The sequence below is a fragment of the Wenzhouxiangella indolica genome (assembly GCF_042310355.1).
Lineage (GTDB): Bacteria > Pseudomonadota > Gammaproteobacteria > Xanthomonadales > Wenzhouxiangellaceae > Wenzhouxiangella.
On sequence record NZ_JBHJMR010000015.1, the window covers coordinates 1 to 55767 of the forward strand.

A 55767-nucleotide genomic window follows, 5' to 3' on the forward strand; every position below is an offset into this window, starting at 1 on the left:
CCGTAACGCATCGGCCGATGCGTTGCGCTTCGCTCCACGCATCCTACGCTTCTCCGCAACCGCGCAGATGGCGCGCGCAAAGCGCGCGGGGGTCAATCCGGAGCGCAAGCCCGGAATCCCTCCCATGGCCACTTTCGGAAACGATCCCGGGCACCACGCGACCAGCCGGGCCATCGCGAAGCCCGCTCACCGAAGGGGCCAGCCCCCACAGTGACCAAGTTCCTGAGATAACCGAGCGTTGGACTTTGACTTTGAAGCGCGTTTTTTGGCTACTTTTTTCGCGCAGGAAAAAAGTTGCTCGCCGAAAGTGCCTGCGAAGCAGGCCGGGCGAAACCGCCTTTGACGTGTCGAGCCCCGCTCACCCCCCGGTGGCAACACGACCCCGAGCTACGTCACCAGGCGGGAGAACACATCCTTCGTCCCGGCATCGAAGAGCACGAAGCGGAATCGCAGCGTCGAAGGCAAGTGGTCCCGGACCGTCTGCACGGCGATCCGCGCGGCTTCCTCGAGGGGGTAGCCGAAGGCGCCGGCGGACAGGGCCGGGCTGCCCAGGGACTGGATGCCTTTCTCTTCGGCCAGGCGAAGCACGTTGCGATAGCCGGTGGCGAGCAGTTCATCCGACGGATTGTCGATGCCGTAGCGCGGGCCCAGGACATGGATGACCCAGCGGTTGGGCAGGTCGAAGGCCTCGGTGACGACCGCCTGGCCGGGCTCGATCGGCGCCAGGGGCCGACAGGCGTCGGCCAGTTTCGGGCCGGCGGCGCGGTGCAGGGCGCCGGCCACGCCGCCGCCGGGCATCAGCTCGGCGTTGGCGGCGTTGACCACGGCATCGAGGTCGGGCTGCCGGGCGATGTCGCCCTCAACGAATTCGATCGGCATGGTATTAACCCAGTGGCGTTGATCCCGAACTCATGATGCCATGCTGCAATTTCAGTCGTTTCGCCCCGGCGCGAATTCGGGATAGGCTTCCATGCCGCAGTCGACGCGGTCGAGACCCGCCGCCTCATCGTCGGGGTGGACGCGCAGCCCCACGCTCGCGTGCAGGATGGCCCAGACGACGAGGCTGGCGGCGAACACGAAGCCGCCGATGACGACCAGGCCCGCCAGCTGCCCACCCCATGTCGCTTCCGGGTTGGTCCAGAGCACGACCAATACACCCCAGATGCCGCAGCTGCCGTGCACCGAGATGGCGCCGACGGGGTCATCGATGCGCAGCTTGTCGAACGCCACGATGGAGCCGATCACAAGGCCGCCGCCGACCAGGCCGATCAGCAGGGCCTGCACCGGCGCGGGCGAAAGCGGGTCGGCCGTGATCGAAACCAGGCCGGCGAGCGCGCCGTTGAGCGCCATGGTGAGGTCGGCCTTTCCGAAGGCCGCACGCGCGACCAGAAGAGCGGCGACGAGACCGGCGGCCGCGGCCGTGTTGGTGTTGACGAACACGCGCGCGACGTTGTTGGCCGACTCGACGCTGGAGACCGCCAGCTCCGAGCCACCGTTGAAGCCGAACCAGCCCATCCACAGGATGAAGGTGCCCAGGGTGGCCAGCGGCAGGTTGGCGCCGGGGATGGCGCGCGCCTTGCCGTCGGGTCCGAAGCGGCCCTGGCGCGGGCCCAGCAGGAGAACGCCGGCCAGCGCGGCCGCCGCACCGGCCATGTGGACGATGCCCGAACCGGCGTAGTCGCTGTAGCCGAGGCCGTCGAGGAAGCCGCCGCCCCAGCTCCAGTAGCCCTGGAGGGGATAGATCACGCCGGTCAGGACCACGGCGAAGGCGAGGAAGCTCCACAGCTTCATGCGCTCGGCCACGGCACCGGAGACGATCGACATGGCGGTGGCCACGAACACCACCTGGAACATGAAATCCGACAGGTTCGAGTAGTAGAGCTCGCCGTCGCTGGCCAGCACCGCGTCGGTGCTGTTATCGGCGGCCGACAGCAGCCAGTCGACGCCGGGCCAGATGCTGTTGATGCCCGCGGACGGATACATCAGGTTGTAGCCGATGATCAGGTACATCAGGCAGGCGATCGAATACAGGGCAACGTTCTTGGTCAGGATCTCGACCGTGTTCTTCGACCGGACCAGCCCGGCTTCGAGCATGGTGAAGCCGGCGGCCATCCACATGACCAGCGCGGCGCAGACCAGGAAGTAGAAGGTGTCGAGGGCGTAGCGTGTTTCGATGATGGCTTCCATTTGTGTCGGTCCTCCCTTAGATGGCGTCCTGGTCGCGTTCGCCGGTGCGAATGCGAATGACCTGGTCGAGTTCGGCGACGAAGATCTTGCCGTCGCCGATGCGGCCGCTGCCCGCCGAGGTCTGGATGGCCTCGACGACGTCCTCGAGCCGGTCGCTGTCGACCGCGATCTCGAGCTTGATCTTGGGCAGGAAGTCGACGTGGTACTCGGCGCCGCGATAGAGCTCGGTGTGTCCCTTCTGGCGACCGAAACCGCGAACCTCGGTCATCGTCATGCCGGTCACGCCGACCTCGGCGAGTGCCGAGCGGACCGGGTCGAGCTTGAAGGGTTTGATGATGGCCGTGACCAGTTTCATGGCGAATCTCCCGTGGGTGTCCCCGACAGACGGAGCAAGCGGCGTGCCATGCCGCCAACCCATTGATTTCTGTGACTTCCATGTCGATGGCCGCCCGCCCCTGCGCGGCTTCTGGGCAGGCGCTGCTCAGTTTCGGGGCAGGCCGGTCACCCAAGCTGCGCGATAATGCGCCGGTCGCAGAAGCGCCCGATCCGTCGAATCCGATGCCCGAGTTACCCGAAGTCGAAACCACCCGCCGCGGCCTCGCCCCCCTGGTCGAGGGACGGCGCATCGCAGCGGTCACGATCCGCCAGCGCCAGCTGCGCTGGCCGGTTCCGCGCGAAGTCGACGGCGTCGCGGGCGAGACGGTCACGGCGCTGGAGCGCCGCGCCAAGTGGCTGATCTGGCGGCTTGAGTCCGGCACGCTGCTCTGGCACCTGGGGATGTCGGGTTCGTTCCGGGGCTGGGAGAATCCGCCCGCGCCCGGTCCGCACGACCACGTCGACCTGCAGATCGAAGGCGGCTACCTGATCCGTTTCACCGACCCGCGCCGCTTCGGCGCGCTGCTATGGGGCGGGGACGAGCCCCTGGCCCATCCCCGCCTGGCGACCCTGGGCCCCGAACCGCTGGAAGAGACCTTCGACGGCGAATGGCTGTGGCGCCTCAGCCGCGGCCGGAGGGCATCGGTCAAGCTGTTCATCATGGACGCGAAGACCGTCGTCGGCGTGGGCAACATCTATGCCTCGGAAGCGCTGTTCGCCGCCGGCATCCATCCGCGCCGCCCCGCGGGGCGAATCAGCCGGGCGCGCTACGACCGGCTGGCCGCCGCCATCCGGCACACACTCGCCGATGCAATCGAACTCGGCGGCACGTCGCTCAGGGACTTCACCGTGGGCGACGGCACGCCGGGCTATTTCGGACAATCGCTCAAGGTCTATGGCCGCGACGGCCGGCCCTGCCCGGGCTGCGGCGCGCCGGTTCGGCGCGAGGTGATCGGCCAGCGCAGCACTTTTTTCTGTCCACGCTGTCAGCGTTGAAGAGCGCCCACAGAGCTACTGCGCGTGCGCCTGACGGCGTCCGGCGGTACTCGGAATCCTCATGTACCTGCATGTACACGCGCAACGGCTCCAATACGGTGCTCCTTGCGCTACGCGCAAACCGCACCGTATATTCCACCTGCGCTGCGGTTCCTGCGTTCCGGCGGCCACCGTCAGCCACCCGCTCGCTACGCTCTGTGAACGCTCTTGCCAATGTCCAAACATCGATGATCATTCGAATGAAAAGGTTCAGCTCCGCTCTCTCGGTATCGATCTTGCTGATGTTTTTGCCCATGGCAGTTGCTGCCCAACCAGGCCCGGTGCAGCGCCCGCATATCGAAGTCGAACTGGTCAGCGAGGTCGACCACGTCGAACCCGGGCAGCCCTTCCGCGTGGGCCTGCGCATGCTGCCCGACGCGCACTGGCACACCTACTGGAAGAATCCCGGCGATTCGGGCCTGACCACCGAGTTCGAGTGGACCCTGCCCGATGGCGCCAGCGCCTCGCCCATCGAGTGGCCCTGGCCCGAGCGGGTTCCCATGGGCCACCTGGTCAACTACGGCTACGGCGGGGAGCACCTGCTGCCGGTCACGATCACGCCGCCGGCGGACCTGCGGGCGGGTGGTTCCTTCCCGATCGACCTGGCGGCGGACTGGCTGGTTTGCGAGGAGATCTGCATTCCCGGCGACGCCGAGCTGTCGATGACCCTGCCGGTCCGGGCCGGACCCGCGCCGAAAAACGGGCAGGTCGCGGGCCTGTTCGACTGGGCGGACGATCGTCGGCCCCAAAAGGTCGACTGGCCGGCGCGCTTTGACACCACCGGCGGTCAGCTCGCCGTGCAGATCGAATCGGTCGACTTGCCCGCCGGCGACGACTGGACCGTCTTCGTCGGCGCCGAGAACATCGTCGACCACGCCCAGCCGGCCGAAACCGCCCGCTTCGAGGGCGTGCTGCAGGCCGGGCAGCCCTTGTCGCCCTACCTGGGTGAGCTTCCCGAATCCCTGCCGGTGGTCTTTGTCGACGAGACCAACGATCGGGCCTTCGAAGTCCTGGCCGAACCCGGATCGCTGCAAAGCACCGGCGCGGCCGCGCAGGGCGCCGGCGAGCCGCCGGTCGGCTGGGGCGCGGCCCTGCTGCTGGCCCTGGCCGGCGGCGTGCTGCTCAACCTGATGCCCTGCGTATTTCCCGTGCTGTCGATCAAGGCGATGAGTTTCGTCGCCGGCGCCGGGCACGACCAGCGCGCCCACGGCCTGGCCTACACCGCCGGCGTGGTGCTGAGCTTTGCCGCGCTCGCCGGCGTGCTGCTTGGCCTGCGCGCCACCGGCGAGGCCGTTGGCTGGGGTTTCCAGCTCCAGTCGCCGTGGGTCGTGGGCATCCTCGTTTACGTGCTGTTCGCGCTGGCGCTTTCGCTGTCGGGCCTGTTCACTTTCGGCGGTCGACTCATGGGCGCCGGGCAGCAGCTGACCGAACGCGAGGGCGTCTCCGGCTCCTTCTTCACCGGCGTCCTGGCCTGCGTCGTCGCCAGCCCCTGCACCGCGCCGTTCATGGGCGTGGCACTGGGCGCGGCCGTACTGATGCCCTGGCCGCTGGCGATGAGCATCTTCATCGCACTGGGCTTCGGACTGGCCCTGCCGATGCTGGTGCTGAGCTTTTCACCCGCGCTGGCACGCAGGCTGCCGAAACCCGGCCCCTGGATGACGCGGTTCAAGCAGTTGATGGCCTTTCCGCTCTACCTGGCCGTCGTCTGGCTGCTGTGGGTGCTCGCTCGCCAGGTCGGCGCCGACGGCCTGGCCGCCGTACTCACCGGCCTGGTCGTACTGGCCTTCGTGCTGTGGCTGGGTGGCCTGCGCGATCGCGGCAGTACCACGGCCAGCGTTCGGCACGTCGCGCTCGTACTCGGCACCGTCGCGGCGATCGCCGCCCTGGGCGCCGGGGTGCGCATGCAAGCATCCTCGGCAGGTGGCCCCGAAGACGCCTGGTGGGAAGACTATTCGGCCGAGCGCCTGTCGGCGCTGCGCGCCGACCCCGAACGCGCGGTCCTGGTCAACATGACCGCCGACTGGTGCGTGACCTGCCTGGTCAACGAGCGCGTGGCGCTGGGCACCGACCGGGTGCGCGCGGCGCTGACGGACAACGACGTCGTCTACATGAAAGGCGACTGGACCCGGCGCGACGAGGCCATCACCGAGTACCTGTCCGAGTTCGACCGCAACGGCGTGCCGCTGTACGTGCTCTACCCGCACGACGGCGGCGACCCGAAAGTGCTGCCCCAGGTGTTGAGCCCGGGCTTGCTTGTCAACGCCATCGAATCACTGTAAACCATGCATTCCATCACCGGAGGAACCCGACCATGATTCAACGAGGCATTCAGTTGTTTACCGCCGCCGCCGTGCTCGCGCTATCCGCCGCGGTTGTCGCCGCACCGCAGATCGGCGAACCCGCGCCGGACTTCAGCGTGGTCGACACCCAGGGCAAGACCCACGCCCTGTCCGACTACGCCGGGCAGAAAGTGATTCTCGAGTGGACCAACCACGACTGCCCGTTCGTGCGCAAGCATTACGGGGCCGGCAACATGCAGGAGCAGCAGCGCATCGCCCGCGACGAGCACGATGTCGTCTGGCTGACCGTGATCTCCTCGAAGCCGGGCGCACAGGGGCACGTCAGCCCGGAGCGCGCCGATGAGCTGACGCAGTCGCGAGACGCCTATCCCGACGCGGTGCTGATCGATGAATCGGGCGAGATGGGCCACGCCTACGATGCACGCGTGACCCCGCACATGTACATCATCGACGAGGAAGGAATCCTGCGCTACATGGGCGGTATCGATTCCAACCCGAGCGCCGACCCGGACGATATCCCGGAGGCCACCCAGTACGTGATGGTTGCGCTCGACGAGATGGCGGCGGGTGACGAGGTTTCGCAGGCGACGACGCGGCCTTACGGCTGCACCGTGAAGTATTGAACCACCGGGTGTGCTGTACAGCGCGACCGACTAGGTCTATGCTCGATGGCACATCAATGGCCGGAGGGCCAACCATGAGCACTAACAAGATCATCGGCATCGTACTCATCATCATCGGCGGCGGATTGCTGTTCTTCGGCCTCCAGGCCACCGGCTCGCTGACCGAGGAAGTGCACGAGACCTTCACCGGTCGCTTTACCGACGAGACCACCTGGTACCTGCTGGGCGGCGCCGCGGCCGTGGTGGTGGGCCTGATCATGGCGCTGCGCGGCCGAAAGTAGGTGGCATGACCCGAAAACCCTCGATCGAAACCGCCTGCGTCCACGCCGGCGAGCAACACGGCGACAGCGGCCTCGGTATCAACACCCCGATCGTGACCAGCACCGCCTTCGACTACCGCGAAGGCGGCGTGCGCTACCCGCGCTACGTCAACGCCCTCAACCACGCGGTCGTCGCCGACAAGCTGGCCGCGCTCGAGGGGGCCGAGGCTGCGCGCGTTACCGCCTCGGGCATGGGCGCGATCAGCGCGGTGTTGCTGAGCCTGATGAAGCCGGGCGATCACGCCGTGATCCTCGACGGCCTCTATGGCGGCACCACGGACCTGATCGAAGGCCTGCTCGAGCCGATGGGCATGCGCTTCACCACGTGGAACGGCGAGCCGGATTCGCTGCCCGCCCTGTTCGAAGACGACACCCGGCTGCTGATGGTCGAGTCCCCCACCAACCCGCTGCTGTCGATCGTCGACCTGGCCGCCACGGCGAAGATCGCGAAGGCGAACGGCGTCGTGAGCTTTATCGACAACACCTTCGCCACGCCCATCCTGCAACGGCCGATCGAGCACGGCTTCGACCTGGTCATGCACTCGGCCACCAAGTACCTCGGCGGGCACTCGGACCTGCTCTGCGGCGCGCTGGCCGGCTCGAATGAACTGATCGATCGCATCCATCCCAACATCGTCCGCCTGGGCGCGACGCTCAACGGCCAGGACCTGGCCCTGCTCGAGCGATCGATCAAGACCCTGGGCATTCGGGTCGAGCGGGCCTCGGACAATGCGGGCGAACTGGCGCGGGGGCTCCATGCTGACGACCGCATCGCCGAAGTGCGCTATCCCGGGCTCGCCGGTCACCCCGGACACTCGATCGCCGCCGCCCAGATGAGCGGCTTCGGCGCGATGCTCAGCTTCCGGCTCGACGATTCGATCGCCCCCGAAACCTTCCTCGACCGGCTCGAGCTGATCCGCCCGGCGATCAGCCTCGGCGGCGTGGAATCAACCGTCAGCCAGCCGTCGAAGACCAGCCATGCCAAGCTCACGGCCACCAAGCGCGAAACGCTCGGCATCGACGACCGCCTGATGCGACTGTCGGTGGGCATCGAGGGAGTGGATGATCTCTGGGCGGATCTGGATCAGGCGTTGAGGACGTAAAGCCGAACGGCGGTGTTGTAGCGACAATCAAAATCTTTAAAACGCAAAGACGCAAAGACGCGAAGAAAAGCATAAAACCACGAAAGGCACGGAAGAAGAAGGTTTCTGGTTCTTCCAGTTTCCGCGTATCCAGTGATTCTATTGTTTTCTCGGTTTTTCTTTTTCTTTCTTCGCGTCTTCGCGTCTTTGCGTTTCAAAGGTTTTTGCAGACGACCATTCGGCCGACTCCGGACGGGACTAACGCCCGCCCGGCTCGGCGAAGCCCGCGAACCACTCGCGCACTTCCTCGTACCAGTACAGGGAGTTGTTGGGCTTCAGGACCCAGTGGTTCTCGTCGGGGAAGTAGATCAGGCGCGATTCGATGTCCTTGCTTTGCAACGTGCGGAACAGCTCGAAGGCCTGGCCGACGGGCACGCGCAGGTCCTGCTGGCCGTGGATGATCAGCGCCGGGGTGTCGAAGTCTTCAGCGTAATAGTGCGGTGAGATCTCCTGGTAGATCTCGGGCACTTCCCAGAAGTTGCCGAAGCGGTTCGCGTGCACGGCGAAGTCCGCGGCCATCTGCGAGTACATGTTGTAGACCGGCGCGTGGATCATCAGCGCGTTGAAGGGGTGATCCTTGCCCAGCAGGATGGATGACAGGTAGCCGCCGTAGCTGCCGCCGCCGGCGACCATGCGATCGTCGTCGATCCATTCCTGGTCTTCGAACCACTCGGCCGCGGCGATGGTGTCGTTGTAGGGCGCGGTGATCCAGTCGGGGTTGATGTAGTCGACAAAATCCTGACCGAAGCCCGAAGAACCGTGGAAGTTGTGCCAGGCGGTGACGTAACCCCAGGACGCGAACGTCTGGGCATTCCAGCGGAAGTGGAAAGTGTCGTTGATCGACCCGTGCGGGCCGCCGTGAATGAGCAAGAACAGGGGGTATTCCTTGCTGTCGTCGAAACCGGGCGGATAGTTGACCCACATCTGGATGTCGGCGCCGTCGTGGCCGGTGTAGGTCACCGACTCGTAGCTGCCGGCGTCGACCGAATCGAGCAGCTCCTTGTTGATCGTGCTCAGGCGGGCAGCCTCGCCGTTGTCGGCGTCGATGCGGACCAGGCGGGGCGGATAGAGGAAGCTCTGGTTGGTGCCGACCAGGGTGCCGTCATCGGCAACGGCCAGGTCGCCGTAGCTGGTCTCGGCGGTAATGGCGCGCGGCTGGCGGCCCTGGACGTCGATGAAGAATACGCGCACCGTGCCGGCGTCGTCGATCGAGCCATAGAAGCCGCTGGCGTCGGGCGCCCAGACCAGGCCCGAAGCGGAGCGATCCCAGCTTGCGGTGATGTTGCGCTGCTCACCGGTGTCGAGGTCGACCAGGACGATGTCTTGCGTATCGCCGTAGAAGCCGACGATGTCCTGCTGCAGGTAGGCCAGGGTCTCGCCGTCGGGGCTGAACATGGGCGTGCTGTCGTTGGCTTCGCTGTCGGCGGTGATATTGTCGGCCGACTCGCCGCCGATCTCGGCCAGGAAGACGTCGTAGTCGGGGTCGACACCATCGCGCTTGCGATCGGCGACGAACGCGATATGCGTTTCTTCCGGATGAATATCGTAGCTGCCCGCGCCGGCGCCCGAGCGCGAAAGCTGGCGATCCAGCGGCTGGGTCAGCGGCTCGACGTCACCGCCGTCGGCCGGGATGCGGAAGACGTGGTTCTGGCGCTCCTCGTCGATCCAGTGATCCCAGGACGAGTAAGGCAGGGCGTTCCACTGGTGGGCGGAGACCTTCGATTCCTTTTCTTCCTCGAGTTTCTCTTCCATCTCGTCCCAGTTCATGTCCGGGTACACGCTGGAGACGAAGTAGATGTGTTCGCCGACCCACTTCAGGCCGCTCAAGCCCGTGGGTACGTCGCTGACGCGCTCGGCCTCGCCGGGGCCGTCCATGCTCAGCACGTAGATCTGTCCGGCGTCGTCGTCACCGCGCTTGGCGACGAAGGCCAGCCGGTCGCCGTCGGGCGAGAAAACCGGACTGGAAGCATCCTGGCCCTCGACGGTCAACGGCCGTTCGACCGAGCCGTCGGCGGCGAACAGCCAAAGGCGCGTCTCGCCCTTGTCCTCCTCGACGTCGTAGTCGGTCACCGGCGCGACGATCCAGTCGCCGCCGGGCGAGATCACCGGCGAGCCGATGCGATCGAGCTCCCACAGCACCTCGGCCGACAGAACCTTGCGTTCATCGTCGCCGTTGTCTTCCTGCGCGAACGCCAGGATCGGGAGGAGGAATAGCAGGCTTAGCAGCAATCTCTTCATTGTTTGCCCTCTTCAAGCGGTTGTTGAATAAGGAACCACCGAACGCACCGAAAACACCGAAACGAAATCGAGCATCATTTTTCAGTGTCTTTCGGTGTCTTCGGTGGTTTCTCCTGTTTCATTTATCCGGAATACGGTTTGAGCGAATCCACCGCCATCGTGTAGGCCGAGTCGGCGGTTTCGTTGGAGACTTCCTCGATGTTCAGGGTGCCTTCCATGTAGAAGGCGTCCCAGATGTTGACCATCTCGATCGGTTCTTCGAGACGGCCGTAGATGATCTGGTTGGCCGGCGGCGGCGGGACGTGAATGCAGGCGCCGAAATAAGGCACCAGGAAGAAGGTCCTGAGCCTGCCCTTGCCGTCGGTTTCGACCGGCACGACGAAGCCGGGCACGCGAATCTTCTCGCCGTCGAGCTCGCCCACGGTCTCCCAGGACTGGAATTCCTCGGCCGAGGCGTAGCCGGAGTGGTCGACATCTTCCGACTCACTCAGCCAGGCGTCGGCTTCTTCCTCCGGCATGAGTTCGAGCCACTCAATCTCTCGCGCTTCCCCGGCCATCGCGGACGCGGCGAAGAGAAGCAGCACCATCGAAATCAGTGATCTGGTCAGCATGTCGTTCCTTGAAGATTGGTTCGCTTGATGGCTGTAAGACCCGGTGTGGCGCGGCGCGTTCAAGTCCGGACCTGCATGCCGTCGGTCAACGTTCTCCGGTAGGCCATGGTAGCCGGAACCAGGGCCACGAGCAGTCCAGCAAGCGCAATCAGGGCCAGAACGGCCACCTGCCAGGCCTGGGGCAGACCCGGACCGACGGCCAGGCCGAAGGTGTCGAGCACCCAGGGCGCGGCCAGTGCGAGGCTCGCCATCGCGACCAGCACGCCCAGCAGGATCCCGGCCACGGTGATCAGGCCCGCCTCGAATACCAGGAGTGCGGCGACTTGCCAGGGTCGGGCGCCGTTGGCTCGCAGAATGGCCATTTCCCGCCGGCGCTCGTTGAGCGTGGTCATCAGAACCGTCAGCATCCCCAGCAGGCCGGTGATCACGACCAGGGCGGCGACAATGCGCAGCACCTGCTCGGCGACCCCGGTGATGCGCCACAGTTGCTGCAGGGTGATCCCCGGCATCGTGGCTGTCAGTGCTTCCGGTCGGTACTCGTTGAGTTCTCTTTGCAGGCCGAAGACCGCCGCACGGGTATTGAGCCCGACCAGCATGGCGGTAATCGATTCGGGCGTCAGTTGCTCGCGCTGCTGCCTGGCCTCGTCGGGGGTCAGCCCGGAACCGGGACGATGAACCCCGCCCTGCCAACCGGTGTGAATCGCCTCATAGGCGGCGAGTGAAATGTACAGCGACTGATCCACCGGGGTGCCGGTGGGTGCAAGCACGCCCGATATCTCGAACGGGTGGTCGTCGTGCTCGTGCAGGCTGACGTTGCCGCCACCGTGTGCAATGGCGATTCGATCGCCGGGGGCGTACCCGAGCTTTCTCGCGACCTGGTAGCCGACCACGACATCGTAGAGATCGTCGAAAGCCTCGCCATCGCGAAAGCCCAGGGCCTGACTGTCGCCGTAGCGGTAGTGTTCGAAAAAGGCGCCGGTCGTTCCGGTCACCCGGTAGCCCCGGTGGCTGTCTCCCAGAGAAATCGGGATGGTCCACGCCACGCTGCGGTGGTCGGCCACCATCCGGTAGGTCGACCAGGACACGTTGTTGGTGGGACTGCCGAGGCCGAACACGGAGTAGAGCAGGAGCTGCACAGGCGCCGTGCGGGCGCCAACGATCAGGTCGGTGCCGCTGACCGAGCGATAGAAACCCTCGCGAACTTCGGTCCGGAGTTGTTCGACCATGACCAGCAAGGCGATGGACAGGGCGATCGTCACCACCGTCATGACCACGCTGAAGCGTCGGTTGAGAAGCGAATGCCAGGCGAGCGAGAAGAGCTTCATGCCGGCTCCGCCGCCGCGTTGACTTCCGGAAGGCTGACCCGCCGATCGAACCGGTCGGCCAGCGCCTGATCGTGGCTGACGAAAAGCATCGTGGCGCCGGCGGAGTCGACCTGCTCGAACAACAGGTCGAGGAAGGCGTCGCGCCGATCGGCGTCGAGCGCCGAGGTCGGCTCGTCGGCCAGGACCAGTTCCGGCGCGCCGATCAGGGCCCGGGCCGCCGCGGCTCGCTGTTGCTGGCCGACGCTCAACGCACCCGCCTTGCGCGACCAGAGGCCGGGTTCAAGATCCATCGCCTCAAGCAGGCGACACGCCGCCTTGTGTACATCGCCGGCACGTTCGGCGCGGTTGCGGGAGAAGCGGCAGGGCAGGATCACATTGCCGATCACGTCGAGCCAGGGCAGGAGATTGAACTGCTGGAATATCACGCCGACATGGTCGGCCCGGAGACGATCGCGCGCCGGACCGGAGAGCGTTTCCAACCGGGAACCGGCGAGCGCGATACTGCCGCGGTCGGGCCGGGCCAGGCCCGCGATCAGTGCCAACAGCGTGGACTTGCCGGAACCACTCGGCCCGTACAGGAAAACGCGCTCTCCCTGTGCCAGGCTGAAGGCATCGAGGGCGATGACCGTGGGCTGCCCGGCTTGCCAGGCAAAGCGTACGTCACGTAGTTCGAGCAGGGATTTCGGGGTCATTCAATCGAACCGCATCCGGAAATTCTCACTGTCGAGGCGATGGCTGGCGGCGCCGGCATCGCTGAGCACGTCGATTCGGATCGAGCGATTGTCGGGAAAGCCCTCGAACAGGTCGATGTCCAGCCAGGGCAATCGCCGGGACGGTTCGCAGCTTATCACGGCACTGACATGAAAGGCCCCGTGGCCGCCGCTCGGGCTTCGAGTGTGGGCCGTCTCCCGGTGGCCGTGGTCATGATCGTGGTCGTGGTTCTGATCGTGGCCATTCTCGGGCTGCGTTTCGTGACCATCGTCGTGCGAAGCCGCGTAACCGATCGTATCGATCTCGCTCGAAACCACACGGCAATCCGACTCGGGGTCGGGCTGCAGCCATTCGCCCGCTTCGAGGCGCGCCAGAGCAGCGTCGAGGCGTCCGCGCTGCTGGTCGTTTCGAGGCGGATGTTCGAACCCCACCAGGTTGTGGCCCGGCAATTCAAGCATGAGCTGCCACTGACCCGAGTCCTGGGCCAGGGAACCGATGCCGTGACCGTGTTCGTGGGCGGCGTGTTCTCGGCGCGCTTGTTCGGCCAACGCGCAACCGGGCACGCCGATGCAGGCGGCAAGCACGCAGTAGATGATTTTCGTATTCACGAGCGAGTACCTGTTGCCAGCAAGAAAGTTGTTATAATATAACATTCACGTAATCGGAAACAAGCGAATGCGCTTTCGCCTCTCGACCGACCGCATCGGACTGTTCGTCGCAATCGGCTGCGGGCTTCACTGCGCGGCGCTAAGCGGCGCATTCTTGTTGTGGCCGGCATTATGGCTCAACCGCCGGCTCTGGGAGAGCGGCCTGTGGCACTCGCTGCGCTACCTCGAGCTGGGGCTCCTCGCGCTGGCCTGGACGCTGGTGATATTCGCGTCCTGGCTGGGATGGAGACACCATCGCTGCCTGCATCCAGCCGTCATCGGCCTCACCGGGGCCATGGTCATGACCGTGGCGATCGTCACGCCACTGCATTTTTCCGGATTCTGGGTCAGTGTGATGGCCCTGCTGGGCGGTCTGACCGTAGCCGCGGCGCACTGGCTCAACCTGCGGCTATACCGCCGTTTGCACCAAAGAGGGGCTTGACGCACAATTCCCCGATCCAAAAATTTTCGGGGACTCGAGAATAATGAAAACCACCTCCATTCACGGCATGTGGTCGTCGCGGCTGGCCTTCATCCTGGCCGCCACCGGCTCGGCCGTCGGCCTGGGCAACATCTGGCGCTTTCCCTACATCACCTCCGAGAACGGCGGCGGCGCCTTCGTGTTGATCTACCTGGCCTGCATTCTCGTTGTCGGCCTGCCGGTTATGTTCTCCGAAATCGTCATCGGCCGGCGCGGACGCATGAGCCCGATCAATTCGCTCAAGGAGCTGTCCGACGACGCCGGCGCCACTCGCGCCTGGACCGGGATCGGCTGGATGGGCATCATCGCCGGCTTCCTGGTGCTGTCGTTCTACTCGGTGGTCGCCGGCTGGACGCTGCACTACGCTTTCACCTATTTCAAGCAGTTGCTGGGCGGGGCAGCAATCACCGACCCGGACGCGACCTTCGGCGCCCTGCTCGCCAACCCCGGTGAGCTGACTTTCTGGCACGCCATCTTCATGGTCATGACCCTGGGCGTGGTCGCCTTCGGCGTCGAGCGGGGTCTCGAGCGCGCGGTCAGCATCCTGATGCCGGTCCTGCTGGGGCTGCTGCTGATCCTGCTGGGCTATGGCATGAGTACCGGCCACTTCGTCGAAGCGGTCGGTTTCCTGTTCAAACCCGACTGGTCGCAGGTCTCCGGCGACATGGTCGTGACGGCCATGGGCCAGGCTTTCTTCACCCTGAGCCTGGGCATGTGCGCCATCATGACCTACGGGGCCTACCTGCCGGCCGGGGTAAGCATCCCGCGCGTGGGCGTCACGGTGGCGGCGGCCGACACCGCGGTGGCGCTGATCGCGGGCCTGGCCATCTTCCCGATCGTGCTTTCCTTCGGCATCGACCCGGGCACCGGTGGTGCGGGCCTGATCTTCACCTCGCTGCCGTTGGCCTTCAACGAAATGCCCTTCGGCATCCTCTACGGCATGATGTTCTTCCTGCTGCTGTCGGTGGCCGCCTGGACCAGCTCGATCTCGCTGCTGGAACCGGCTACGGCCTACCTGGTGGAGCGCACCGACATTGGGCGCAAGGCCGCCGCCATGGTCGTCGGCGGCCTGGCCTGGATCGCCGGCATGGCATCGGTGTTCTCGTTCAACGTCTGGTCGCACGTGTCGATCGGCGGGCGCGACATCATGAGCGCCATCGAACATGTCGCCAACAACATCATGATGCCGCTCGGCGGCATGCTGATCGCGGTGTTCGCCGGCTGGGTTCTGTCGAACAAGATCACGCACGAGGAACTCGACCAGAAGATGCCCGACTGGGCCTTCAACACCTGGCTGTGGCTGGTGCGGGTGGTGACCCCGGCGTTGATCCTGGTGGTGGTGGCGAGTTTGATGGGGCTCATTTAGTCAGGGACGAAGGCGGGCAGGCACTGCTGGTTCGCCTATCTTCTGCAATGATCAAGTACCAAATTCCAAGTACCAAACAAAGATCAATGATCGAATTTTCAATGACTCAAACTGGAGCCTTCTGAGCGCTTTCCGCTGCGTTTAGGTCATTCGATCATTGGTCATTGGACATTGTTTGAAAATTGGAATTTGGTTCTTGATCATTACCCTTCCTCCACCAACCACTCTCCCACGACTTCAGCCAGCAACGGCGCCAGATCGATCTCCGCCTCCGGCGCGTCGACGCTGTTGGTGCACACGATTCTGGCAATGCCGGCCGCGGCAAGCGTTTCGCGCGCTTGCTCGCCGAACAGTCCGTGAACACCTACCACCACCGGCGCATCGAAGCCGGCGATGGTGAGCGCCCGGGCGGCCTCGGCCATGGTCGTTCCCGAGGAAATGATGTCGTCGACGAGAACCGGCGTGTGCCCGGCCAGGGCGTCGAGTTCGGGAAGCTGCAGGGTCACATCGCGGTCGCCGTGGCGCTTCTTGGTGAAAACCCGCCAGGGCAGGCCACGCAGGCCCGCCACGGCCGAGACCCATTGTTCACTCTCGCCGTCGGGGCCGATCAGCACCGGGTCGTCGACTTCGGAGGCAATCCACTCGGCCAGGGCCGGCGCGGCTTCGACGACGCGCGAGTCCAGAGAGTAGAGCTCGTCGAGGCTGGCGTAGCGGTGGAGGTGCGGATCGACGGTCACCAGCCAGTCGAAGCCGCCCGACAACCAGCGCGCGAAAGGCCGCGAGGTGACTGCCTCGCCGGGCCTGAAGCGCATGTCCTGGCGCATGTAGGGCAGGTAGGGGCAGACCAGCCCGATTCTCGCCGCGCCCAGTTCGCGCACCAGGTCGGCGGCAAAGAGCAGGGAAGCGAGCTTGTCGTCGGGATGGTCGAGGCGGGCCACGACCAGCACGTCGCGGCCGGCCGGGTCGTCGTGCACGCGCAGGTAGCTTTCGCCGTCAGGAAAACGACGCCACTCGAGTTCGCCCAGCGGCAGGTCGAGCCGTTCAGCAAGGGCGTCGGCCAGTTCCTCACTGCCTGTAAACGGCAGCAAAAGCGCGCGGTCGCGAGTACTCATGCGCCCTTCCCGATGGCCACGATGCCGTTGGTCTCGGCATACTCGCGGGCATAGTTGAGTTCGCCGCGCGTCTCGGCATGGATGGTGTAGACGGGCTGGCCGACTTCGACGCGATCACCCAGGCGCACGTGCATGTACACCCCGGCGGCGGCAGCGGCAGGCGCACCGGCCAGCTTGGCCACCTGGGCCAGTCGGCGGTTGTCGAAACGGGTGACTTCACCCGAATGCGCGGCCGGCATCGGGTGGGACTGGCTGGCCACGGGCGGCCGGCGGAGGCCGCCCTGCGCGCGGCAGATGGCTTCGAAGCGGGCCCTCGCGCGGCCGCTGGCCAGCGTCTCCTCGGCCATCACGGATCCCTGATCGGGCTCGGCCACGCCGGCCAACTCGAGCAGGGCGCCGGCCAGCACGACGGCGCGCTCGCGCAGGTCACGCGGCTGGTCTTCGGCGTTGGCCAGAACCGCCAGAATATCGTGCGCCTCGAGCGCGGGCCCGATGCCGCGGCCGACCGGTTGACTGCCGTCGGTGACCAGCACGCGAACCTGCATGCCGAATCGCTCTCCCGTTGCCCGAAGCCGGGCGGCAAGGCGTTCGGCATCGGCGCGCGATCGCACCTTGGCCGTCTCACCCACCGGCACGTCGAGCACGAGGTGCGTCGAACCGGCGGCAACCTTCTTGGATATCACCGAGGCCACCATCTGGCCTTCGGCGTCGATGTCCATCAAGCGCTCGACGCGAATCAGGGTGTCGTCGACCGGGCTGAGTCGCATCGCGCCGCCCCAGGCCATGCACGCGCCCTCGGCCTCGACCACGGAGCGCAGCTGCTCGATGTCGAGATCGACCCGGGTCATGGTCTCGACCGTATCGGCCGTGCCGGCCGGAGAGGTGATCGCCCGGGACGAGGTCTTGGGCATCCACAGGCCGTGTTCGGCCACGATGGCGACCACCAGCGGCGTCGTGCGATTGCCGGGCAGCCCGCCGACGCAGTGCTTGTCGACGATGATGTCGCGCGCCCACTCCAGGCGTTCGCCGGCGCCGACCATGGCCGCGATCATGTCGCTGAGCTCGTCGTCGTCGGGATCGCGCGCGGCCATGCTGGTCAGGAACATCGCCAGGTGGACGTCGGCGTAGCGACCGGCGGCAATGTCGTTGATCGCCGCATGCATCTGTGCGCGGTCGAGGCGATTGCCGTAGACGCGTCCGCGCACGGCGCTGAGCGAGGCGATCGGCTGGGGATGGCTGATGTGAACCGGATCGCCTTCGACCACGCCAAGCTGCCGCCAGGCCGATTCGGACAGGCCGATCTGATCCAGGCCGAACCATTCGGAATCGATCTGGTAGAGCGTGGCGATAATCGACTTACCGGCGTGCTTGAGTCGGACGCGGGCGTGGGCCGAAAAGCCTTCGGATCGGCACACCGGGCTGTCGCGCCGGGTGATGACCACCAGCTCGTCGTGGGTGTCGAGGCCCAGGCGGCGTGCGACGAGATCGTTGCCGTTGTTCGGCTCGGAACCGGCGCTCATGGCAAGGCGTGCTCGGATCCGTCGTCCGGCACTTCGCAGTCCCAGCCCAGCTCCTCTTCGATGCGAAGGCGCAGGGCATCGGCCGCGTCGGGCTCGCCGTGGACGATGAAGGTCTTGCGCGGCGGCCGTTCGAAACCCTTCAGCCAGCGCATGATCTCGTCGGCATCGGCGTGCGCCGAAAGCATGTCGAGATTCTCGACCCGCGCGCGCACCGGCCAGTACTGGCCATGGATCTTGACCGATTCCTCGCCGGCGATCATCTTGGCCCCGCGCGTACCGCCGGCCTGGTAACCGGCGAACAGGATCGTGTTGCGCCCATCGGGCGCGTAGACCTTGAGGTGGTGGATCACCCGGCCACCGGTCGCCATGCCGCTGCCGGCGATGATGATCTTCGGGTGGGGATTGGTATCGAGCGCCTTGGACCCTTCAACGTCGCGAACGTATTCGGGCAGCGCGCAGGCCGCCTCGGCCTCGGCCGGGCTCAGACGATGGTCGCCGGGATGGTCGGCGAACACCTGGGTGGCGTTGATCGCCAGCGGGCTGTCGAGGTAGACGGGAATGGTCGGAACGGCGCCGGACTGGATCAGCCGGTTGAGATGGTGCAGTAACAGCTGCGTACGCCCCACGGCGAAGGCCGGTATGATCACGCTGCCGCCGCGGGCAACGGTTTCCCGGACGATGCGCCCGATCTCCGCTTCCGGGTCTTCGTGGTTGCGGCTGCGGTTGCCGTAGGTCGATTCGACCACGAGGTAGTCGGCCGTGGGCACCGGCTCGGGATCGGGCATGGTCGCGCTGCTGTAGTTGCCCAGGTCCCCGCTGAAGACGATGCGCGTGCCGTCGATGTCGACCTGCGCCGTGGCGGCCCCGGGTATGTGCCCGGCATGCCGGAACAGCACCTCGACGTGATCGGTGCGGTAGGGCTCGTCGTAGCGCACCGCGCGAAAGTGCTTGAGCGAGGCTTCGGCTTCCTCCTTGGTGTAGAGCGGCCGGGCCGGCTCGTGCTTGGTCCAGCCGTGACGGTTGGCCAGTTCGGCATCCTTTTCCTGGATGAAGCCGCTGTCGGGCAGCAGGTAGCGGCAAAGGTCTCGCGTCGCCGGCGTGGCCAGGATCCGGCCGGAAAATCCCTCGCGACAGAGCACGGGCAGCCAGCCGGAATGATCGATGTGCGCATGGGTCAGGATCACGTGCTTGATGCGCGAAGCTTCGATCGGCAGGGAGCGCCAGTTGCGCTTGCGCAGGTTCTTGTAACCCTGGAACAGGCCGCAGTCGACCAGGTAGTGGGAACGCTTGCAGCGCAGCAGGAACTTGGAGCCGGTGACGGTGCCGGCGGCTCCGAGAAAGCGGATTGTCTTTTCAGCGCTACTGGCCATTGGTCATCTCTTCGGATTGGATTGGCAGATTTCGGAGAAGCGTCTCAGGACGGTGTCGCCCGCCGGGCCCTCGCTCACGCCCTCGAAAAGGGCGCGACTGTCAAAGCCCTCGCCCTCGAGCAGCTCGGCCCGGGCCTCCACATAGCATCGCATGATCGCGGCATCGAACTCCGGGTGAAACTGCACACCCCAGCTGCGGCCACCGAAGTGCAGGGCGTGATGGGGATCGCCTTCGGTTCGGCCGATCACGCGGGCCGAATCGGGTGGGGCGAGTACGGCTTCGAGATGGGTCACCTGAACCGACGCCCGGGGTGCGAGCGCACCGATCAGTCGATCGTCGGTCGACTCGACTTCGAACGCCCGGGTGCCCATTCGCCTGCCGTTGGGATTGGGGCCGACGTCTCCGCCCAGGGCATGCGCCATGAGCTGGTGGCCATAGCACACGCCCAGGACGGGCAGGCGGTCTTCGCGCACGATCGCGGCCAGCCATCGGGCGGTGCGCTCCGACCAGTCGAGTCGTTGGGAAACCATGGCCGGCGAACCGGTGACGATGATGCCGGCGTAGCCGTCCAGTTCCTGCGCGTCCGGCAATGGCGGCGACGCGACGACGTCACGCGTTTCCATGCGAAACCGCCGACCGGCCGGCGAACGCGCGAACCAATCGTCAAAATCGCCGAAGCGCTGCCGCGCCTCGGTAAAAGCCGAGCCGGTCTTGATGATCAGGATTGTCGGCTGTTGCATGGGCTGGCCGCGCGAGCGACGGACCATGGCTCACTCCTGCCTGAATCGGTCCCGGAACAGCAGGCCGTCGAGCACGGCGGCGACATCCGGATCATCGACCCGCAGGATGAACATGCCGCGATTGATGTCGGAAACCAGCACTGAACCGTCGGCGAAATAGGGGAACACGCTCCAGGCACCGTCGAAGCCCAGGGGGGCGTCTTCGGGAAAGGTGTCGAACCAGGCCACCTCCGTGAGCTCGGCCGTGGCCGGATCGTCGATGCGCAGTATGCGCAGGCCACGTTGGTAGTTGGCCTGGAAGACGTAGTCGCCGATGACGTACTGGTTGTGATCGATCGACAGCCCGTCGGCGATGTACTCGGCCGGGTCCGGCGCTTCCTCGAGCGACTCGAAGTCGAAGATCAGGGTGCGCGTCCCCGCCAGGTCGTTGCTGGTCTCGTCGAGTTCATCGTCAGTCAGGAAATAGCGTTGATCGCCGGTCAGCCAGCCCTGGTGGGTGTAGGCCGCATCGTCGTAGGTGTGGCGGCCGACCTGAACGGGGTTGGCCTTGTCGGTGACATCGACAATGGTGACGCTTTCCTCGTTGCTGGCAAAGCAGATTTCACGCCCCTGGTAGGCTTCGTCCGGACCGCGGTAGACGACGCACTGGACATCGTGCGTGTAGCCGTCGTCCGCGAAGCAGCCGGCGTAGGTCGGATTGGTGGGCTGGCGGATATCGACCATGTAGAGACCGCCTGAACACAGGTTGCCGCCGACGGCGTAGGCGTAGCCGCTTTGCTCGTTGATGGCAATGTTGTGGGCCGAGTGCAGGGTGTTGCCCCCGGCCTCGCCGGTGAAGTGAGCGTCGTGGTCGAAGGTCTGCGGATCTTCCGGGTCGACGTCGAGCAGCCGGGTCAGGTCGAAGACCTGGATGCCGTGGCCGGAGACGGCGTCGGCGACCATGAAAGCATGATCGTCGTAGGTCTTGATATCGGACCAGGTGCTCGTGCCAACGCCGTCGGGGCGCGGCAGGTTGCCAAGATAGACGGGATCGTCGGGATTGGTGATCTCGACGAAGCTTACTCCGTTGGAGCGTCCCATCAGCGCGAATCGACGGCCGGAGTCGGCGTGAACCCAGCCCCAGTTGTCGGCGCCACTGCCGCCGCCGATGGTCGGCAGGTCGAGCCAGCCGGACAGGCTGACCTGGTGGCAATCGAACTTGTCGGCAGAGCCGGCGATGCATCTCGCCGGGCCCGAATAGTCGTAATCGACGCGTTCCTGCTGCTTCATGTGGTGCGCCATGCTCTCGAAATCGATATCCGGGTGCTGCTTGCCGAGGATCTGCGCACGCTCGCTGGTGAAGCAGCCCAGGGCGATGGCCGGGATGAGCACGAGCAGGGCAGGCAGGTGTCTGATGAGTCTGGAGGACATGATCGAATCCGTTGTGTGGTCGGTTTGCATTGGTGCCGGATCGCGGGCGATAGGGGTCAAGCCTGCCCATCTTAACGGATGGACGCCACCGGGCCCGGTTTCGGCCCGTTATACTTGCGGTTTCGCCTTACGGGTATCGAATCGATCGTGTATTTTCAGGACTTCATCCGCACCCTGGACCGCTACTGGGCCGAGCAGGGCTGCGTGCTGACCGCCCCGCTCGACCTCGAGGTCGGCGCCGGCACGTTTCATCCGGCCACTTTCCTGCGCGCCATCGGTCCCGAACCGTGGAACGCGGCCTACCTGCAGCCCTGCCGCCGGCCGACCGACGGTCGCTACGGCGAGAACCCCAATCGCCTGCAGCACTACTACCAGTACCAGGTGGTCATGAAGCCCTCGCCGCTGAATTTCCAGGAGTTGTACCTCGGCTCGCTCGATGCGGTGGGTATCGACCCGAAGGTGCACGACATCCGCTTCGTCGAGGACAACTGGGAGTCGCCTACCCTCGGCGCCTGGGGCCTGGGCTGGGAAGTCTGGCTCAACGGCATGGAGGTCACGCAGTTCACCTATTTCCAGCAGGCCGGCGGGCTGGCCTGCAAACCGGTCATGGGTGAAATCACCTACGGCCTGGAGCGCCTGGCGATGTATCTGCAGGGCGTCGACAGCGTCTACGAGCTGGTCTGGACCGAGGGGCCGTTCGGCAAGGTGACCTACGGCGACGTGTTCCACCAAAACGAAGTCGAGCAGTCCGCCTACAACTTCGAGCACGCCGACGTCGACAGCCTGTTCGGCTGGTTCGACACCTGTTATCGCGAGTCCGTGCGGCTGGTCGATGCCGATCTGCCGCTGCCCGCTTATGACCAGGTGCTCAAGGCATCGCACGCCTTCAACATGCTCGACGCCCGCCAGGCCATCTCGGTGACCGAACGGCAGCGCTATATCCTTCGCGTTCGCGACATCTCCCGCCGCGTGGCCGAAGCCTACTACGCCAAGCGCGAGGCGCTGGGCTTCCCGGCGCTCAAGGAAGCCGACAGGGAGGACGCGGCATGAGCGAGAACGCCGACCTGCTGATCGAAATCGGCTGCGAGGAACTGCCGGCCGGCCAGCTGCATTCCCAATTGGACCTGCTGGCCGATGGACTGGGGTCCAGGCTCGCCGACGCGGGTCTGATCGAAACCCACGCGGACATCGTTCGGCTGGGCACCCCGCGACGCCTGGCCATTCGAATTCCCGCGGTCAAGGCGCGCCAGGCCGACCAGGTGCTCGAACGCAAGGGCCCGGCCGAGAACGTGGCCGTCGACGGCGACGGCAATCCGACCAAGGCGGGCGAGGGCTTCGCGCGCAGCGTCGGCAAGGCGTTCGACGAACTCGAGTGGCTGGAGAACGAACAGGGCCGCTGGCTGTTCACGCGCGTGGAGCAACCCGGCCAGTCGCTGGCACAGCTGCTTCCGGAAATGTTCGACGCGACCATCCGGTCCATGGCCGGCGCGCGATCGATGCGCTGGTCCGACCGCGAGGACCGATTCCTGCGGCCGGTGCGCTGGCTGGTCGTGCTGCACGGCGCCGACGGCGTCGAACTGAATTATTTCGGCCTGGATGCCGGGCGGCAGACCCGCGGCCATCGCATTCATGCCCCGGGCTGGCACGAGATTCCCGACGCCGGTGAGTACGAACAGGTTCTGGAGAAGGCATCGGTCATCGTCGATCCGGCGCGGCGCAGGCAGCGCATCATCGAGCAGGCCCGGGCGCTTGCCGACGAGGCCGGGCTCACCGCGGTACTCGAGGACAAACTGGTCGACGAGGTCGCCGGCCTGACCGAGTGGCCGGTGGCGGTGATGGGACGCTTCGACGAGGGCTTCCTGGCCGTACCCGAGGAGGCCCTGATCTGTTCGCTCGAGCAGCACCAGAAAAGCTTTGCCCTGCGCGACGGTGACGGACGGCTTGCGCCGCGCTTTATCGCCGTCGCCAACATCGAAAGCAGCGATCCGGGGCTGATGACATCCGGGTTCGAACGCGTGATCCGCCCGCGCCTGGCCGACGCCCGTTTCTTCTGGGACCAGGACCGGCGCGAATCCCTGGCCGACAAGCGACAACGGCTCGACGCGATCCTGTTCCAGGAGAAGCTCGGCAGTATCGGCGACAAGGTCAGGCGGCTGGAGAAGCTGGCCGAGACCACGGCGCCGGCGCTGGACGCAGGTATCGACGTCACGGTGCGGGCTGCCGGTCTGTGCAAGTGCGACCTGGTCACCGAAATGGTGGGCGAGTTTCCGGAACTGCAGGGCGTTATGGGTCGCTACTACGCCCTCGAGGACGGCGAGCCGAAAACCGTGGCCGACGCCATCGAAGGCCATTACCGTCCCCGGCATGCCGGAGACGAGCTGCCGGCCGACCCGGCCGGACGCGCGCTGGCACTGGCCGACCGCCTGGACACCGTGCTGGGCGTGTTCGCCGCCGGGCAGAAACCCAAGGGCGGCAAGGATCCTTTCGCGCTGCGGCGCGCCGCCCTGGGCATCGTTCGACTGCTGGGCGACTCGGGCACGACCCTGACGCTGCGCAAGGCCCTGACCTCGGCCGCGGGCGCGCTCGAGGGCGTGGCCCAAATCGACGACGCCCTGATCGACGAAGTCGAGCAGTTCATTTTCGAGCGGCTGCGCTCCTGGCTGGGCGAGCAGGGGGTCGAGACCAACACCGTGCACGCTGTCGCCGCCGGTGATTCGGGGTCGGTGGCCGACTTCGCCGCGCGAGCGCGCGCCGTCCAGCAGTTCGCCGACGACCCGGCGATGGCCTCGCTGGTCGCCGCCAACAAGCGCGCCAGCAACCTGCTCAAGCAGGCCGACCTGGAGGTGAGTCACCGCATCGATCGCGCTCGCCTCAACGAAGCGGCCGAGCAGCAGCTGGCCGAGGCTATCCAGGGTGCCGGGCGGGCGCTCGAGCGCGCGATGGAACAGGCCGACTACCCGGCGGCGCTGGCGGCACTGGCCGAACTGCGCGCACCGGTCGACGCCTTCTTCGACGATGTGATGGTGATGTGCGAGGACGAATCGCTCAGGAACAACCGCCTGGCGCTGCTGGGGCAGCTGCGCGAACTGTTCCTGCATATTGCCGACGTCGCCCGCCTGGGCCGCTGATGGGTGGCCAGGCCGCGCCGGTACTGATCGAGCGCGCCCTGCTGCTCGGGCGGGGCGACAGCGCGCCGGATGCGGCGCGAATCGAAAAAGTGGTTGCCTTCCAGCGGCGCGGGCATCGCGTGCTGCTGGTTGCCCCGAAACCCGCCAGCTGGCGTCCGACCCGGCGCAGCGTGGACCGCGACCTGGCCCTGCAGCAACAGCTCCACCAGATGTTCTCGCGCGCCGGGGCCGAGCTCGACGGCGTACTCTACCTGGGCACCGGCCTGTTCAGCCGCAAGGATCGCCAGAAGAACGAATTCGAACAGACGGCGCGGCGTTATGGTCGCAACGTCGGCGAAATGTTACTCATCGGTTGCGATCAGGCGCTCATAGAGGCCGCCGACCGGGTCGGCCTGAAGCTCCACGTGATCGGCTCGAACCCCATCACCAACATCCCCACCTTCGAAGACTTCAGGACCGCTCTGGCGAACGTCGGGTAGCGTCCCCGATCGGGGTTCCGTGAACACCTTGCTCGCTGGCGATGTATCGCTCTTGGAATTTTCAGGATCCAAGCACCAATTTTCAAACAAGGACCCAATTGTCAATGACCAAAGGATCCAAACGTGGCCTCGGACACTCAAAGCGCCCCGATTCGTTTCGGTTACTTAAAAATTCGGTCATTGGGATTTGTTTGTAAATTGGTGCTTGGAATTTCGAATTTACGGGGCCGCCGAGGCCCGCGCAGAGTTGTTCAGAGGTTCCCTAGATATCCAGGTTCGACACCTGCAAGGCGTTGTCTTCGATGAAGGCGCGGCGGGGTTCGACTTCGTTGCCCATCAGGGTCGAGAAGACTTCGTCCGCGGCCACGGCGTCCTCGATATTGACGCGCAGCAGGCGGCGGGTTTCCGGGTTGACGGTGGTATCCCACAGCTGTTCGGGGTTCATCTCACCCAGGCCCTTGAAGCGCTGGAAGCTGCGGCCCTTGCGCGATTCGTCCATCAGCCAGTCGAATGCCTCGGCAAAGCGGGTGATGGGTCTGGCGTTGTTGCCGCGCTCGACACGGGCGCCTTCCTCGAACAGGTCGTGAACCGCCTCGCCGACCCGGGCGAGATGGCGGTATTCCGGCGAGTTGAAGAACGAGGTATCGAGCACGGTGTCCTGCACCACGCCCTGGCCGTAGCGCGAGATGGCAACGCCGCCGCCGCCGAGTGGCTTGATCTTCCAGCTCACCCCCGCGGGCGTGACCTTCTCGAGCCGCGCGACCAGGCCCTCGGACCAGGAATCGAAACCCGATTCTTCTGAAAATGGTTTAAAATCAACAAGTTGCTCTATAACGTCGGGGTCGTAGCGCAGCTTGAGCCGCTCGCCGACCAGGCGCGCCTGCTGGAAATTCTTGAGCAATTCTCCCAGCGCGGCGGCGTCGATCGGCGGTGCGTTCTCGGACGGGAACAGGCGCGCGCCGTCGAGCGCGCGATCGAGCAGGTAGCGGTTCATCTCCGCTTCGTCCTTGAGGTACCACTCCTGCTTGCCCTGCTTGATCTTGTACAGCGGCGGCTGGGCGATGTAGACGTGCCCGCGCTCGATCAGTTCCGGCATCTGCCGGTAGAAGAAGGTCAACAGCAGCGTGCGGATATGCGAGCCGTCGACGTCGGCGTCGGTCATGATGATGATGCGGTGGTAGCGCAGCTTTTCCACGTCGAACTCGTCGCGACCGATGCCGGTGCCCAGCGCCGTGATCAGCGTGCCCACCTCGGCGGAGCCGAGCATCTTGTCGAAGCGCGCCTTCTCCACGTTGAGGATCTTGCCCTTCAGGGGCAGGATGGCCTGGTACTTGCGGTTGCGGCCCTGCTTGGCCGAACCGCCGGCGGAGTCACCCTCGACGATGAACAGTTCGGACAGCGCGGGATCCTTTTCCTGGCAGTCGGCCAGCTTGCCCGGCAGGCCGGCGACGTCGAGCACCCCCTTGCGGCGGGTCATGTCGCGCGCCTTGCGCGCCGCCTCGCGGGCGCGGGCCGCCTCGATTACCTTGCCGACGATCGCCTTGGCATCGTTCGGATGCTCGAGCAGGAAGTCGCGCAGGTGCGCTGCCAGCGCCGACTCGACCGCCGGCTTGACGTCGGAGGACACCAGCTTGTCCTTCGTCTGGGACGAGAACTTGGGATCGGGCGCCTTGACCGACAGAACGGCAATCAGGCCTTCGCGGCAATCCTCGCCGGAGGTCTGGACCTTGGACTTCTTCGCCAGGCCCGATTCGTCGATGTAATGATTGATGGTGCGCGTGAGCGCGGCGCGGAAACCGGCCAGGTGGGTGCCGCCGTCGCGCTGCGGAATGGTGTTGGTGAAGCAGAACACCGACTCCTGGTAGGCATCCGTCCACTGCAGCGCGGCCTCGACGGTGATGCCGTCGACGTCGGCCGAGAAGTGCAGGGGGTTGGGATGCAGCGGACTCTTCTTGTCGCTCAGATGCTGGACGAAGGAACGGATGCCGCCTTCGTACATGAAGCGATCCTGCTTGCCACTGCGCTCGTCGATGAGCTCGATCTGAATGCCGGAGTTGAGAAAACTCAGCTCGCGCAGTCGCTTGGCGAGGATGTCGTAGTGGAATTCGACGTCCGTGAAGGTCTCGGTGCTGGGGGTGAATCGAATCTCGGTGCCGCTGCGCGTGCTTTCGCCGGTCGTCGCCAGCGGCGCATCGGGAACGCCATGGGTATAGCTCTGGTACCAGCGCTGCGCCTGCCGGTGGATGACCAGTTCGAGTTTTTCGGACAGGGCATTGACCACCGACACGCCCACGCCGTGCAGCCCGCCGGACACCTTGTAGGAATTGTCGTCGAACTTGCCGCCGGCGTGCAGCACGGTCATGATCACTTCCGCCGCCGAGCGGCCTTCTTCCTCGTGCAGGTCCACCGGTATGCCGCGGCCGTTGTCGGAGACGCTGACCGAGCCATCGCCGTGGAGAATCACGCGAATGCGGTCGCAGTGACCCGCCAGGGCCTCGTCGATCGAGTTGTCGACGACCTCGAACACCATGTGATGCAGGCCGGTGCCGTCATCGGTGTCGCCGATGTACATGCCCGGCCGCTTGCGAACGGCATCCAGGCCCTTGAGGACCTTGATGCTGGTTGAGCCGTAATTGTCTTGCGCCATGCGGATGCGGTTTCCAGGAAGATTTGCGCGCGACCGACGAGCGGAAAGCCGCCCGCGGAACTCCAACGCATGATTATATCACCGACGTTCGACGCGGCCCTGTTCCACGTGGAACATCCGGGCGGACACCGGTGAGTCGGTCGTGGCGGTGATCCAGCTCTGAACGGCTTCGCGCTCGAGCCACCGCAGCAGGGCGTCGAGGTGCGGGGCATCGAGCTCGGAAACGGGGTCGTCCACCAGTAGCAGGGGGCGCAGGGCCTGGCCTTGTGACAGCAGCCGGTACTGGGCCAGCAGAAGCACCACGGCCACCAGCTTCTGTTGCCCGCGCGACATTTCCGCCGCGGCCCGGCCATCGCAACTCAGCACAAGCTCGGCCCGATGGGGGCCGTGCCGCGTGAAGCCACGCTCGCGGTCGCGGTCGCGTTGCTCGCTTAGCAGCCGACCCAGCTCGGCCTCGCGCGGATGGCCCTCGCGATAGTCCATGCGCAATGCGCCTGGGAGATGAAAGCCCAGCTCGGACTGGACGGCGGCGACAAAGGCCGAAAGGCGCTCGACCAGGCTGCGCCGCGCAGCTCCGATCCGCTCGGCCCCGCGCAGGAAATCCGGCTCGAGCGCGTTGAGCACCGAATCGGGGGCTTGCGACTTCAACGCGGCGTTGCGCTGTCGGAGCAGGCGGGCGAAGCGCTGCCAGTCGGGCAGGTAGGATTGTTCCACGTGGAACAATTGCCAGTCGAGGAACTGTCGGCGTCGCTCGGGCCCGCCGTCGATCAGCGCATGGCTGCCGGGTTCGATCAGGGTCAGCGGCAGCAGGGCGGCAAACTCGCTGATGCGCCCGCAGTCCCGCCCGTCGATCCGCCCGCGCCAGCCTTCGGTATCGCGCTCCACCCCCAGCCGGTTGCCGCCGTCCGCGCGCCGGGCCACGACCGACAGGGCATCGGCCTCCTTCTGGATCACGCGGGAAATGCGAGCGGAGCGGAACGAACGCCCGCGCGCAAGCAGGTAGATGGCTTCGAGAATGCTGGTCTTGCCGGCCCCGTTGGGACCGAAGAACCAGTTCATGCCGGGCGCCGGCGTCAGCTCGAGGGGTTCGAGATTGCGAACCCCCCGGATCGACAGGCGCTCCAGGCTCAAGAGCTCACAGCTTCAGGGGCATGACGACCTGGCGCACGGCCTCGGTGTCCGGGTCGGTGATCAGGCAGGAGCTGTTGGCGTCCTTGAGCGAGATGGAAACCTTTTCGCCTTCCATCGAACTCAGCGCGTCCATCAGGTAGTTGACGTTGAAGCCGACCTTGAGCTTGTCGAAGCTGTGCTCAGCCTCGATTTCCTCGGTGGCTTCTTCCTGCTGCGGGTTGTGCGCGACGATGCGCAGGGTATCCGGGAGCATCTCCAGGCGCACGCCGCGGTATTTTTCGTTGGACAGGATGGCCGCGCGCTGCAGGGCGTGGGTGAACTCGTCGCGCTCGACCCGCATCGGCTGCTCGCTCAGCAGCGGAATCACCGCTTCGTAGTCGGGGAAACGGCCGTCGATGAGCTTGGTGGTCATCACGATGCGCTCCCGATCGACCCGCAGGAAACCCTGTCCGAGCATGATCTTGAGCGGTTCATCGATGTCCTCGAGAATCCGGTTGAGTTCCATCACGCCCTTGCGCGGGACGATGACGCTGCGCACCTCGCCGTCGATCGGCGCTTCCGTCTCGGCCAGGGCCAGGCGGTGACCGTCGGTCGCCACGGCCCGCAGCTGCCCTTCGCGGAACTCCAGCAGCAGGCCGTTGAGATAGTGGCGAACATCCTGCTGCGCCATGGCGAACGAGGTCTTCTCCAACAGCCAGCGGAAACGGCCCTGGTTGATTTCGTAGACCTGTTGCGTTTCGGCCTGGTCGCTGGACGGGAACTCGGTGGCGGGCAAGGTGGCCAGGCTGAACCGACTTCGCCCCGCGTGGACGGCCAGCTTGTCCTCGTTGAGCTGAACGTTGATCTGAACGCCTTCCGGCAGGGCCCGACAGATATCCACCAGCTTGCGCGCCGGTACCGTGATCGCGCCGGTCTGGGCCACTTCGGCCTGCGCCCGGGCCACCACCTCGACCTCCATGTCGGTGCCGGTAATGCGCAGTCCTTCGTCGACGGCTTCGATCAGGAAATTGGCCAGAACCGGCAGCGTCTGCCGTCGTTCGACCACGTTGACCACCTGGGAGATCGGCGCCAGCAGCGTCTCACGTGGAATCGAGAACTTCATGATTGCTCCTTCATGTCGAGGCAGTCGGATGACTGTTTCTGTTTTTGTTTATAAAAAGAAATAAACAGTAGTAGTAGGGCCTGTTGAAACTGTTGATAAAACTTTTTTCCCTTATGTTTCAATTGCTTACCCTCTATACCCGTCTGTGGGAACTGGCGGTGGAACCTGTTGAGCGATTGTGGATAACTTGCCTGCGAAATTTTGTCCACAGCTTTTCAAGCTTCTCCCCACAACTTGTTCCGGCCGATGCTCAGCTCGTCAGTTCCCGCGTCAAACGGGCGTGTTCTTCGCGCAAACGCCCGTCAGACTCGCATAAACTCTCGATTTTACGACAGGCGTGAAGCACTGTCGTGTGGTCGCGGCCTCCGAAGGCGTTACCGATCTCCGGCAGCGAATGTTCGGTCAGGCCCTTGGCCAGGTACATCGCCATCTGGCGCGGCCGGGCGATGGAGCGGCTGCGCCGGCGCGACAGCAGGTCGGCCACGCGCAGCTGGTAGAAGTCCGCGACCACCTTCTGGATGTTTTCGATCGTGATCAGGCGATCGTGCACCGCCAGCACGTCGCGCAGAATCTCCTGGGTGTACTCGAGGTCGATCGAGCGCCCGGAAAAGCGCGCGTTGGCGATCAGCGAATTCAGCGCCCCTTCCAGGTCGCGCACGTTCGAGCGCATGCGCCGGGCGATCAGGAAGGTGACGTCGTCGCTCAGCTCCAGCTCGCGCTCGCCCGCCTTCTTCTGCAGGATCGCCACGCGGGTTTCGAAGTCGGGCGGCTCGATCGACACCGTCAGGCCCCAGCCGAAGCGCGAACGCAGCCGCGCCTCGATGCCGTTGACCTCCTTGGGGTAACGGTCGCAGGTCAGCACGATCTGCTGGCGTGATTCGAGCAGCGCGTTGAAGGTGTGGAAGAACTCTTCCTGCGAGCGATCCTTGCCGGCGAAGAACTGGATGTCATCGAGCAGCAGGGTATCGACCGAGCGGTAGCGCCGCTTGAATGCGTCAATGCTGTCGCGCCTCAAGGCCTGGATCATCTCGCTGACGAACTTCTCGGCGTGCAGGTACATCACCTGCGCCTTCGGATTGGCCTCGGCAATGAAGCGCCCGGCGGCGTGCAGCAGGTGGGTCTTGCCCAGGCCCGTCGAACCGTAGAGCAGCAGCGGGTTGTAGACGGTACCCGGGCTGTTCGCCACCTGCCTGGCGGCGGCGAAAGCCAGCTCGTTGGATTTGCCCAGGACGAAGTTGTCGAAGCGGTAACGATCATCCAGCCCCCAGGAGCCGCCGCCGCGCTCCGGTCGCTGTTCGACGCGCGCCTCCCTGCGCGAGCCGACCTCGATCGTGACGGCATCGCGCTCGAAACCGTGGTAGGCGAAAAACTCGCGCATCATCTCGAGGTAGTGCTGGCGCACCTGGTCGCGCACCAGGTCGTTGGGCGCGCTCAGGCGCACCCGGCTGCCACCGTTGTCGTCGAATTCGAGCGGACGAATCCAGGTATTGAGTTCCTCCAGCGGGATCTGGCGTTCCAGGCGCTCGAGGCATTGCTGCCAGAGCTCGGTCATTGAACGGTTCTGCGACGACTCGGTCATAAGCTGCTCAGTCTAGTCTGCATCGAGGGCAAATTCACCCCGCGCCGCGGCCGCCGCCGCACGGGGCGCGGCCGGGTTTCGGGACGGGCTCAAAACGTTGACATAAAAGCGCCCTGAGGGTTATGCTTGATGTCTTTTGTTGGGCTACTCTGCGCGGTTCGCCGCCGCAGGGTCGTATCGGCGTGTCCGGCCAGGGTCGGAACCGGTTTCGAACAAGCCCGCCATTCTATCGCCAACAGTTTACGGATTCGGTCATGAAACGGACATTCCAACCTTCCAGAATCAAGCGCCTTCGTCGTCACGGTTTTCGTGCCCGCATGGCCACCAAGTCGGGTCGCGCCATCATCAATGCGCGCCGTGCCAAGGGCCGCAAGCGCCTGGCCGCCAACCCGGGTCGGTAAATTCCAGGGCCAGTGGCATGGCGGCATCGCCTGCCTCGAACCGCGCGCCTGCTCAGCGGTGCGCAGTTCAAGGCCGTGTTTGCCGCCCGCCGCTCCTGCGGCAACGAATTCTTTCGGGTTCACCACGCGCCCTCGGATCAGGCGCGGCTCGGCATGGCCGTATCGCGCCGGGTTTCCAAGCGCGCGGTCGACCGCAACCGTATCCGCCGCCAGATTCGGGAATCCTTCCGATTGCGGCGCGAAAGCCTCGAAGCCCGGGACTACGTGGTCGTGGCCCGGTCGGCTGCCCGCCAGGCCGACCGCCGCGCACTGAGAGACAAGCTCGAACAACTTTGGCAGCGGTTTAGCGACAACTCATGAATACGCGCAGTTTCCTTCTACTTCTCATCGGCCTGCTGGGCTTCATGGTCTACATGGAGTGGCAGAGGGACTATGCGCCGCCGCCGCGACCGGCGGCCGAAAGCGAGCAGCCGGCGTCCAGCGCCGACGCCGGTGAGGGCGCCTCGGCCGATGCCGGCCAAGGCGCCACCACCTCCGCCGACCCCGGTGACGTGCCCGATGTGCCGGACTTCGCCGACGATGAAGGTGAAGAAGCTTCCGCTGCCGATGTGCCCCAGGCGCAGTCGGAAATCAGCGCCAGCCGTCGCGTCACCATCGATACCGATGTTCTCAACGTCGACCTCGATGCCAACGGCGGCACCCTGGTCGACCTGCGCCTGAAGGACTACCCGGTCAGCGTCGACCGACCCGACCAGCCCTTCGTGCTGCTCGTGCAGGACCTTCCGGAACTGTTCGTGGCCCAGGCCGGCCTGGTGAGTGCCGGCCAGCCGGCACCCAATCACCGCACGCGCTGGCAGTTCGATCAAGACTACTACGAGCTTCAGCCGGGCCAGGACACCCTCGAAGTTCCCCTGACCTGGCGGGATGAATCCGGCCTGGAAGTCGTCGCCACCTGGACCTTCCATCGCGGCAACTACGTCATCGACCTCGAGATCGAGGTGGTCAATGCGAGTGAGGAAGACTGGGAAGGCGCCCGCTATGTCCAGCTGCAGCGAACCCGCCCCGACATGAGCGAGGCCGGCTGGGCGTTCACCAACCCCGAGCGATTCAGCTACAACGGCGCGGCCGTCTACTCGCCCGAAGACGCCCTGACCAAGCGCGGCTGGGACGACCTGTCGGACAAGCCCTACCAGGCCACGCATGAAGGCGGTTGGGCCGCCATGATCCAGCACTACTTCCTGGCTGCCTGGATTCCGCCCGAAGACCAGCGCCACCGCTATACAACGCGCGAAATCAGCAACGGTCAGCTGCCGCGCTACCTGCTGGCGGCGACCTCGCCGCAGGTCACCGTACCCGCCGGCGCGCGCCACAGCTTCAACGCCCGACTGTTTGCCGGTCCCAAGCTGCAGAACCGCCTCGACGAAGTCGCCCCGGGCCTGCGCCTGACCGTCGACTACCGCTTTTTCACCATCATCTCGCGTCCGCTGTTCTGGGCGCTGGACAAGATTCATGCCCTGATCCAGCACTGGGGCTGGTCGATCGTGGTGCTGACCCTGCTGATCAAGCTGCTCTTCTACAAGCTGACCGAAGCGCAGTTCCGCTCGATGGGCAAGCTCAGGAAACTTCAGCCGCGCATCCAGCAGCTCAAGGAACGCTACGGCGACGACCGGCAGAAGTTCGGTCAGGCCATGATGGAGATCTACAAGAAGGAGAAGGTCAACCCGCTCGGCGGTTGCCTGCCGATCCTTGTCCAGATTCCGATCTTCATCTCGCTGTACTGGGTGTTGCTCGAATCGGTCGAGCTGCGCCAGACCTCGTTCCTGTGGGTGCCCGATCTGAGCCGTCCGGATCCGTACTTCATCCTGCCGGTGCTCAACGGTATCTTCATGATCGTCACCCAGCGCCTGATGCCGGCCGCCGGCATGGATCCCATGCAGCGCAAGATCATGCAGGGCCTGCCGGTGGTGTTCGCGTTCCTGTTCGCCCTGTTCCCGGCCGGGCTGGTGCTCTACTGGGCAACCAACGCCGGCGTGTCCCTGGCGCAGCAGTGGTACATCCTCAAGCGCCTGGACAAGGAAGAGGAACGCAAGAAGCGCTAATACCGCGCGCCGCTCACCTGGCGGCCGCGGTGCCCGAAGATGCGTTACGGCCTTTGGCCTTCACGCATCCTACGTTGCTGGGGTTCGGCACGGGTGTCGTAGGATGCGTGGAGCGAAGTGCAACGCATCGGGACGACGTTGCGGTATGCCTCCGAAGATTGACGTTTTTGCCACCCGTTGGCTGATGCGTTACGGCCTTCGGCCTTCACGCATCCTACGCTGCTGTGGTGTGGCAGGGGAATCGTAGGATGCGTGGAGCGAAGCGCAACGCATCGGGACGACGTTGCGGTATGCCTCCGAACATTGATGTCTTCGCCAATCGGTGGCTGATGCGTTACGGCCTTCGGCCTTCACGCATCCTACGCTGCTGTGGTGTGGCACGGGTGTCGTAGGATGCGTGAAGCCAAGCGCAACGCATCGGGACGACGTTGCGGTACGCCTCCGAAGGTGGCTGATGCGTTACGGCCTTTGGCCTTCACGCATCCTACGCTGCTGTGGTGTGGCAGGGGAATCGTAGTGTCGTAGGATGCGTGGAGCGCAGCGCAACGCATCGGGACGACGTTGCGGTATGCCTCCGAACATTGATGTCTTCGTCACCCGGTGGCTGATGCGTTACGGCCTTCGGCCTTCACGCATCCTACGATGCTGTGGTGCGGCACGGGTGTCGTAGGATGCGTGGAGCGAAGCGCAACGCATCGGGACGACGTTGCGGTACGCCTCCGAAGATTGACGTTTTTGCCACCCGGTGGCTGATGCGTTACGGCCTTTGGCCTTCACGCATCCTACGCTGCTGTGGTGTGGCACGGGTGTCGTAGGATGCGTGGAGCGAAGCGCAACGCATCGGGACGACGTTGCGGTTCCCCCGCACATCCACGCCTTCGCCACTCCCCCTGCGATCGATCGCGCGTGGCAGAATCGCGTTCATGAATGCATCGGTCGATACCATCGTCGCGATCGCCACGCCGCCCGGTCGGGGCGGGGTGGGGGTGGTTCGCCTGTCCGGGCCGGAGAGTCTGGACATTGCCGGGAAGCTCTGCGGCGACCTGCCGCCGGCCAGGCAGGCGGGGCTTCGCGTGTTTCGCGACCGCGACGGGCAAACGCTCGACTCCGGCCTGGTGATCGTCTTTCCCGGTCCGGGCTCGTTTACCGGCGAGGATGTGGTCGAGCTGCAGGGGCACGGCTCGCCCGTCGTGCTCGAGATGATCCTGGCCGCCTGCGTTGCATGCGGTGCGCGCCGGGCCGGGCCGGGCGAATTCAGCCAGCGCGCCTTCGTCAACGACCGCATGGACCTGGCCCAGGCCGAGGCGGTGGCCGACCTGATCGCGGCGGCGACCGACACGGCCGCGCGGGCCGCGCACAGAAGCCTGGAAGGCGCCTTTTCGAAGGAGGTCGATGAACTCGCTGACGCCCTGGTCGAACTGCGGATCTGGGTCGAAGCCGCGCTGGATTTTCCCGACGAGGAAATCGACTTTCTCGCCGATGGCCAGGTGGCCGAGCGGGTGGCGGCCCTGCGCGCGCGCCAGGAGACGCTGCTGGCGCGCGCCGGTACCGGCCGGCTGCTGTCGAGCGGCGTGCGCATCGCCATCGTCGGGCGGCCCAACGCCGGCAAGTCGAGCCTGCTCAACGCGCTCAGCCGCCACGACGCCGCCATCGTCACCGAGGTGCCCGGCACCACGCGCGACGTGCTGCGCGAAACCATAACGATTGCGGGCTTGCCGGTCACCCTGGCGGATACCGCGGGCATCCGCGAGACCGCCGATCGCATCGAGACCGAAGGCGTTCGCCGGGCCGAGCGGGAAATGCACGCCGCCGACCTGATCTTCTGGGTCGTCGACGCCAACGACCCCGACGCACAACCCCTGCCGGGCCTGCCCGAATCGGTTCCGCTGATCCGCATCGACAACAAGATCGACCTCATCGGCGAGTCGCCGTCGCGCGAGGGTCGTCACGTGCGCCTGTCGGCGATGACCTGCGAGGGGCTGGACCTGCTCGAGCAGCTGGTGATCGGCGAACTGGGCCTCGACGAGGCCGGCGGCGGTGAATATTCCGCGCGCCAGCGCCACGTCGACGCCATCGATGCCGCCGGCGAGCACATCCGCCGCGGCGAGGCCGAACTGTCGTCCAGCGGCTCGGGCGAACTGCTGGCCGAGGAGTTGAGACTGGCCGCCGAAGCCCTTGGCGAGATCACCGGCCGCATGAGCTCCGACGAACTGCTCGGTCGAATCTTCTCGAGTTTCTGCATCGGCAAGTAGTGCGCGGGGTTTGCCGACGCCGGGCCGGCAGGCCTATACTCGAACGTCACGAGCGCATCTGACAAAGAGGGTGGTGGAATGCACACGATTCGACAGATTATTGCCGAAAAGGGTGACCAGATCTGGTCGGTCGGCCCCGAAGACACCGTTTACGACACCATCCGGCTGATGGCGGCCAAGGGAATCGGCGCCCTGATCGTCCTGGACGGCGAGAGCCTCCACGGCATCATTTCCGAGCGCGACTATGCCCGCAAGGTCATCCTGGAGGGCCGGTCGTCACGCGACACGAAGGTGGGCGACATCTGCTCCAGCCCCGCGATCACCATTTCTCCGAAGGCCTCGGCCGAGGAAGGCCTGGCCCTGATGACGAGCAAGCGCATTCGTCACCTGCCCGTGGTCGAGGGCGATCAGTTGCTGGGCGTCGTCTCCATCGGTGACCTGGTCAATGCCGTCATCGGCGATCAGCAGAACCTGATCGAGCAGCTCGAACGCTACGTCACCGGCTGACCCCGACCCAGGGGGAAGACGATGCCACTCGAACTCGAACATGCCGCCGCGGTCGCCCGGGCACTCGGGCTGGACGAACACGGCCTGCACGTGGAACCCCTTCCCGGCGGCGATATCGCCGATGCGTCGCTCTTGCGTGCCGCCGACGCAACCGTCTTTCTCAAGACCCTGCCGCTTGCGCAAGCCGGCCTGCTCTCGGCCGAAGCCGACGGCCTCGAGGCGCTGCGCCAGACCGCCACCGTCCGTGTTCCGCGCGTCATCCAGCGCGGCATGCAGGACGGTTTCTCCTGGCTGGCGCTGGAGTATCTCGACCTGGACCAGCGCAACGCTGGCGCCGACGAGCGCCTGGGCCGCCAACTGGCCAACCTGCATCGCCATACCGGAGACGAATTCGGCTGGCACCGGAACAACTACATCGGACGTACGCCGCAAACCAACACGCGCATCGACGACTGGACCGTGTTCTTTGCCGCTCACCGGCTGGGGGCGCAGTTCGATCGCTTGCGCCGGACCCATCCCGACGAGGGCTGGCAAGCGCTGAAAAACGAAGTCATCGCGTCCTGGCAGAAGGTATCAGCACAGCACCAACCCGAACCCTCCCTGGTTCACGGCGATCTGTGGCGCGGCAACGCCGCCGTCCTGGCCGACGGCACGCCGGTCATCTTCGATCCGGCCGTCCACTACGGCGATCGCGAGTGCGACCTGGCCATGGCGCATCTGTTCGGCGGTTTCGACGACGCCTTCTACCAGGCCTACAACGAAGCCTGGCCCCTGCCCGAGGGCTTCGAAGTCCGCCGGTTCTTCTACAAGCTCTACCACATGCTCAACCACGCCAACCTCTTCGGCGGCCCCTACGTCGAGGCTTCCGAGCAGCTGTGCCGACGTATTCTGAAAGAGTGAGGGAATTGTCGGCCCGGCCGGGGCTTCGATGAACGTTTCAGAGCGCCCGGCTTGTTAAACTGGTTACATCTGAAACAACTCGGAGTGAGCTGATGGGCCTTCTCGTTGACGGTCAATGGCACGACCAGTGGTACGACACCGAATCGACCGGCGGACGCTTCAAGCGCGACGCCGCCGCATTTCGCAACTGGGTGACCGCCGACGGCTCGGCGGGCCCCAGCGGCGAGGGCGGCTTCCAGGCCGAAGCCGATCGCTATCACCTCTACGTGGCCCTGGCCTGCCCGTGGGCCAACCGCGCGCTGATCATGCGCAAGCTCAAGGGCCTCGAGCAGATGATTCCCGTTTCCGTGGTCAATCCGCTGATGCGCGAGAACGGCTGGTCCTTCGAACCCGGCTACAAGGTCACGCCCGATCCGATCCACAACGCCGATTACATGCACCAGGTCTACACCGCGGCCAAGCGCGACTACACCGGCCGGGTGACCGTGCCGGTGCTCTGGGACAAGAAAAAGAACACCATCGTCAGCAACGAGTCGGCCGACATCATCCGCATGTTCAACTCGGCCTTCGACGACCTGGGCGCGACCGAGGGTGACTACTACCCCGAAGACCTGCGCGAGGAGATCGACGCGGTCAACGAGACCGTCTATCACAAGGTCAACAACGGCGTGTACAAGGCCGGATTCGCGACCACGCAGGACGCCTACGAGGAAGCGGTCATCCCGCTGTTCGAAACCCTTGACGCGCTCGAAACCCGGCTCGAGGAAAACCGTTACCTGTGCGGCTCACGCCTGACCGAGGCCGACTGGCGCCTGTTCACCACCCTGATCCGCTTCGACGCGGTCTACGTCGGCCACTTCAAATGCAACATCCGGCGCATCGAGGACTACCCCAACCTGTCGAATTACCTCAGGGAGCTCTACCAGGTGCCGGGCATTTCGGAGACGGTCGATTTCCAGGCCATCAAGCTGCACTACTACGGCAGCCACGACACGATCAATCCGAGTTACATCGTGCCGCTGGGCCCGGCGCTGGATTTTCATCGCAAGCACGACCGCGCGCGTCTGCCGGCCGACTGATCGAGGCAGGCTCGAGTGACTCGCCGCCCGCCGACAATCGATCGGTGGCGCGGCGCGAGCCGCCGACCTGGGTGGCCAGGCGGCGCCGGCCCGCCGGCCGCGCCGACATCAAGGCCTGAACCAGCAGCGGCACGACGATCAGGGTGGTGCCGATCCAGAACCACAGGTCGGGCACTTCGGCGAACAGCAGCCAGCCGATCACGAACGCCCACACGATGCCCGTGTACTCCGAGGCGGTGACCTGGTTGGCGTCGACGTGACGGTAGGCCAGGATCACCGTCATGTTGTAGCCCAGGATGAACAGCGCCGAGCCGAAGGCCGCACCCAGGGAGGCGTAGTCGAGCGGCGCGCCTTCGACGAATGCCAGCACCAGCGCGGCCGGCAGGGCGAACAGGTAGTTCAGCAGCAGGCTGTGCACCACCGACTGCTCGCGCGGCAGCTTGCGCACCAGCAGCGCGTTGACCGCGAGTGCGACGGCCAGCCCCAGGGCGGTGAAACCGGCCAGGTTCATCTCGGTCGGGCGCAGGATGATCAGCACGCCGGCCATGCCGCCGATGACGGCGAACAGGCTTGACTTGTTCAGCCGCTCGCCAAAGCACAGCACGCCGAAAACCATCACCAGCACCGGCGCGGCATAGAAGATGGCGTTGGCCGTTGCCAGGGGCAGCGCGCCGAGGGCGACGACCATGCACAGGATGCCGCCCAGGCCGACGTGGGCCCGAACGAGATGCACGCGCGATCCGCCCCAGAAGTTCTTCCACTCGACCAGCGACAGGAAGGGCACGAGCAGCAGCAGCGTGAACACCAGGCGAACCGCCACGAACTGGAAGATGGCCAGGTCGCCGCTGGCCCACTTGATCAGGGCATCGGAGAAGATCGCCAGCAGGTTGCCGACGACCAGCAGCAAGATCGCGCTGTTGACGGTGCGTCCCGACATGATCCGTGTCTCCATGAATGTGGCGAGTCGATGGCGCTATTCTGGGGACGACCGATCATTATGTAAAATGATCAATACTCATTAGCCATGAGAAAAAACGATAATGCGCCTGCCCCCGCTCAAGGCCCTGCCCGTGTTCGAAGCCGTCGCCCGGACGCTGAGCTTCTCGGCCGCCGCCGTCGAGCTGCACGTCACCCAGTCGGCGGTCTCCCACCAGATCCGCCAGCTCGAGGACGACCTCGGCGAGACCCTGTTCGAGCGCGGCGGTCGTCGCGTCGCCCTGACCGAGCAGGGCGAGCGCTACCTCGAAGCCGTCGCGCCGGCCCTGGCGCAGATCGAGCGCGCCAGTGAACAGCTGCGCGGCGTTGGCGATTCGCGCATCCGCCTGGCCGTGCCCAGTTCCTTCGCGGTGAGCTGGCTGATTCCGCGCCTGCCGCACCTGCAGCGCCAGCATCCGGAACTGGACCTGGACCTGGAGATGCTCGCCGACATGCCCGTGATGTCCGAGCGCCTGGCCGACTGCTACATCACCTTCCGCTACAAGCAGCGCGGCTACCAGTCCGAGCGGCTCTACGTCGAGCGCCTGTTCGCCGTTTGCTCGAGGCAGTACTGGAACCGCGTTCGCGACGAACTCGACGAAGCCGGGCTGCGAAAACGCGGCAGCGGCGTGGCCATCCGCGCGGAATGGCTGACCCGGTTCACCCTGCTGTCGGCCGCCAGTGTGTTCGAACGCCCGGGTGAAGATTGGCGCCGCTGGTTCGCCGCCGGGCATGCCGAGCTGCCGGCCGCGGCCCACGTGCAGCATTTCTCCCACATGCTGCTGGCCCACGAAGCCGCCCGCCACCACCAGGGCATCGCCCTGTCCAATGACTACATGCTGGATACTGCCAGCGATCCCGACCTCGTGCGCCTGCCGGCCCACGAACTTCAAACAGGCGACGAGTTCCACTTTGCCTGCAAGACCTCGCGGGCGAACGAGATGGGGATTCAGCACCTGTCGAGGTGGTTGGTGAAGCAGGCGGAGGCTTCGGGGTGGATTCGGTGAAGGGCCCGGTTGGCGTTCTGCGCTGGGAGCCGTTAGTGACCGGTGAAAATTCCAAGTACCAAATAGCAAGTACCAAACAAATTCCAAATTCCAATGTTAGAAACGGCAGACGGTTCAGGGTCCTTCGCCTATCGAGACCTCATCAATGCTGCATGGCCGCCCTTGACGAGTCGAGAGCGCCCATGCAAGCGTCAACTGCAGCGCCAGCGATGGCCCCGGCCTCCGCAAACCAGCCGTCTCGCCCAAGCCCTCAAATGATTCGTAACGTGATCGCCTTCAGCACCGCCCTTGTCCGATCCCGAGTGTTGAGCTTGTCGAGGATGTCGGAGACGTAGTTCTTGATCGTGCCCTCGGCCAGGTGGATGGTGCGGGCGATTTCGCGGTTGGAATAGCCGCCGGCGATCAGGCGCAGGATCTCGATCTCGCGCTCGGAGAAGCTGTCGACCGGCGGTGAGTCGTCGCGGTAGGGATAGCGTTCGGCCACGCCCCGGGTGCTGATTGGCTGCAGCCGCGCCTCGCCGCGCACGATGGCGCCGATGAGCTCGGCCAGGTCCTCGGGCGAGATGTCCTTGAGCGCGAAGCCCTGCGCCCCGGCTTCCACGGCGGCCAGCATCAGCCGGCTGTCGTCGAAGGTCGTCAGCAGAAGCACCGGCGGCGCGTCTTCGCGGGCCTGCAGTTGCCGGCACAGCTCGATGCCGTCGACGCCCGGCATGCGGATATCCGACACGACCAGGTCCACGGCCTGCTCCGCCAGGGCTTCGAGCAGGGGTTCACCGGACGCGGCTTCGACCACCACCTCGAGGCCGGGCAGGTCGTTGATCACCGATTTCAGGCCTTCGCGGATCAGGGCCTGATCGTCGGCCAGGGCGATTCGGATCGTCATCAGGTCAACTCCACCGGCAGGGTCGCGACCAGCTTGACGCCGCCCAGCTCAGAGCGCGAGATCTCCAGGCTGCCGTTGAGTTCGGCCAGTCGCTCGCGCATGCCGGTCAGGCCGTTGCCGGGGCGGACCTCGTCCGGGTAATCCCCGTCGTCCTCGGCCGTCAATACCAGTTGCTCGCCCCGCCGGTCGAGCCGCACGTGCAGGGTCCGCGCCGGCCCGTGCCGGGCGGCGTTGGTCAGCGCTTCCTGGAAGGTGCGCAGTAGCGCCTCGGCCTGGTCCGCGCGCGGCACGCGCGCGTGCTCGTCGAGGTGGAGTTCCAGCCGCGGCCGCGGCAGCGGCCGGGCCACCTCGCGCAGGCTCTCGGCCAGGTCGATGCCCTCGGTTTCACGCAGGTGGCGCACGACCGAACGCAGGTCCTGTAGCAGCTCGTCGGCCAGGCCAGTGGCATCCTCGACTTCGCGCGCGGCATCGTCGTCGAGCCGCCGGGCAAGCCCGCGCAGCTTGAGCTTGAGCGCGGTGAGCTTGTGGCCGGCAACATCGTGCAGTTCGCGCGACAGGCGCAGGCGTTCCTGGTCGCGTGCGGTCTCGCTCAGAAGCGAGCGCGTGGCCAGCAGCCGGGCGTTGACCGCCTTGAGGTCCTCGGCCATCCGTTCGGCCGCGTTGGCGTAGCGCATCACCAGCACCGCGAAGAGCTGGAAACCGGCGAAACCCAGCATCGACAGGCCGGCGTTGCGCCAGCTCGAACCCCATGACTCGATCATCACGGCGCCGAAATAGAGGTTGACCGCGACCAGCGCCAGCACGAGGAAAACGGGCGACAGGCGGTTGGTGAACTGCGTGGCCAGCAGGATCAGCAGGATCGGCGTCGATCCGGATGGAATGAACCACAGCGCGAGCGCGGTGAGCAAGGTCAGCGCGACGAGGAAGGCATCGTAGACGCAGCGCGGAATCAGCTCGTCGAGCAGGCAGGCCATCCAGCACAACAAGAAGGCGAACAACAGCAGATCGGCCAGGGTCGGCAAGCCGCCGGGATGGCGGTCGACAACCGCCATGGCCGTCAGCCAGACCGCCACCCAGGCGAAATAAGAGGCCCAGGCCAGCGGGCTGAGCAGCAGCTCGCGCATGACCTGCTTGACGTCGATATTCATGTCTCCTGTATAGCCGCCGGGGGCGGCGACCACAACCGCCCGGAGCAAAGTCATGACTTTCGGCACCCGGTTTGCCTGACTTCCGGCACCTTACCGCGCCGCGCCGCCATCCGATCCTGTAGCCACGCTTGCTTGAACGAGGAACCGGACCATGACACTGATTCAACTGCTTTCGGGATTCGCACTGCCCCACGCGCTGGTGGGCACCGTCGCCCTGGCGACCTTCTGGACCGCCGCGCTGGCGAGAAAAGGCTCGCCCCTGCACAAGACCGTCGGCAAGGTCTATCTGCTGGCGATGATCGGCGTGGCCGCAACGGCCGTGCCGCTTGCCCTGTCGCAGGCGCTGCAGGGTCAGTGGCTGGGCGCGGTCTTCCTGGGCTATCTGGTAATCCTCGTTTCCCACGCCTGCCGCCTGGCCTGGCTGGCCATTCGCTGGAAGCGCGACTTCAAGCGATACACGGGCACTGGGTTTCGCCTCGGCGCGATGCTGCTCGGGCTTTCCGGGCTAGGCGTTTCCGTCCTGGGCATGGTCCACGGCGCATGGCTGCTGATCATCTTCGGCCTGATCGGGCCGATGGCGGCACTCGACGCGCGCAAGCTCATTCGCAGCGGCCCGCAAAGCCCCAAGTGGTGGCTGAAGGAACACTATGGCGCGATGATCGGCAACGGCGTGGCCACGCACATCGCCTTCCTGCAGATCGGCCTGATGCGTCTGGTTCCCGGCCTCGGCGACAGCGTGGTGCAGCACCTGGCCTGGTTTGGCCCGCTGGTGCTCGCTTTCGTCGCCGGCTACTGGCTCGACCGTCGCTACATGCGGCCGCGGCCGATGCCGTCGAAGCCCGCCGGGTAGGGGCCGATCACTGCCCGAGCAGGTCGGGCTGGCTCTCAGTTCGAACCGGCTCGAAGTCACGCACCTTCTTGCCGCCGTAGAAAACCAGCTTGAACTCGCGGCGGCTGACGGGCACGTAGCGTTCGTTGCCGCCGATTTCGACCTGCGCCCCGTCGGTCACCGCATAGCCGTCGTCGTCGACGCGCACCACCATGGTCGCCTTCGCGCCGGTGTGGCAGATGGTCTTGAGTTCCTTGAGGTTGTCGGCCCAGGCCAGCAGGTACTGGCTGCCCTCGAACAACTCGCCGCGAAAGTCGGTGCGCAGGCCGAAAGCCAGCACCGGGATCTTCAGCCGGTCGACCACTTCGGTGAGCTGGTAGACCTGGTCGCGGGTGAAGAACTGCGCCTCGTCGGCAAGCAGGCAGTGGATGTTGCCCGATTCGAGCTCGGCGGAGACCAGCTCGAACAGGTCGTCCTCCGGCCCGACCGCCAGGGCGGGCTGCTCGATGCCCACGCGCGAGCGGATCACGCCCTTGCCGGCGCGGTCGTCGATGCCGGGGCTGATCAGCAGCGGGCGCATGCCGCGCTCGAGGTAGTTCCAGGCCGACTGCAGCAAGACCGTCGTCTTGCCGGCGTTCATGGTCGAGTAGTAGAAGTAGAGCTTGGCCATGTTCGAACGTTCAGTCCGCTTCGTGGCGGTCCACCCAGATATCGAACCAGAGTGCTTCCAGGTTCTCCCGCCCTTCCAGCCAAGCATCGAGGGAGGATGCCACTTGCTCGCAATCGGCACATCCCTCGCGCCGGTAGAGCAGCAGGTAGAGGTCGGCCTCGGGCAGGTCCTCGTGGGTGTAGGCCTCGCCGCCGGGCGTGATCGTGCGATCGAGCAGCCGCTCGAGGTTCACCATGGAACGCTCGCGCCGACCGTGCTCGTAGGTCAGCCCCAGCGTGCGCTCGAAGCCGCGCCGGTAACCCTGCAGATGCCAGGCCCCGCTGCGGTCGGTGAAATACACGAAAAGCTGCGGCACTTTCACCACGATCCCCTCGCGCTGGGCCTGCGCGCGCAGGTTGCCGACGAAACGCTGCTGCTGCTGCATGACCTCCTCGCGCTGGTGCAGCTCGACGCGGGTGATATCCGCGGCCGGTGCCGGAGCGGCGGCGAGCAGAGCGGTGAAAAGGATGGCGAGGGCGGCGAGAAGTCGCATGGGGGGAGTATAGCGTTTAAAGAAAGGGTTCAGGGTTCACGGGAAAGAAGGGTTCAGGTTTCAGGTTTCAGGTTTCAGGAGCGCCTGGCGAAGCCGCTCGTTCGGTGCCGACAAGCGGGGCGCCGTGTAGCCCGGGGCTACTGGGGCATCGGAGTCGGCCCGGAACCCGGAACCCCTTAGCCTTTTCCTGAAACCTGAAACCTGAAACCTGAAACCTGAAACCTGAAACCTGAAACCTTTCTTTAGGCGCGTAGAATCGAGTTTCCGCTACAATGCCGCGCCCATGTCGAAGACCGCCATCAAACTCAACCCCGCCCAGCACGCCGCGGTCACCCACATCGACACGCCGCTGCTGGTCCTGGCCGGCGCGGGTTCGGGCAAGACGCGCGTGATTACCGAGAAGATCGCGTGGATGATCGACAAGGGTCACTACGGCGCGCGCGAGATTGCCGCGATCACCTTTACCAACAAGGCCGCGCGGGAGATGAAAACCCGTATCGGCAAGCGCCTGGGGCGCAAGAAGATCGAGGGCCTGACGATCTCGACCTTTCACTCCCTGGGCTGGGCGATCCTGCGCTCGGATCCTGAGGCCGCGGGCCGGCGCAAGGGCATGAGCATCCTCGACCAGCATTCGGCCGGCGACCTGGTGCGCGAGATGCTCCCCTCGGGTGCGCCCAAGGACATGGTCTATGCCGTGCAGGCCGGCATCGGCCGCTACAAGGACGCCGGGCTGAATGTCGAGCAGGCGCATGCGGCGGCCAGCAGCGAGAACGCAGCCCGCGCGGCCGAGATCTACGCCGGCTACCAGGAGCGACTGGCCGCGCTCAACGCCGTGGACTTCGACGACCTGATCTCGATTCCGGCGAAAATGCTCGAAGACCCGGTCATTCGAACGCGCTGGCGCCACAAGCTCAAGTACCTGCTCGTCGACGAATACCAGGACACTTCCGAGGCCCAGTACCGCCTGCTCGGCAAGCTCACTGCCGACACCGGCGCCTTTACGGCGGTGGGCGACGACGACCAGTCGATCTACGGCTGGCGCGGCGCGCGGCCGGAGAACCTGGTCAGCCTAAGCAGCGACTGGCCCAACCTCGAGGTGGTCAAGCTCGAGCAGAACTACCGCTCGACCGGCTACATCCTGACCGCCGCCAACTCGGTCATCGCCTGCAACCCGCACGAGTTCGAGAAAAAGCTCTGGAGCGAGCACGGTCCGGGCGACCGGATCGAGATCGTCGAGTACGCCGACGAGGCCGACGAGGCCGAGTCGATCGCGCGCGCCATCGTTACCGAGGTGCACGGCGGCCACTCGCGCTTCGGCGACTGCGCCGTGCTGTATCGCTCCAACTTCCAGGCCCGCGCGATCGAACAGCAGCTGCGCGAGTACGGCCTGCCCTACGTGGTCTCCGGCGGCCCGAGCTGGTTCGACGCCCGCGAGGTGCGCGACTGCCTCGCCTACCTGCGTTTGCTGGTCAATCCCGAAGACAATCCGGCCTTCATGCGCGTGGCCAACGCCCCGCGGCGCGGCCTGGGTTCGGGCGCGATGTCGCGCCTGGCGACCTACGCCGATGCCACGCGCAAGAGCCTGTTCGAGGCGGCCATCGATCCGATGTTCCAGTCCGAGTTGCCGACCCAGGCGCAGCGGGGTTTCCGCTCGTTCTCCAACATGCTGATCGACTTCAACGACCGGGCCGAACGCAACAGCATCGGCGAAGCCTTCGGCGAGATGCTCGAGCACATCGGCTACCTCGAGTGGCTGATCGAGACCGACGACGACCCGAAGAAGGCCGACCGCCGGCGCCGCTCGATCAAGGACCTGACCGGCTGGGTCGAGCGCCTGAGCGCCGACGTAAACTCCGGCGAGGAACTGATTGCGCGCGTCTCCCTGGTGGCCGGTCCCGACGACGATCGCCACGATGACGCCGACATGGTGCGATTGATGACCCTGCACGCGGCCAAGGGCCTGGAGTTCCCGCGCGTGTGGCTGGCCGGTTGCGAGGAAGGCCTGATGCCCCATAGCCGATCGGTCGAGGAGGACACGATCGAGGAAGAGCGCCGCCTGATGTACGTCGGCATTACCCGCGCGGAAAGAAAGCTGCAGATTTCCTACGCCCGACGCCGCAAGCGCGGCGGTGAACAGGTCCAGACCACGCCGAGCCGCTTCCTCGACGAACTGCCCGAAGACGCCATCCGCTGGCCGGCGCGCCACGGCAGCGAAGAGGCCACGGCCGAGGATGCGATGGACAACATCGCCGCGCTGAAGGCGATGCTCGAAGGTTAGGGCGGCCGCAGAAGTTTTTCTCGCGCAAAGGCGCCAAGATCGCCAAGGAAGAACCAAATACTCAATTCTTGAAGTCCCGGCCAGCCGATCTGTTTCCATTCTTAATGAACGGGTTCAATCGTCTTTTCCTTCGCGCCTCTGCGCCTTTGCGCGAGATAAAAAAAGCTAGTGCCCCCTCAAACCGAAAAACGCTATGATGCCTATTCATGGTCAATAAGCTGATCAATCTCATGGTGATGGCAAGCGCCATGCTGGCACTGGCCGGTTGCGATGCCGGGGAACCGTTTGTCGTCGTCGAGGGCGAGCGCTTCAGTGTGGAGATTGCCGACGACGACGCCACGCGCGCGCAGGGGCTGATGTTCCGCGACGAGATGGCCGACGACCACGGCATGTTGTTCATCTTTCCGAACGAGCGCCCGCGATCGTTCTGGATGCGGAACACGCGCATTCCGCTCGACATCATCTACCTCGACCGCGACCTGGAAGTGGTCAGCATCAGCGCCGAAACGCCGCCGTGCCGTTCGCGCTCGGGGCGCTGCCCCAGCTATCCCAGCGAGGGGCCGGCGCAGTACGTGCTGGAGATCAACGGCGGGCGGGCCGCCGAGCTGGGGCTGGCGCCGGGTGATCGCATTGAAGTGGGCAACGTCGACGGGGTCGAGTGATAGACTCGGGCCTTCGGTCAACCTTCAGGCACACTCGGCATGTGGATCTTCCGGAAGCTTTTCGGCCCCATCCAGCGCTTTCTCGAGCGCCGGCGCTTTCCCACGCTGTTGTTGATCCTGGCCGCCCTGTTCGGCGCCAACCTGTTCATTCCCGACCCGATCCCCTTCATCGACGAGGCGATCATGCTGGTCGCGACCGTCATCGTCGGCGCGTTTCGCGAGCGGAAAGGGCAGTCGGACGGGTCGAAGTCGTCGTCCGAAAGTCAAAACCCGGGAACCACCGAAGACACCGAAGACACCGAAAAAGACCGAAAGCGCTAGGAGCCTAGGATTTCGTGGGAGCGGCTTCCAAGCCGCGATCTTCGGCTAGCCATGGCATCGCGGCTTGGAAGCCGCTCCCACGACTGATAGACCCTGCCTTTCTTGATTCGTGTCTTTTTCGGTGCATTCGGTGTATTCGGTGGTTCCAAGGTTTTAGCCAACCCAACCATGCCCCTGCGCTATCCTCCCCTCCATGAATCTCCCAGCCGCCACCCCGAAACCGATCACCCTCCTGCAGCTTTCCGACAGCCACCTGTCCGAAGACCCGCAGGCGCGTTACCGCGGCCAGCACGCCGACGCCAACCTGGCCAGTCTTCGCGAGGCCATCAAGGGCTTGTCGCCCGACGCCATCGTGCTCTCCGGCGATGTTTCCGAGGACGCCTCGCCCGCCTCGTACTGGCGCATGGGCGGTTTCGTGCGCGACCTGGCGCCGAAGATCGCCTGGATTCCGGGCAACCACGACGAGCGCGAGGTCATGGCCGGGGTGTTCGATGAGCTAGGATTCGAGGCCGGGCCGATCGTCAGGCTCGGCGCCTGGCAGATCGCGCTGCTCGATTCGGCCTGGCCGAATCGCCCCGAAGGCGAGCTGACCGGGGAGCGGCTGTCGGTTCTGGATCAACTTTCAGGCGACCGACCGGCGCTGGTGTTCGTGCATCACCAGCCGGTGGCGGTGGGCTCGCCCTGGATCGACAAGTACCCGCTGGTCGAACCCGATCGCCTGTGGGAAAAGCTGTCGGACAAGCCGGTCAAGGCGGTGGCCTTCGGCCACGTTCACCAGGTCTACGAGGGAGAGCGGGGCGGGATCGCCTGCCTGTCGGCGCCGTCGACGGCCGCCAACGGCGTGCGCGAGGCCCCCAAATTCACCCCGAGCGATCAGGGGCCTTCGGCGCGTTGGTTCAGGCTGTGGCCGAGTGGCCGGTGGGAATCGCAGCTGCTCTAGATCTCCATCATCTCGAAGTCTTCCTTGCCCGCTCCGCAGTCGGGGCAGAGCCAGTCCTCGGGGACGTCTTCCCAGCGGGTTCCGGGCGGGATGCCGTCGTCGGGCCAGCCTTCTTCCTCGTCGTAGATAAAGCCGCAGACGATGCACATCCAGGTCTTGAAGGGTTGTTCTTCGCTCACTTGAAGTCCGGTATTGATGGCTGATGAGGCGCCATTCTATCGAATGCCGTGCACAGCGTGGCGAAGGTCGGGCGGGTCGAAGATCAGCGCGTGCCCGCCAGGCGCCGTGATCCGCTGAGGTCCGCGCCCTCGACGAACAGGCGCCGCAGGCCCGGCACACCCTCGAGACGGATGGTCAGGACGCCCGCTTCTTCGAGAGCCGGGGCGATGTAGACGTCGATTTCCCCGAAGCGCTCGCAGCGGTAGCCCGACCCGTCTTCGGGCGGTCCCGGCTCGGCCACCGGTACGCCGGCCAGCCCGCCGCAGCATCCGTGCCGCGGTGAGACTCTGAGCACGACTGCGCTACCTCGCCCGGCGAGCCAGCGGCGCGCTTTGCTCGTGATCTCGACGCGCGCGCTCAAGCCCGGCCCTCGGCCTGCGCCATGGTCGGGAAGTGGCCGCGCGTCTTGTTGGCGATGCGCACCAGCGCCAGCATCAGCGGCACCTCGACGAGCACGCCGACGACGGTGGCCAGCGCCGCGCCCGACTGGAGGCCGAATATCGCGATGGCCGCGGCCACCGCCAGCTCGAAGAAATTGCTCGCCCCGATCATGGCGCCCGGCGCGGCGATCTTGTGCGGCACGCGCCAGGCCCGGGCCCAGCCGTAGGCGATGAAGAAGATCAGGAAAGTCTGGATGATCAGCGGCACGGCGATGAGCGCGATATGCAGCGGGTGGTCGAGGATCACCTCGCCCTGGAAGGCGAACAGCAGCACCAGCGTGATGATCAGCCCGATGGGCGTGATCGGCCCGATGCGTTTCATGAACACCTTGTCGAACCACTCGCGGCCGCGCCGGCGAATGAGGGTGAGGCGCGTGAGGTAGCCGGCGAACAGCGGGATGACGATATACAGCAATACCGACAGCGCCACCGTGTTCCAGGGCACGGCGATGTCGGAGATGCCGAGCAGGAACACCACGATCGGCGCGAAGGCGAACAGCATGATCAGGTCGTTGACCGCGACCTGGACGAGGGTATAGGCCGCATCGCCGCGGGTGAGATAGCTCCACACGAACACCATCGCCGTGCAGGGTGCGGCGCCGAGCAGAATCGCGCCGGCGAGGTACTCGCGTGCCAGCGTTTCCGGGATGAGCGGGGCGAAGACCACCATCAGGAAAAACCACGAGATGGCGAACATCGAGAACGGCTTGATCAGCCAGTTGACGGTGGTGGTGATGACCAGGCCGCGGGGATGGCGGCGCACGCCCAGGATGGCGCCGAAGTCGATCTGCACCATCATCGGGTAGATCATCGCCCAGATGAGGATCGCCACCGGGACCGAGACCTGGGCGTACTCGAAGCGCGAGAGCGTGTCGGGCACGGCCGGCAGGAACTGGCCCACGGCGATGCCGATGACGATCGCCAGTGCGACCCAGATCGACAGGTAGCGCTCGAACAGTCCCATGCCTTCCTTGATATCGGGCGATTCTTCCGGGTTCATCGGGGGGTTGGTTTCCTTGTTCATCCAGGTTCCGGGTTCAATTCGATTGCAGTTCGGTCTCGAGCAGCTCCTGCACGCGCCCGCGGATGTCGTCGCGCACGGTGCGGAACTGCGCCATGATGTCGTCCTCGCTGCCGCTCGCCCGGGCCGGGTCGGGCAGCGGCCAGTGCACGCGTCGCACGCCTGGCGGCAGCACCGGGCAGTGCTCGTCGGCATGGCCGCAGACGGTCACGACCAGGTCGGCGGCGGCCAGCATGTCGTCGTCGACCCGCGTCGACTGCTGCTGCGAGATATCGACCCCAGCCTCGCGCATGACGGCCACGGCCCGGGGGTTCTGACCGTGCGCCTCGATGCCGGCCGAGGCCACGCCGGCGCGCTCGCCGGCAATGGCGCGGGCGAAACCCTCGGCCATCTGCGAGCGGCAGGAATTGCCGGTGCAAAGAAAGAGAATGTTGTGCACGGTCGATCAGTCGCAGGCGGCGAAGGGTCGGTCGGGCATGGCGGCCAGGCGCCGGCGGTAGTCGTCGAGCGCCTCGTCCTCGCGCACCGCCTCGAGTACCTTGCGCGACCAGGCGGGCAGCTCGGGGTGCAGGCGGTAGTAGACCCACTGCCCCCGGCGTTCGTCGGCCACGATGCCGGCATCGCGCAACTGCGCCAGATGCCGCGAGACCTTAGGCTGCGACAACTCCAGGGCGTGGACGAGTTCGCACACGCACATTTCGCGCTCGCCGAGCAACAGCAGCAGGCAGTGCAGCCGCGTGCGGTCGGCCAGCGCCCGGAAAAAGCGCTCGGTGGTCATTCGCATATTCGCTTATGCATATATGTATATCATAAGGCGTGCCGGCGCCGATGCGCAAATGCCGCCCGGCCAGCCGGCCAGCCGGCCCGATCGCGGCCGCCCTTCCACGCCGCCGCGGCCCGATGCCTTAAACTGTCTCCGAGAAATTCCGGCCTGGTTGCGTCCCTTCGGACCGCCCGAGCGCCATCGGCGCCAGCGCCCCGGGCCACACGACCACAAGATCACGACGCCAGGAGTTGTAGCCAACGCCATGACCGCCAGTCACGACCTGTTCGACCGCGCCCGCGCCCGCATCCCCGGGGGCGTGAATTCCCCGGTCCGCGCCTTTTCGTCCGTCGGCGGTGAACCGCTGTTCTTCGATCACGCCGAAGGCGCCTACATGTTCGACGTCGACGGCAAGCGCTACATCGACTATGTCGGTTCCTGGGGCCCGATGATCTGCGGCCACGCCCACCCGAAAATCATCGAGGCGGTGCAGCAGGCCGCGGCCAGGGGCCTGAGCTTCGGCGCGCCCGCGCCGGGCGAGGTGACCATGGCCGAGATGCTGTGCGAGATGATTCCCTCGCTCGAGCGCGTGCGCATGGTCAACTCCGGCACCGAGGCCACCATGTCGGCCCTGCGCGTGGCGCGCGCGGCCACCGGCAAGGATCGCTTCATCAAGTTCGAGGGCAACTACCACGGCCACGGCGACAGCTTCCTGGTCAAGGCCGGCTCGGGTGCCCAGACCCTGGGCGTGCCGACCTCGCCGGGCGTGCCCGCCGCGCTGGCCGAACTCACCCTCAACGCCCGCTACAACGACCTCGAAAGCGTGCGTGCGCTGTTCGAACAGTACCCGGACGAGATCGGCTGCGTATTCGTCGAGCCGGTGGCCGGTAACATGAACTGCATCCCGCCCGAGCCGGGCTTCCTCGAGGGCCTGCGCCAGATCTGCGACGAGCACGGTGCGGTGCTGGTCTTCGACGAAGTCATGACGGGTTTTCGCGTCGGGCCCACCGGCGCCCAGGGCCGCTACGGCGTGGTGCCCGACCTGACCTGTTTCGGCAAGGTCATCGGCGCGGGCATGCCCGTGGGCGCATTCGGCGGCAAGCACGAGATCATGAAGCTCGTCGCACCCGAAGGCCCCGTCTACCAGGCCGGCACCCTGTCGGGCAATCCCGTCGCCATGGCCGCCGGCATCGCCAACCTCGAACTGCTTGCCGAAGACGGCTTCTACCAAAAGCTCGAAGCCCGCACGACGCAACTGGCCGATGGCTTCAAGCAGGCCGCCGACAACGCCGGCGTGCCCATGGCCACCGTGGCGGTGGGCGGCATGTTCGGCTACTTCTTCACCGATGCCGAGCGGGTCACCAACTTCGAACAGGCTGCCGCCTGCAATATCGAGCAGTTCAAGGCCTTCTTCAACGCGATGCTCGAAGCGGGCATCTACCTGGCCCCGTCGGCCTTCGAAGCCGGCTTCGTCAGCAGTGCCCATACCGCCGCCGACGTCACCGAAACCGTGGGCGCGGCCAGCGAGGCGCTGAAGAAGATCGCGGACCAAGGATAAGGATCGAACGATGCCGGTCGGGCCGGAAGTTGCCGGGCCCGGCGGAGTGGACTAGCATCCTTCGAGGTACAAGGGGATGGCGCTGATCCGGCGACCACCCCTTCATGGAGGGAACCGGCCTCGCCGAAGGCGGGGCCACCCCAAGAGGATTTTCCAGGAGCGCATGGCATGAAAGTAGGTGCACCGAAAGAGACCGCACCGGGCGAAGCGCGGGTTGCGTTGACGCCTGAAAGCGCGGGCCGGCTCAAGAAGTTGGGCTACGACTGCCTGGTCGAGACGGGCGCGGGGCTGGCCGCCTCGTTGACCGACCAGGCGTACAAGGATGCCGGCGTGGAAGTCGTCGATTCGGCCGAGGCGCTGTGGCAGCAGGCCGACGTGATCGTGAAGGTGCGCGAGCCCTCCAGCGAGGAGATCGACGCCGCGCCCGAGGGCAAGACGCTGATCAGCTTCGTCTGGCCGGCGAACAACGAAGACCTGCTCGAGAAGATGAAGGCCAGGAACATGTCCGTGCTGGCCATGGACATGGTGCCGCGCATCAGCCGGGCGCAGAAGATGGACGCGCTGTCGTCGATGGCCAACATCGCCGGCTACCGCGCCGTGGTCGAGGCGAGCAACAACTTCGGCCGCTTCTTCATGGGCCAGATGACCGCCGCCGGCAAGGTGCCGCCGGCGAAGGTGCTGGTGGTTGGTGCCGGCGTGGCCGGCCTGGCCGCGATCGGCACCTCGGTATCGCTGGGCGCGATCACCCTGGCCTTCGACGTGCGACCCGAAGTGGCCGAGCAGATCGAGTCCATGGGCGCGGAATTCGTCTACCTGGATTTCGAAGAAGAACAGACCGACGGCGCCGAGACCGGCGGCTACGCGGCGCCGTCGAGCCCGGAGTTCCGCGAAAAGCAGCTCGAGAAATTCCGCGAGCTGGCCCCCGACGTCGATATCGTCATCACCACCGCGCTGATCCCCAACCGGCCCGCGCCGGAGCTGTGGACCGACGACATGGTCGAGGCGATGAAGCCCGGTTCCGTGATCGTCGACCTGGCCGCCGAACGGGGCGGCAACTGCACGCTCACGAAAAAAGACGAACGCATCGTCACCGACAACGACGTGACCATTATCGGTTACACGGATTTCCCCAGCCGCATGGCCACGCAGTCGTCCAATCTCTATGCCACCAACGTGCGGCACATGCTCGACGACCTCACGCCCGAAAAAGACGGCACGCCGGTCATCGATATGGAAGACGACGTCATCCGCGGGTCGCTGGTGTGCCACGAAGGCGAGATTACCTGGCCGCCGCCGGAGCCCAAGACCAAGGCCATCGCCGCGGCCAAGCCCAGGAAGAAGGAGCCCGAAGAGACGGCCGAAGCCAAGGCCGAGCGCGAAGCGGCCGAACTGAAAGCCTCGCTCAACCGCACCGGCTGGATGCTGGGCATCGGCGGTGCGCTGTGCCTGGCCGTGGGCGCGGTCGCACCGCCGAGCTTCATGCAGCACTTCATCGTGTTCGTGCTGTCGGTGTTTGTCGGCTACCACGTGATCTGGGGCGTGGCGCATTCGCTGCACACCCCGCTGATGGCCATCACCAACGCGATCTCGTCGATCATCATCGTCGGCGCCTTGTTGCAGGTGGCCTCCGGCAATACAACGGTAATGGTGCTCGCCGCGGCCTCGATCCTGATGGCCTCGGTCAATATCTTCGGCGGGTTCCTCGTGACCCGACGCATGCTCGCCATGTTCAAGCGCAGCTAGTGTACCCCGTCACTCATTGTGTAACTTATAGAGCGCGCCTGAGCCGACAGTGCAAGGCGCGACCCGCAGTGAAGGGTGGGGCCCTTTACAAGGGGCGCAACGCCGCAATGTCGGTTCAGGCGCGCTCCCGAAGGGCGAGCCGGAAAGCGTTCATCTGCGGCGTTCTGTCTCTTGAAAATGGCCCCACCATTCCCTGCGAGACAGGCCTTGCAGCTAAACGCTTTCCGACTCGCTATAAGTTACAGAATGAGTGACGGGGTACACTAAAGGAATGCAGATGTCTATCGGACTGATCACCGCCGCCTACGTTGTCGCGGCCGTACTCTTCATCCTTGCGCTGGGCGGGCTCGCCAACCAGGAAAAGGCCAAGCGCGCCATCTGGTACGGCATTGTCGGCATGCTGCTGGCCGTCGTCGCGACCATCGGCACGCCGGGCGTGGGCCAGTACCCGCTGATCGCGCTGCTGGTGGCCATCGGCGGGGTCGTCGGCTGGTTCGTCGCCAAGCGCGTACAGATGACGCAGATGCCCGAGCTGGTCGCCGGCTTCCACAGCCTGGTCGGCCTGGCTGCGGTGTTCATCGGCATCAACGCGCACCTGGAAATGACCGTGGCGCTGGCCGCCAAGGACGCCGGTACGGTCGCCGAGCTGGCCGGTTTCGCCGCCACCATCGCCAAGAAGACGGCGGTGGAGCTCAACATCCTCAAGGTCGAGCTGTTTCTCGGCATCCTAATCGGGGCGATTACCTTTACCGGGTCGATCATCGCCTACGGCAAGTTGTCGGGAAAACTCAGTTCCGCGGCGCTGACGCTGCCGGGCCGCCACCTGCTCAACCTGACCGCCATCATTGCCTGCCTGGTGCTGGGCGGGCTTTATCTGGGCGGCGCGGGCCTGTGGACGATGATCGCCGTGGCCGTCATCGCCGGCCTGATCGGCTGCCACCTGATCATGGCCATCGGCGG

General features: G+C 65.5%; 53 protein-coding genes (1 of these 53 only partly in view). 26 read left to right on the plus strand and 27 right to left on the minus strand.

The window, feature by feature from the left end:
- Positions 1 to 387 precede the first annotated feature (387 nt).
- From ACDC67_RS13380 to ACDC67_RS13390, 3 genes are read right to left on the minus strand one after another with little or no spacing between them, the layout of a single operon-like run.
- Positions 388 to 879 (minus strand): macro domain-containing protein, encoded by a 492-nt coding sequence (locus tag ACDC67_RS13380; protein ID WP_376693912.1) that lies wholly within the window; start codon positions 877 to 879, stop codon positions 388 to 390.
- Positions 880 to 930: 51 nt separating this feature from the next.
- Complete coding sequence (amt, locus tag ACDC67_RS13385) at positions 931 to 2187, minus strand: ammonium transporter (protein ID WP_376693913.1); 1257 nt, start codon at positions 2185 to 2187, stop codon at positions 931 to 933.
- A gap of 16 nt (positions 2188 to 2203) precedes the next feature.
- The gene (locus ACDC67_RS13390) at positions 2204 to 2542 is read right to left on the minus strand and encodes a P-II family nitrogen regulator (RefSeq protein ID WP_376693915.1); all 339 of its coding nucleotides are present in this window, start codon (positions 2540 to 2542) and stop codon (positions 2204 to 2206) included.
- A 203-nt stretch (positions 2543 to 2745) separates the two neighbouring features.
- On the opposite strand from ACDC67_RS13390, the gene mutM reads away from it, so the two are divergent.
- From mutM to ACDC67_RS13415, 5 genes are all read left to right on the plus strand, one after another.
- Positions 2746 to 3558, plus strand: a complete 813-nt coding sequence (gene mutM / locus ACDC67_RS13395) for a bifunctional DNA-formamidopyrimidine glycosylase/DNA-(apurinic or apyrimidinic site) lyase (RefSeq protein ID WP_376693916.1) — start codon at positions 2746 to 2748, stop codon at positions 3556 to 3558.
- A 293-nt stretch (positions 3559 to 3851) separates the two neighbouring features.
- Positions 3852 to 5876, plus strand: coding sequence for a protein-disulfide reductase DsbD family protein (locus tag ACDC67_RS13400; RefSeq protein ID WP_376693918.1), 2025 nt, complete (start codon positions 3852 to 3854; stop codon positions 5874 to 5876).
- 32 nt (positions 5877 to 5908) lie between these two features.
- The gene (locus ACDC67_RS13405; protein WP_376693919.1) at positions 5909 to 6520 is read left to right on the plus strand and encodes a thioredoxin family protein; all 612 of its coding nucleotides are present in this window, start codon (positions 5909 to 5911) and stop codon (positions 6518 to 6520) included.
- Positions 6521 to 6594: 74 nt separating this feature from the next.
- On the plus strand, positions 6595 to 6801 hold the full coding sequence (locus ACDC67_RS13410) for a DUF3185 family protein (RefSeq protein WP_376693921.1): 207 nt from the start codon (positions 6595 to 6597) through the stop codon (positions 6799 to 6801).
- Between the two features lie 5 nt (positions 6802 to 6806).
- Positions 6807 to 7943 carry a trans-sulfuration enzyme family protein gene (locus ACDC67_RS13415; protein WP_376693923.1) on the plus strand — a complete coding sequence of 379 codons (1137 nt, stop codon included), beginning with the start codon at positions 6807 to 6809 and terminating at the stop codon, positions 7941 to 7943.
- A gap of 237 nt (positions 7944 to 8180) precedes the next feature.
- On the opposite strand, the gene ACDC67_RS13420 is transcribed toward ACDC67_RS13415, so the two are convergent.
- The 5 genes from ACDC67_RS13420 to ACDC67_RS13440 form a co-directional block, all read right to left on the minus strand.
- Entirely contained in the window at positions 8181 to 10220 is a 2040-nt protein-coding gene (locus tag ACDC67_RS13420; protein WP_376693924.1) for a prolyl oligopeptidase family serine peptidase, read from the minus strand.
- Between the two features lie 122 nt (positions 10221 to 10342).
- Positions 10343 to 10831 carry a DUF3299 domain-containing protein gene (locus ACDC67_RS13425; RefSeq protein WP_376693926.1) on the minus strand — a complete coding sequence of 163 codons (489 nt, stop codon included), beginning with the start codon at positions 10829 to 10831 and terminating at the stop codon, positions 10343 to 10345.
- Between the two features lie 59 nt (positions 10832 to 10890).
- A complete protein-coding gene (locus ACDC67_RS13430) occupies positions 10891 to 12156 on the minus strand; it encodes an ABC transporter permease (protein ID WP_376693928.1) in 1266 nt (421 codons plus the stop codon).
- Positions 12153 to 12848 carry an ATP-binding cassette domain-containing protein gene (locus ACDC67_RS13435; protein ID WP_376693929.1) on the minus strand — a complete coding sequence of 232 codons (696 nt, stop codon included), beginning with the start codon at positions 12846 to 12848 and terminating at the stop codon, positions 12153 to 12155. The genes ACDC67_RS13430 and ACDC67_RS13435 overlap by 4 nt, the downstream gene beginning before the upstream one ends.
- Complete coding sequence (locus tag ACDC67_RS13440; protein WP_376693931.1) at positions 12849 to 13475, minus strand: ZrgA family zinc uptake protein; 627 nt, start codon at positions 13473 to 13475, stop codon at positions 12849 to 12851.
- Positions 13476 to 13542: 67 nt separating this feature from the next.
- Here ACDC67_RS13440 and ACDC67_RS13445 point away from each other — a divergent pair, with 67 nt between their 5' ends.
- Positions 13543 to 13956, plus strand: coding sequence for a MerC domain-containing protein (locus ACDC67_RS13445; protein ID WP_376693933.1), 414 nt, complete (start codon positions 13543 to 13545; stop codon positions 13954 to 13956).
- A gap of 40 nt (positions 13957 to 13996) precedes the next feature.
- Positions 13997 to 15361, plus strand: a complete 1365-nt coding sequence (locus ACDC67_RS13450; RefSeq protein ID WP_376694013.1) for a sodium-dependent transporter — start codon at positions 13997 to 13999, stop codon at positions 15359 to 15361.
- 203 nt (positions 15362 to 15564) lie between these two features.
- On the opposite strand, the gene ACDC67_RS13455 is transcribed toward ACDC67_RS13450, so the two are convergent.
- From ACDC67_RS13455 to ACDC67_RS13475, 5 genes are read right to left on the minus strand one after another with little or no spacing between them, the layout of a single operon-like run.
- The gene (locus tag ACDC67_RS13455) at positions 15565 to 16473 is read right to left on the minus strand and encodes a ribose-phosphate pyrophosphokinase (protein WP_376693935.1); all 909 of its coding nucleotides are present in this window, start codon (positions 16471 to 16473) and stop codon (positions 15565 to 15567) included.
- Positions 16470 to 17993, minus strand: coding sequence for a thymidine phosphorylase family protein (locus ACDC67_RS13460; RefSeq protein ID WP_376693937.1), 1524 nt, complete (start codon positions 17991 to 17993; stop codon positions 16470 to 16472). Before ACDC67_RS13460 ends, ACDC67_RS13455 begins: the two co-directional genes overlap by 4 nt.
- Positions 17990 to 19363 (minus strand): MBL fold metallo-hydrolase RNA specificity domain-containing protein, encoded by a 1374-nt coding sequence (locus ACDC67_RS13465; RefSeq protein WP_376693939.1) that lies wholly within the window; start codon positions 19361 to 19363, stop codon positions 17990 to 17992. The genes ACDC67_RS13460 and ACDC67_RS13465 overlap by 4 nt, the downstream gene beginning before the upstream one ends.
- A 3-nt stretch (positions 19364 to 19366) precedes the next feature.
- On the minus strand, positions 19367 to 20131 hold the full coding sequence (locus ACDC67_RS13470; RefSeq protein WP_376693941.1) for a glutamine amidotransferase: 765 nt from the start codon (positions 20129 to 20131) through the stop codon (positions 19367 to 19369).
- 3 nt (positions 20132 to 20134) lie between these two features.
- The gene (locus ACDC67_RS13475) at positions 20135 to 21514 is read right to left on the minus strand and encodes a choice-of-anchor B family protein (protein WP_376693943.1); all 1380 of its coding nucleotides are present in this window, start codon (positions 21512 to 21514) and stop codon (positions 20135 to 20137) included.
- 147 nt (positions 21515 to 21661) lie between these two features.
- Between ACDC67_RS13475 and glyQ the strand changes: the two genes are divergently transcribed.
- The 3 genes from glyQ to ACDC67_RS13490 are packed head-to-tail and all read left to right on the plus strand — an operon-like array spanning position 21662 to position 25121.
- Positions 21662 to 22564, plus strand: a complete 903-nt coding sequence (gene glyQ, locus ACDC67_RS13480; protein ID WP_376693945.1) for a glycine--tRNA ligase subunit alpha — start codon at positions 21662 to 21664, stop codon at positions 22562 to 22564.
- Positions 22561 to 24642 (plus strand): glycine--tRNA ligase subunit beta, encoded by a 2082-nt coding sequence (gene glyS, locus ACDC67_RS13485; RefSeq protein ID WP_376693947.1) that lies wholly within the window; start codon positions 22561 to 22563, stop codon positions 24640 to 24642. Before glyQ ends, glyS begins: the two co-directional genes overlap by 4 nt.
- Entirely contained in the window at positions 24642 to 25121 is a 480-nt protein-coding gene (locus tag ACDC67_RS13490; RefSeq protein ID WP_376693948.1) for a hypothetical protein, read from the plus strand. The genes glyS and ACDC67_RS13490 overlap by 1 nt, the downstream gene beginning before the upstream one ends.
- A 262-nt stretch (positions 25122 to 25383) precedes the next feature.
- Here ACDC67_RS13490 and gyrB read toward each other — a convergent pair whose 3' ends face one another.
- The 4 genes from gyrB to dnaA all read right to left on the minus strand — a co-directional run bounded on the left by gyrB (position 25384) and on the right by dnaA (position 31553).
- Positions 25384 to 27768, minus strand: a complete 2385-nt coding sequence (gene gyrB, locus ACDC67_RS13495; RefSeq protein WP_376693950.1) for a DNA topoisomerase (ATP-hydrolyzing) subunit B — start codon at positions 27766 to 27768, stop codon at positions 25384 to 25386.
- Between the two features lie 78 nt (positions 27769 to 27846).
- Positions 27847 to 28899, minus strand: coding sequence for a DNA replication/repair protein RecF (gene recF, locus ACDC67_RS13500; protein ID WP_376693952.1), 1053 nt, complete (start codon positions 28897 to 28899; stop codon positions 27847 to 27849).
- 4 nt (positions 28900 to 28903) lie between these two features.
- Positions 28904 to 30001, minus strand: a complete 1098-nt coding sequence (gene dnaN, locus ACDC67_RS13505; RefSeq protein ID WP_376693954.1) for a DNA polymerase III subunit beta — start codon at positions 29999 to 30001, stop codon at positions 28904 to 28906.
- 250 nt (positions 30002 to 30251) lie between these two features.
- Positions 30252 to 31553 (minus strand): chromosomal replication initiator protein DnaA, encoded by a 1302-nt coding sequence (dnaA, locus tag ACDC67_RS13510; RefSeq protein WP_376693956.1) that lies wholly within the window; start codon positions 31551 to 31553, stop codon positions 30252 to 30254.
- 281 nt (positions 31554 to 31834) lie between these two features.
- Between dnaA and rpmH the strand changes: the two genes are divergently transcribed.
- The 7 genes from rpmH to ACDC67_RS13545 all read left to right on the plus strand — a co-directional run bounded on the left by rpmH (position 31835) and on the right by ACDC67_RS13545 (position 38818).
- A complete protein-coding gene (gene rpmH, locus ACDC67_RS13515) occupies positions 31835 to 31981 on the plus strand; it encodes a 50S ribosomal protein L34 (protein WP_376693957.1) in 147 nt (48 codons plus the stop codon).
- Between the two features lie 12 nt (positions 31982 to 31993).
- Entirely contained in the window at positions 31994 to 32341 is a 348-nt protein-coding gene (gene rnpA, locus ACDC67_RS13520; protein ID WP_376693959.1) for a ribonuclease P protein component, read from the plus strand.
- Positions 32338 to 34080 (plus strand): membrane protein insertase YidC, encoded by a 1743-nt coding sequence (yidC, locus tag ACDC67_RS13525; protein ID WP_376693961.1) that lies wholly within the window; start codon positions 32338 to 32340, stop codon positions 34078 to 34080. The genes rnpA and yidC overlap by 4 nt, the downstream gene beginning before the upstream one ends.
- A 923-nt stretch (positions 34081 to 35003) precedes the next feature.
- The gene (gene mnmE / locus ACDC67_RS13530) at positions 35004 to 36332 is read left to right on the plus strand and encodes a tRNA uridine-5-carboxymethylaminomethyl(34) synthesis GTPase MnmE (RefSeq protein ID WP_376693962.1); all 1329 of its coding nucleotides are present in this window, start codon (positions 35004 to 35006) and stop codon (positions 36330 to 36332) included.
- A gap of 78 nt (positions 36333 to 36410) precedes the next feature.
- Positions 36411 to 36839 carry a CBS domain-containing protein gene (locus tag ACDC67_RS13535; protein ID WP_376693963.1) on the plus strand — a complete coding sequence of 143 codons (429 nt, stop codon included), beginning with the start codon at positions 36411 to 36413 and terminating at the stop codon, positions 36837 to 36839.
- 21 nt (positions 36840 to 36860) lie between these two features.
- Complete coding sequence (locus tag ACDC67_RS13540) at positions 36861 to 37739, plus strand: fructosamine kinase family protein (protein ID WP_376693964.1); 879 nt, start codon at positions 36861 to 36863, stop codon at positions 37737 to 37739.
- 92 nt (positions 37740 to 37831) lie between these two features.
- Positions 37832 to 38818 (plus strand): glutathione S-transferase family protein, encoded by a 987-nt coding sequence (locus ACDC67_RS13545; protein WP_376693966.1) that lies wholly within the window; start codon positions 37832 to 37834, stop codon positions 38816 to 38818.
- On the opposite strand, the gene ACDC67_RS13550 is transcribed toward ACDC67_RS13545, so the two are convergent.
- Positions 38736 to 39755, minus strand: coding sequence for a DMT family transporter (locus tag ACDC67_RS13550; RefSeq protein ID WP_376693967.1), 1020 nt, complete (start codon positions 39753 to 39755; stop codon positions 38736 to 38738). The two genes, ACDC67_RS13545 and ACDC67_RS13550, sit on opposite strands and share 83 nt — an antisense overlap.
- Before the next feature lie 103 nt (positions 39756 to 39858).
- Here ACDC67_RS13550 and ACDC67_RS13555 point away from each other — a divergent pair, with 103 nt between their 5' ends.
- Entirely contained in the window at positions 39859 to 40800 is a 942-nt protein-coding gene (locus tag ACDC67_RS13555) for a LysR family transcriptional regulator (RefSeq protein WP_376693969.1), read from the plus strand.
- 250 nt (positions 40801 to 41050) lie between these two features.
- On the opposite strand, the gene ACDC67_RS13560 is transcribed toward ACDC67_RS13555, so the two are convergent.
- Together ACDC67_RS13560 and ACDC67_RS13565 are read right to left on the minus strand one after the other, a co-directional pair.
- Positions 41051 to 41683 carry a response regulator gene (locus ACDC67_RS13560; RefSeq protein WP_376693971.1) on the minus strand — a complete coding sequence of 211 codons (633 nt, stop codon included), beginning with the start codon at positions 41681 to 41683 and terminating at the stop codon, positions 41051 to 41053.
- Positions 41683 to 42831: a sensor histidine kinase gene (locus tag ACDC67_RS13565; protein ID WP_376693972.1), complete on the minus strand. Its 1149-nt coding sequence runs from the start codon at positions 42829 to 42831 to the stop codon at positions 41683 to 41685. Before ACDC67_RS13565 ends, ACDC67_RS13560 begins: the two co-directional genes overlap by 1 nt.
- A gap of 151 nt (positions 42832 to 42982) precedes the next feature.
- Between ACDC67_RS13565 and ACDC67_RS13570 the strand changes: the two genes are divergently transcribed.
- Complete coding sequence (locus tag ACDC67_RS13570) at positions 42983 to 43681, plus strand: hypothetical protein (RefSeq protein ID WP_376693974.1); 699 nt, start codon at positions 42983 to 42985, stop codon at positions 43679 to 43681.
- Between the two features lie 7 nt (positions 43682 to 43688).
- On the opposite strand, the gene ACDC67_RS13575 is transcribed toward ACDC67_RS13570, so the two are convergent.
- Positions 43689 to 44330, minus strand: a complete 642-nt coding sequence (locus tag ACDC67_RS13575) for a thymidine kinase (RefSeq protein ID WP_376693976.1) — start codon at positions 44328 to 44330, stop codon at positions 43689 to 43691.
- A 10-nt stretch (positions 44331 to 44340) separates the two neighbouring features.
- Positions 44341 to 44862 carry a hypothetical protein gene (locus ACDC67_RS13580; RefSeq protein WP_376693977.1) on the minus strand — a complete coding sequence of 174 codons (522 nt, stop codon included), beginning with the start codon at positions 44860 to 44862 and terminating at the stop codon, positions 44341 to 44343.
- A gap of 283 nt (positions 44863 to 45145) precedes the next feature.
- Here ACDC67_RS13580 and ACDC67_RS13585 point away from each other — a divergent pair, with 283 nt between their 5' ends.
- The 4 genes from ACDC67_RS13585 (at position 45146) to ACDC67_RS13600 (ending at position 49063) form a co-directional block, all read left to right on the plus strand.
- The gene (locus ACDC67_RS13585) at positions 45146 to 47140 is read left to right on the plus strand and encodes an ATP-dependent helicase (protein WP_376693979.1); all 1995 of its coding nucleotides are present in this window, start codon (positions 45146 to 45148) and stop codon (positions 47138 to 47140) included.
- Between the two features lie 206 nt (positions 47141 to 47346).
- Complete coding sequence (locus ACDC67_RS13590) at positions 47347 to 47802, plus strand: DUF192 domain-containing protein (protein WP_376693980.1); 456 nt, start codon at positions 47347 to 47349, stop codon at positions 47800 to 47802.
- Positions 47803 to 47841: 39 nt separating this feature from the next.
- The gene (locus tag ACDC67_RS13595) at positions 47842 to 48123 is read left to right on the plus strand and encodes a DUF6116 family protein (protein ID WP_376693982.1); all 282 of its coding nucleotides are present in this window, start codon (positions 47842 to 47844) and stop codon (positions 48121 to 48123) included.
- Positions 48124 to 48316: 193 nt separating this feature from the next.
- On the plus strand, positions 48317 to 49063 hold the full coding sequence (locus ACDC67_RS13600; RefSeq protein ID WP_376693984.1) for a metallophosphoesterase: 747 nt from the start codon (positions 48317 to 48319) through the stop codon (positions 49061 to 49063).
- Here the strand turns inward: ACDC67_RS13600 and ACDC67_RS13605 are convergent.
- From ACDC67_RS13605 to ACDC67_RS13625, 5 genes are all read right to left on the minus strand, one after another.
- Positions 49060 to 49212: a rubredoxin gene (locus ACDC67_RS13605; protein WP_376694014.1), complete on the minus strand. Its 153-nt coding sequence runs from the start codon at positions 49210 to 49212 to the stop codon at positions 49060 to 49062. The genes ACDC67_RS13600 and ACDC67_RS13605 overlap by 4 nt on opposite strands.
- 113 nt (positions 49213 to 49325) lie before the next feature.
- Positions 49326 to 49643, minus strand: a complete 318-nt coding sequence (locus ACDC67_RS13610; RefSeq protein ID WP_376693986.1) for a CC/Se motif family (seleno)protein — start codon at positions 49641 to 49643, stop codon at positions 49326 to 49328.
- Positions 49640 to 50722 carry an ACR3 family arsenite efflux transporter gene (gene arsB, locus ACDC67_RS13615; RefSeq protein ID WP_376694016.1) on the minus strand — a complete coding sequence of 361 codons (1083 nt, stop codon included), beginning with the start codon at positions 50720 to 50722 and terminating at the stop codon, positions 49640 to 49642. Before arsB ends, ACDC67_RS13610 begins: the two co-directional genes overlap by 4 nt.
- A 37-nt stretch (positions 50723 to 50759) precedes the next feature.
- On the minus strand, positions 50760 to 51182 hold the full coding sequence (gene arsC, locus ACDC67_RS13620; RefSeq protein WP_376693987.1) for an arsenate reductase (thioredoxin): 423 nt from the start codon (positions 51180 to 51182) through the stop codon (positions 50760 to 50762).
- A gap of 6 nt (positions 51183 to 51188) precedes the next feature.
- Positions 51189 to 51521: a metalloregulator ArsR/SmtB family transcription factor gene (locus ACDC67_RS13625; protein WP_376693988.1), complete on the minus strand. Its 333-nt coding sequence runs from the start codon at positions 51519 to 51521 to the stop codon at positions 51189 to 51191.
- A 250-nt stretch (positions 51522 to 51771) separates the two neighbouring features.
- On the opposite strand from ACDC67_RS13625, the gene hemL reads away from it, so the two are divergent.
- The 3 genes from hemL to ACDC67_RS13640 all read left to right on the plus strand — a co-directional run.
- Entirely contained in the window at positions 51772 to 53064 is a 1293-nt protein-coding gene (gene hemL, locus ACDC67_RS13630; protein WP_376694018.1) for a glutamate-1-semialdehyde 2,1-aminomutase, read from the plus strand.
- Positions 53065 to 53232: 168 nt separating this feature from the next.
- Positions 53233 to 54807 carry a Re/Si-specific NAD(P)(+) transhydrogenase subunit alpha gene (locus ACDC67_RS13635; RefSeq protein WP_376693990.1) on the plus strand — a complete coding sequence of 525 codons (1575 nt, stop codon included), beginning with the start codon at positions 53233 to 53235 and terminating at the stop codon, positions 54805 to 54807.
- Positions 54808 to 55084: 277 nt separating this feature from the next.
- Positions 55085 to 55767 carry the 5' end (the start) of an NAD(P)(+) transhydrogenase (Re/Si-specific) subunit beta gene (locus ACDC67_RS13640; protein ID WP_376693992.1) on the plus strand. 754 nt of this gene lie beyond the right edge of the window, so only the first 683 of its 1437 coding nucleotides appear in the window; it begins with the start codon at positions 55085 to 55087; its stop codon lies off the right edge, out of view.

Excerpts from the sequence above, each read along its gene's own strand:
- ACDC67_RS13585 (WP_376693979.1), top strand. The coding sequence starts at position 45,146 with ATGTCGAAGACCGCCATCAAACTCAACCCCGCCCAGCACGCCGCGGTC.
- ACDC67_RS13540 (WP_376693964.1), top strand. The coding sequence starts at position 36,861 with ATGCCACTCGAACTCGAACATGCCGCCGCGGTCGCCCGGGCACTCGGG.
- ACDC67_RS13560 (WP_376693971.1), bottom strand. The coding sequence starts at position 41,683 with ATGACGATCCGAATCGCCCTGGCCGACGATCAGGCCCTGATCCGCGAA.
- ACDC67_RS13555 (WP_376693969.1), top strand. The coding sequence starts at position 39,859 with ATGCGCCTGCCCCCGCTCAAGGCCCTGCCCGTGTTCGAAGCCGTCGCC.
- amt (WP_376693913.1), bottom strand. The coding sequence starts at position 2,187 with ATGGAAGCCATCATCGAAACACGCTACGCCCTCGACACCTTCTACTTC.
- ACDC67_RS13635 (WP_376693990.1), top strand. The coding sequence starts at position 53,233 with ATGAAAGTAGGTGCACCGAAAGAGACCGCACCGGGCGAAGCGCGGGTT.
- rpmH (WP_376693957.1), top strand. The coding sequence starts at position 31,835 with ATGAAACGGACATTCCAACCTTCCAGAATCAAGCGCCTTCGTCGTCAC.
- ACDC67_RS13600 (WP_376693984.1), top strand. The coding sequence starts at position 48,317 with ATGAATCTCCCAGCCGCCACCCCGAAACCGATCACCCTCCTGCAGCTT.
- ACDC67_RS13535 (WP_376693963.1), top strand. The coding sequence starts at position 36,411 with ATGCACACGATTCGACAGATTATTGCCGAAAAGGGTGACCAGATCTGG.
- ACDC67_RS13405 (WP_376693919.1), top strand. The coding sequence starts at position 5,909 with ATGATTCAACGAGGCATTCAGTTGTTTACCGCCGCCGCCGTGCTCGCG.
- dnaA (WP_376693956.1), bottom strand. The coding sequence starts at position 31,553 with ATGACCGAGCTCTGGCAGCAATGCCTCGAGCGCCTGGAACGCCAGATC.
- ACDC67_RS13605 (WP_376694014.1), bottom strand. The coding sequence starts at position 49,212 with ATGTGCATCGTCTGCGGCTTTATCTACGACGAGGAAGAAGGCTGGCCC.
- ACDC67_RS13420 (WP_376693924.1), bottom strand. The coding sequence starts at position 10,220 with ATGAAGAGATTGCTGCTAAGCCTGCTATTCCTCCTCCCGATCCTGGCG.
- ACDC67_RS13425 (WP_376693926.1), bottom strand. The coding sequence starts at position 10,831 with ATGCTGACCAGATCACTGATTTCGATGGTGCTGCTTCTCTTCGCCGCG.
- ACDC67_RS13390 (WP_376693915.1), bottom strand. The coding sequence starts at position 2,542 with ATGAAACTGGTCACGGCCATCATCAAACCCTTCAAGCTCGACCCGGTC.
- ACDC67_RS13400 (WP_376693918.1), top strand. The coding sequence starts at position 3,852 with ATGGCAGTTGCTGCCCAACCAGGCCCGGTGCAGCGCCCGCATATCGAA.
- gyrB (WP_376693950.1), bottom strand. The coding sequence starts at position 27,768 with ATGGCGCAAGACAATTACGGCTCAACCAGCATCAAGGTCCTCAAGGGC.
- dnaN (WP_376693954.1), bottom strand. The coding sequence starts at position 30,001 with ATGAAGTTCTCGATTCCACGTGAGACGCTGCTGGCGCCGATCTCCCAG.
- ACDC67_RS13565 (WP_376693972.1), bottom strand. The coding sequence starts at position 42,831 with ATGAATATCGACGTCAAGCAGGTCATGCGCGAGCTGCTGCTCAGCCCG.
- ACDC67_RS13455 (WP_376693935.1), bottom strand. The coding sequence starts at position 16,473 with ATGAGTACTCGCGACCGCGCGCTTTTGCTGCCGTTTACAGGCAGTGAG.
- ACDC67_RS13570 (WP_376693974.1), top strand. The coding sequence starts at position 42,983 with ATGACACTGATTCAACTGCTTTCGGGATTCGCACTGCCCCACGCGCTG.
- mnmE (WP_376693962.1), top strand. The coding sequence starts at position 35,004 with ATGAATGCATCGGTCGATACCATCGTCGCGATCGCCACGCCGCCCGGT.
- ACDC67_RS13435 (WP_376693929.1), bottom strand. The coding sequence starts at position 12,848 with ATGACCCCGAAATCCCTGCTCGAACTACGTGACGTACGCTTTGCCTGG.
- ACDC67_RS13465 (WP_376693939.1), bottom strand. The coding sequence starts at position 19,363 with ATGGCCAGTAGCGCTGAAAAGACAATCCGCTTTCTCGGAGCCGCCGGC.
- ACDC67_RS13415 (WP_376693923.1), top strand. The coding sequence starts at position 6,807 with ATGACCCGAAAACCCTCGATCGAAACCGCCTGCGTCCACGCCGGCGAG.
- ACDC67_RS13460 (WP_376693937.1), bottom strand. The coding sequence starts at position 17,993 with ATGAGCGCCGGTTCCGAGCCGAACAACGGCAACGATCTCGTCGCACGC.
- glyS (WP_376693947.1), top strand. The coding sequence starts at position 22,561 with ATGAGCGAGAACGCCGACCTGCTGATCGAAATCGGCTGCGAGGAACTG.
- arsB (WP_376694016.1), bottom strand. The coding sequence starts at position 50,722 with ATGAACCCGGAAGAATCGCCCGATATCAAGGAAGGCATGGGACTGTTC.
- ACDC67_RS13590 (WP_376693980.1), top strand. The coding sequence starts at position 47,347 with ATGGTCAATAAGCTGATCAATCTCATGGTGATGGCAAGCGCCATGCTG.
- yidC (WP_376693961.1), top strand. The coding sequence starts at position 32,338 with ATGAATACGCGCAGTTTCCTTCTACTTCTCATCGGCCTGCTGGGCTTC.
- ACDC67_RS13430 (WP_376693928.1), bottom strand. The coding sequence starts at position 12,156 with ATGAAGCTCTTCTCGCTCGCCTGGCATTCGCTTCTCAACCGACGCTTC.
- hemL (WP_376694018.1), top strand. The coding sequence starts at position 51,772 with ATGACCGCCAGTCACGACCTGTTCGACCGCGCCCGCGCCCGCATCCCC.
- ACDC67_RS13470 (WP_376693941.1), bottom strand. The coding sequence starts at position 20,131 with ATGGTCCGTCGCTCGCGCGGCCAGCCCATGCAACAGCCGACAATCCTG.
- ACDC67_RS13595 (WP_376693982.1), top strand. The coding sequence starts at position 47,842 with ATGTGGATCTTCCGGAAGCTTTTCGGCCCCATCCAGCGCTTTCTCGAG.
- ACDC67_RS13580 (WP_376693977.1), bottom strand. The coding sequence starts at position 44,862 with ATGCGACTTCTCGCCGCCCTCGCCATCCTTTTCACCGCTCTGCTCGCC.
- ACDC67_RS13475 (WP_376693943.1), bottom strand. The coding sequence starts at position 21,514 with ATGTCCTCCAGACTCATCAGACACCTGCCTGCCCTGCTCGTGCTCATC.
- ACDC67_RS13545 (WP_376693966.1), top strand. The coding sequence starts at position 37,832 with ATGGGCCTTCTCGTTGACGGTCAATGGCACGACCAGTGGTACGACACC.
- ACDC67_RS13625 (WP_376693988.1), bottom strand. The coding sequence starts at position 51,521 with ATGACCACCGAGCGCTTTTTCCGGGCGCTGGCCGACCGCACGCGGCTG.
- ACDC67_RS13575 (WP_376693976.1), bottom strand. The coding sequence starts at position 44,330 with ATGGCCAAGCTCTACTTCTACTACTCGACCATGAACGCCGGCAAGACG.
- ACDC67_RS13445 (WP_376693933.1), top strand. The coding sequence starts at position 13,543 with ATGCGCTTTCGCCTCTCGACCGACCGCATCGGACTGTTCGTCGCAATC.
- ACDC67_RS13380 (WP_376693912.1), bottom strand. The coding sequence starts at position 879 with ATGCCGATCGAATTCGTTGAGGGCGACATCGCCCGGCAGCCCGACCTC.
- ACDC67_RS13490 (WP_376693948.1), top strand. The coding sequence starts at position 24,642 with ATGGGTGGCCAGGCCGCGCCGGTACTGATCGAGCGCGCCCTGCTGCTC.
- ACDC67_RS13550 (WP_376693967.1), bottom strand. The coding sequence starts at position 39,755 with ATGTCGGGACGCACCGTCAACAGCGCGATCTTGCTGCTGGTCGTCGGC.
- mutM (WP_376693916.1), top strand. The coding sequence starts at position 2,746 with ATGCCCGAGTTACCCGAAGTCGAAACCACCCGCCGCGGCCTCGCCCCC.
- ACDC67_RS13410 (WP_376693921.1), top strand. The coding sequence starts at position 6,595 with ATGAGCACTAACAAGATCATCGGCATCGTACTCATCATCATCGGCGGC.